The following is a 57,671-nucleotide window of genomic DNA, read 5'->3' on the forward strand; positions in this document are numbered from 1 at the left end:
GCGCGCGATCGTGACGAGCTGGCGCTCACCGGCCGACAGGTTGCCGCCGTCCTCGTCGATGACCGTGTCGTAGCCGTCGGGCAGGGAGTGGACGAAGCGGTCGACGAAGGTCGCGCGAGCGGCCTCGAGGATCTCCTCCTCGGTCGCGTCCGGGCGGCCGTAGGCGATGTTGTCGCGGATGGTCCCGCCGAAGAGCCAGGCGTCCTGCAGCACCATCCCGATCCGTCCGCGCAACGCGGCGCGGGGCATCGCGGTGATGTCGGTGCCGTCGAGGGTGATCCGGCCGCCGTCGAGCTCGTAGAAGCGCATCACGAGGTTGACCAGCGTGGTCTTGCCGGCACCGGTCGGACCGACGATGGCCACCGTCTGACCCGGCCGCGCCACGAGCGAGAGGCCCTGGATCAACGGGTTGTCGGCGTCGTAGGAGAACGCGACGTCCTCGAACGCCACCTCGCCACGACCGAGGCGCACATCGGCGGCCGCCCCGCTGTCCGGGACCTGCTGGTCGGCGTCGAGCAGCTCGAAGACCCGCTCGGCCGAGGCGACGCCCGACTGGAGCAGGTTCATCATCGACGCGACGGTGGTGAGCGGCTGGGTGAACTGGCGGGTGTACTGGACGAAGGCCTGCACCTCGCCGAGGGAGAGCGAGCCTCCTGCCACGCGTACGCCGCCGACGACCGCGATGACGACGTAGTTGAGGTTCCCCACGAACATCATCAGCGGCATGATCAGCCCGCTGACGAACTGGGCGCGGAACGACGCCTCGTAGAGCGCGTCGTTCTCGACGGCGAAGGTGCGCTCGACCTCGGGACGGCGCCCGAAGACAGTCACGAGGGCGTGGCCGGAGAAGGTCTCCTCGATGTGCGCGTTGAGCTTGCCCGTGCGGCGCCACTGGGCGATGAACTGACTCTGCGAGCGCTTCATGATGCGGGTGGTGAGGTACATCGAGATCGGCACCGACACCAGGGCGATCAGCGCCAGGGTCGGTGAGATCCAGAACATCATCGACAGCACGGCCAGGACGGTCAGCAGCGAGGTGAGCAGCTGGCTCATCGTCTGCTGGAGCGTCTGGCTCACGTTGTCGATGTCGTTGGTGACCCGGCTGAGGAGCTCACCGCGCGGCTGTCGGTCGAAGTACTCCAGCGGCAGCGCGTTGACCTTGTACTCGACGTCGGAGCGCATCCGGCGCACGGTGCCCTGGACGACGTCGTTGAGCAGGTAGCCCTGGAGCCAGCCGAGCAGCGAGGCACCGGTGTAGATCGCCAGCACCCCGAGGAGCACGTCGCGCACGCCGTCGAAGTCGATCGGCTGCTGGGCGAGGTAGCCGTCGAAGATCAGGTCGGTCGCCTCGCCGAGCAGCCGGGGACCCAGGGCCATCAGCGTCACGCTGACGACGGCGAGCACGACCACCGCGATCGCGCGGCCCCGCTCCGGGGCCATCCGCGCGACCATCCGCTTGGCCGACGGCCCGAAGGTCATGGCCTTCTGGCCGACCTGGCCACCGGCCATCGGGCCGCGACCGGGACCGCCCGCGGGCGCCTCGATGCGCTCGGTCTCCTTCATCGTGCCCTTGGTGTCGCTCATGCCGCCTCCTCCGCACTGAGCTGGGACGCCACGATCTGCTGGTAGGTCTCGTTGCCCTCCAGCAGCTCGTCGTGCGTGCCCCGGCCGACCACACGACCGTCCTCGAGCACCAGGATCAGGTCGGCGTCGCGGATGCTCGAGACCCGCTGCGCGACCAGGACGACGGTGGCGTCGCGGGTCACCGGCTTGAGCGCCGCGCGCAGGCGGGCGTCGGTGGAGAGGTCGAGCGCCGAGAACGCGTCGTCGAAGAGATAGATCTCCGGTCGCCGTACGAGCGCGCGGGCGATGGCCAGGCGCTGGCGCTGGCCACCACTGACGTTGGTGCCGCCCTGGACGATCGGGGCATCGAGCCCCTCGGGCATCGTCTCGACGAAGTCACGCGCCTGCGCGATCTCCAGCGCCGCCCACAGCTCCTCGTCGGTGGCGTCGGGCCTGCCGTGGCGCAGGTTGGTGGCGACGGTGCCGGAGAAGAGGAAGGCCCGCTGCGGCACGAGGCCGATGCGCGACCAGAGCAGCTCGGGGTCGAGGTCGCGCACGGGGACGCCGTCGACGCGGACCTCCCCGTCGGTGGCGTCGAAGAGCCGCGGCACCAGGTTGACCAACGTGGACTTGCCGGCTCCGGTCGAGCCGATGACGGCGACCGTCTGGCCGGCGTGGACGTCGAAGGACACGTCGCAGAGCACCGGCTGCTCGGCCCCCGGATAGGTGAAGCCGACACCGTCGAGCTCGAGGTGGCCGCGGCCGGTGACGTCGCGCACCGGCGTCGGGGAGGGTACGACGGACGAGTCGGTCGCGAGCACCTCGCTGATGCGATCGGCACAGACCGCGGAGCGCGGGATCATCATCAGCATGAACGTCCCCATCATCACCGACATCAGGATCTGCATCAGGTAGCTCAGGAAGGCGGTCAGCGCACCGACCTCCATCTGACCGTCGTCGACGCGCTGCCCGCCGTACCAGATGACGGCCACGGAGGAGACGTTCACGACCAGCATCACGAGCGGGAACATGGTGGCCATCCAGCGGCCGGCCCGCACGGAGACCTCGGTCAGGTCGTCGTTGGCCTTGGCGAAGCGGGCCGTCTCGTGGGGCTCGCGGACGAAGGCACGGACGACGCGGATGCCCGTGATCTGCTCGCGCAGCACCCGGTTGACCGCGTCGATGCGCTCCTGGACCAGGCGGAAGCTCGGCACCATCTGGGAGACCACGGCGCCGACCGAGAGGAAGAGAGCGGGCACGACGATCGCCAGCAGCCAGGAGAGCCCGAAGTCCTCGCGCATCGCCATCAGGATCCCGCCGACCATCATGATCGGCACCGAGACCGCCATGGTGCAGCTCATCAGCGCGAGCATCTGCACCTGCTGGATGTCGTTGGTGTTGCGGGTGATCAGCGACGGGGCGCCGAACTGCGCGACCTCGCGGCCGGAGTAGGAGCCGACCTGGTGGAAGACCGCCGCGCGCAGGTCGCGGCCGAAGGCCATCGCGGTGCGCGCGGAGAACCACACCGCCACGACCGAGCAGAGGATCTGTAGCAGCGAGACGGCGAGCATGACCGCCCCGACGCGCACGATGTAGTCGGTGTCGCCGGTGGCCACGCCGTTGTCGATGATGTCGGCGTTGAGGCTGGGGAGGTAGAGCATCGCGACCGTGGCCACGAGCTGGAGCACCACGATGACCGCGAGCGAGGAGCGGTAGGGCCGCAGGTAGTCGCGGAAGATCTGGAGCAGCATCAGTCGGTCCTTGCGTCGGGTCGGGCGAGGCCGTGCAGGAGCGTGTCGACCACCTGGTCGGGGGTCAGCAGCCGTCCGTCGGCGATCTTCTGGTGGCTCCCGGCGAAGGTCAGCAGCCGCAGCACGTGGACGAAGTGGTCGACGGGCACGGCGAGCCGGTCGGCGTCGTCACCGACGACGCCGACGAGGAGCGCCTCGAGCCGCGCGCGCCACGCGTCGGCCTCCTCCGAGTCGTGCAGGTGGTGCGGCGGACCGACGAGCTCGACCTTCTGCATCAGGTCGAAGGTCGCGCGGAAGCGCTGCTGGAGGAGGGCGACGAGGTCGACCAGGCGTCCGCGCAGCGGCTGGTCGCGGTCGATGCCCTCGATGCGGACGACCACGTCGCCGGGCTCGAAGGCCCGGGCGAGCGCGGCGTCGACCAGCTCGTCCTTGGAGTCGAAGACCCGGAAGATCGTGCCCTCGGCGACACCCGCGGCCTCGGCGATCTGGCGTGTCGTCACCGCCCGCCCGTGCAGGCGCAGCAGGCGCAGCGTCACGTCGGTCAGCTCGGAGCGTCGCTCGTCGGGCGCGAGCGGTCGGGCACGGGGTGGCATGCCGTCGAGGCTACGTGAGTGAGCACTCACTCACAAACGGATTCCCTCACCGTCAGGGAGCCAGCCGCTGCGTCGCCCAGGTGTCGCCTGCGCCGGCGCGGCGGTAGACCAGCCGGTCGTGCAGGCGCCCGGTCCGGCCCTGCCAGAACTCGACGACCTCGGGCCGCACGAGGTAGCCACCCCAGCCGTCGGGGACCGGGACCTCGCCCGGGAACCGCCGCTCCGCCTCGTCGTACGACGCCTCGAGGGCGCCGCGGTCGAAGACCGGGGTCGACTGGCTCGACGCCCACGCGCCGAGCTGGGATCCCCGCGGTCGCGAGGCGAAGTAGGCGGCGACGTCATCGCGCGAGATCAGGGTGGCCGTGCCCTCCACGCGCACCTGGCGCTCGAGATCGTGCCACGGGAAGAGCAGCGCGCAGTGGGCGTTGCCGGCGAGGTCGACGCCCTTGCGCGAGCCGAGGTTGGTGAAGAAGCGGAAGCCGTCGGGCCCGATCCCCTTCAGCAGCACGGTCCTGGACGACGGCCGACCGTCGGCCGACACCGTCGAGACCACCATCGCGTTGGGCTCGTGGAGCCCACCGGAGACCGCGTCGGCGAACCAGCGCTGGAACATCGTGACCGGATCGGAGGCCAGGTCGGCCTCGTCGAGACCGCCCGCGGCGTAGTCGTGTCGCAACGCCGCGAGATCGTGCTCGTCCTGATTGTCGGCACCCATGTGAGGCAATCTAGGCCGTGGGGCAGAATGCCTGCGGCGCGCCCACACCCTCGGGCGCCGGACGAAGGAGTCGCAACCATGACCGAGGTTCACCACGGACTGGAAGGCGTCGTCGCCTTCGAGAGCGAGATCGCCGAGCCCGACAAGGAGGGCTCCGCCCTCCGCTATCGCGGCGTCGACATCGAGGACCTCGTCGGGCGCGTCCCGTTCGAGAACGTCTGGGGCCTGCTCATCGACGGCTCCTACGACCCGGGCCTCCCGCCCGCCGAGCCCTACAACCTGCCGGTCCACACCGGTGACGTCCGCGTCGACGTCCAGGCCGCTGTCGCGATGCTCGCGCCGGCCTTCGGCTTCGGCCAGACGTACGACATCACCGACGAGCAGGCGCGCGAGGACCTCAGCCGCGTTGCCGTCATGGTGCTCTCCTACGCCGCCCAGTCGGCGCGCGGCCTGCAGCAGCCGGTCGTCCCGCAGAAGCTCGTCGACGAGGGCGCCACGCTCGCCGAGAAGTTCCTGATCCGCTGGAAGGGCGAGGCCGACCCCAAGCACGTGCACGCGATCGACGCCTACTGGTCGTCGGCCGCCGAGCACGGGATGAACGCCTCCACCTTCACCGCGCGCGTCATCACCTCCACGGGTGCCGACGTGGCCGCCGCGTTCTCCGGCGCGATCGGCGCGATGAGCGGCCCGCTGCACGGCGGCGCCCCCTCCCGCGTGCTCGGCATGATCAGCGACGTCGAGGAGTCCGGCGACGCGTCGGCCTACGTCAAGGGCCTGCTCGACCGGGGCGAGCGCCTGATGGGCTTCGGCCACCGCGTCTACCGCGCGGAGGACCCGCGTGCGCGCGTGCTCCGCCGCACGGCCAAGGAGCTCAACGCTCCCCGCTACGCCGTCGCCGAGGCGCTCGAGCAGGCCGCGCTGGCCGAGCTGCGCGAGCGTCGTCCCGACCGCGTGCTCGAGACCAACGTGGAGTTCTGGGCCGCGATCGTCCTCGACTTCGCCGAGGTGCCGCCGCACATGTTCACCTCGATGTTCACCTGTGCGCGCACCGGTGGCTGGTCGGCGCACATCCTCGAGCAGAAGCGCACCGGTCGCCTGATCCGCCCCTCGGCGATCTACACCGGCCCCGCCGCCCGCAAGGCCGACGAGGTCGACGGCTGGAAGGCCGAGTGGGTCGGCTGAGCCTGCCCGAGCTGCACTCCGAGCGCCTGGTGCTCGTCCCGTTCGCGGACGCGCACCGGGCGCTCGTCGTCTCCCTCAACAGCGACCCCGACGTCATGCGGTTCATCCGCGGGCGCGCGGCGACGCCCGAGGAGACGCTGGCCGAGTGGGACGTCCGCACGTCTGCGCGGACCGACGAGGCCCGCGGGCTGGGCTACTGGGTCGGCCGCGTGGACGGCACCTTCGTCGGCTGGTGGTCGGCCAGCTCGTTCGCCGACGACCGCACCCGCTCCGGGCTCGGCTACCGGCTGCGCCGCGGCGCCTGGGGCCACGGCCTCGCGACCGAGGGTGCCCGGCTGCTGCGTGACCACGCCTTCGCGACCCCCGGCGTCGAGACCGTCGTCGCCTCGACGATGGCCGTCAACACCGCCTCGCGCGCGGTGCTCGAGAAGATCGGGCTGCGCCACACCGACACCTGGGTGCGGCAGTGGGACGAGCCGGTCGACGGGTGGGAGCAGGGTGACGTGGGCTACGAGCTCACGCGCGGCGAGTGGCAGGACCTGACGGCGTCCTAGCGTCGCAGCCGTCCGTCGTACCAGCTGGTGTTGCCCCAGCCGCCCCTCCGCGACAGCGAGACGTGCAGGTGGTCGCGGTGGCGCAGGGTCTTGCTGCACCTCTTCTTCGTGCGGCACGACGAGGAGAGGTAGGGCTCGGGGCGGAAGCCGTCCCAGGCGCTGTACATCCGGTCGTTCCAGATCACGTACATCACGCCCATCCGCCTCGCCCAGGCATCGGTGTTGCCGCCGTGGTCGGTGCGCCGGATCCGCTCGAGGAAGCGCGCGGCCCGGGCCCGGTCGCGGGCATTGGCGGCGTCGAGGCGCCAGTCGAAGGCGCGGCCCTCCTGGTGCTCCGACGTGCTGTCGCTGCAGCGACGCGAGATCGAGCCGAAGCCACCGCCGTAGTGGCGCACCAGCCAGCGCCCGAGGTAGACCGTGCCGGGCTTGGCCTTCGGCGAGCAGGTCGACTGCGGCGCGTAGGACGCGTAGCCCTCGATCGGTCGGGCGTGCGCGGCGGCCGGCACGAGGGTCGCGACGAGGGCGGCGAGCGTGGTGAGCAGCGTCGCCGTGAGCAGGTGGTTCCGAGACATCCGCAGAACCTACGTCGGCCCCTGCGACCTGTCAGGGGAACGCCGTGAGGTTCATCCGTTCGGACATCCCAGGCGTTCCTGGGACGTCAGGCGACGGCCACGGCGTCGACCAGCCGCAGACCGGGACGCAGCAGCGGCTGCGTGCCGTTGAAGAGCTCGAAGCGGAAGAAGCCGGCGCCTCCGCGCAGCACGCCCGACATGGTGAACGGCTCGCGTCCGACCTCGCGGTCGCCGTCGTGCCTCACCAGGGAGGCCGACGCGACGAACCACGCCGTCCGTCCGACGACGCGGACCCAGGTGTCGTGGACGTCCCAGCCGACGGCGAAGGGGTGCTCGAGCACCTCCGCCAGGAGGAGGGTGAGCTCGCGGGTGCCGTGCGCCTGCTCGAGCAGGTCCTCCCCGAAGATCGCGCCATCGGGGACGAAGCAGGCGACCGCGCCGTCCAGGTCTCGCGCCCGCAGGCAGCCCTCGAGCCGCTCGAGGGTGTCGATGAGGAGCTGGTGGGGGTCGGTGAGCATGAGGTGGAGCCTTTCCCGGGGGAAGGTGGGTGAGGCGAGTGTGCTCCGTCGGCACCCGTCCGTCGGGCACCTTCACGCGGACCCGACACAGGGGTCTAGACCGCTCCGGGCCTACGTCGGGTCCGCGCGAGGTAGGCCGCGCCCCGCGGGGAGAGGTCGTAGCCGACGTCGAAGCTGCGCGTCAGCCCGAGGTTCTTCAGCTTGCGCACGTCGATCTTGAAGGGGTCGCGCTCGCGGCCCACCTCCTCGGCGAGGTCGGGTGCGCGCACGTGCGGACGCCGGGCGACGAGGGCGAGCGTGGTCATCGTCCAGGGGCCGTGGCTGCTGGCCCGGTCGAGCCGCTCGAGGCGGGCGTCGATGGCGGCGACGTCCTCGTCGGTGAGCCGGTCGTCCTCGCGCAGCGCGATGCGCGGGTCCTCCCCCACCCACGACAGGACGACCCGGTAGGTCGCGAGCGTCTCGTCCCGGGCCAGCCGCGAGCGGAGCCGGTCGGCGTCCGGGTAGCCGGCCAGCACCGCCTCGGCGTCGGTGATCGCGTCGGCGTCGACCACGTCGACGGCCCCGACCAGCACGACGCCGGCGACGGTCCTGAAGGTCGTGCCGGGCTTGACGTCCTGGCGCTTCCAGCGCCGGAAGGCCAGCGTCACCGAGCCGTCCTTGACCCCGTGGGCGACCTTGGGTGGCAGCAGCATCAGCCGAGCGCCTTGGCCAGGCAGCGGTTCATCGGGGAGTCGCGGTAGTGCCCGAAGCCGGGCACGGTGACGTAGCCGGACGACTCGTAGAGCGCGATCGCCTCCGGCTGAGCGGTCCCGGTCTCGAGCACCATCGCCCGAGCACCGGCTGCTAGGGCGGTCTCCTCGAGCCGGGCGAGCACGACGCGCGCGTGCCCCGCGCCGCGGGCGAGGGGGACGACGTACATCCGCTTGATCTCGCACGTCTCGGTGGTGCCGAAGGCCTCGACCGAGGACCGCCGCCACGCACCGGTCGCCACCGGTTCGTCACCGACGTAGCCGACGAGGAAGGTGCCGTGCGGCGGGTCGAACATGAGGGGGTCGACCGGCGACTCGTCGCGCCCGCCGTAGCGCACGACGTACTCCTCCTGGACCTGCTCGATCAGCCGCGTGGCGTCGGGATGGCCGTAGCCGACCTGCTCGAGCCGCAGCGTGCTGCCCTCGGTCACCGGGTGCGTGTTCACAGGAGGCCTCCGATTTATCCCGCGCGCAATCGTGCTGACACACTAGAGCCACCTCTGACAGCGTCGTCAGCGCCCACCACCGACTCCACTCGGAAGGTTGCCTCGTGTCCGACGCACTCCAGATCCCCGCCGACCTCCTGCCCGCCGACGGCCGTTTCGGCGCGGGCCCGTCGAAGATCCAGACCGGCCACCTGGACGCCCTCGCGGCGACCGGCGCGTCCCTCATGGGCACCTCCCACCGCCAGGCACCGGTCCGCGACACCGTCGGCCGCGTGCGCGAGGGGCTCGCCGCCCTCTTCGAGCTGCCCGACGGCTACGAGGTCGTGCTCGGCAACGGCGGCGCCACCGCCTTCTGGGACATCGCGACCTACGGCCTGATCCGCGACAAGAGCCAGCACCTGACGTTCGGTGAGTTCTCCTCCAAGTTCGCCTCCTGCGCCAAGGCCGCGCCGTGGCTCCAGGACCCGACCGTCATCTCCAGCGACCCGGGCTCGCGCCCCGAGCCGGTCGCCGAGGACGGCGTCGACGTCTACGCCTGGGCCCACAACGAGACCTCGACGGCGGTCATGGCGCCGGTCGTGCGCCCGGCAGGCACCAACGCCGACGACGCCCTCGTGCTCGTCGACGCGACCTCGGGCGCCGGCGGCCTGCCGCTCGACGCCAGCCAGGTCGACTGCTACTACTTCGCGCCCCAGAAGTGCTTCGCCTCCGACGGCGGCCTGTGGCTCGCGCTGATGTCGCCGGCCGCGCTCGAGCGCGCCGCCGAGATCGCCGGCTCCGGTCGGCACGTCCCGGCCTTCTTCGACCTCCCGACCGCGATCGACAACTCCAGCAAGAACCAGACCTACAACACCCCCTCGGTGGCGACGCTCTTCCTGATGGCCGAGCAGCTCGACTGGATGAACGCCAACGGCGGCCTGGCCGGCATGGTCGAGCGCACCACGGCCTCCTCCGACGCGCTCTACGGCTGGGCGGAGCGGACCAGCTGGGCGACGCCGTACGTCGTGGACCCCAGCCACCGCTCGCTGGTCATCGGCACCATCGACTTCGACGAGTCGATCGACGCCGCGGCGGTCGCCGCGACCCTGCGCGCCAACGGGATCGTCGACACCGAGCCCTACCGCAAGCTCGGGCGCAACCAGCTGCGCATCGCGATGTATCCCGCCGTCGACCCCTCCGACGTCGAGGCCCTCACCGCCTGCATCGACTACGTCGTCACTGCGTCCTGATCAGCCGGAGGGTCGCGCGCTCGAGCGCGGCCTGACGGGCGTCGGTCGTCTCATAGGCGCGTCGGGTGGTCGCGCGGATCGTGCGGCCCTCCTCGTAGGCCTCGACCACGCGCGGGTCGACGTAGGACGACCGTGCCAGCGTCGGGGTGTTGCCGAGGAAGTCCGAGACCTCCTTCATGGCCCCGGAGACCGCGCGCTTGCGTGACGCCTGGGTCTCCCCCGGCTCCTCGGTCTCGGCGAGCGCGGCCGCCGCGAGCACGGTCGCGTGCCAGGTGCGGAAGTCCTTGGCCGTCGCCTCGAGGCCGGTGCTCTCGCGGACGTAGGCGTTGACCAGGTCGGGCAGCACCGACCGCCACGACCGCTTGTCCTGGTAGGCCAGGAGCCGCAGGTCCTTGCTGCGTCGACGCCTCATGATGTCGACCGCCTCGATGACGGTGGCGTCGTCGATCTCGATGCGGTGGTCGACCCCGGACTTGCCGACGAAGCTGAAGACCAGCACGTCCTGGTGCCGCTTCACGTGGCGTCGCTCCAGCGTCGTCAGACCGAAGCTGCCGTGGGTGTCGGCGTAGACGTCGTTGCCGATGCGGAAGTAGCCCAGGTCCAGCAGCCGCACGGCGACCGCGCACGCGCGCTGCATCGGCATGCCCTCGCGACCGAGGTCGGTGAGCACCAGCTCGCGGGCCTTGACCAGGGCCTTGCCGAACTCCAGCATCCGGTCGAACTTCTCGGCGTCGCGACGCTCGCGCCAGGCCGGGTGGTAGAGGTACTGCCGCCGGCCGGCGTCGTCGGTGCCGACGGCCTGGAGGTGCCCGTTGTCGTGGGGAGTGATCCACACGTCCTGCCACGCCGGCGGGATCACCAGGTCGCGCACCCGCTGCGCGTCCTCGTCGGGCAGACGGGCGCCGTCACCGTCGAGGTAGACGAACCCGCGGCCGGCTCGGCGACGGGTCCAGCCGGGCTGGTCGGGCGACGTACGGCGCAGACGGGGCACCCGGAGACCCTAGGGCCGACCACCCCGCGTGCGGATCACCCCGATGGGTCTATCGACGACGCAACGAGAACATCAGCACCACGATCGCGCCGAGCCCCAGCAGGCCGGTGAGGAACCACGGCCAGAACGGGCGGTCCGTCGACGTGGTCTCCGGCAGCTCCAGGCCCTCGCGGCTCTGGATCCCCGGGAAGGGTGCCTCGGACTCGCTGGCCGGCGGAGCCGTGACAGCCTGCGGGGAGACGACCTTGCGCACCAGCGCCGGCAGCGTCACGTGCAGGACCGCGGTGAACTGCCCCTCAGTGCTGACGAAGACCTCTCCGTCGCGGTCGACGGCCAGGCCCTCGCCCTGGTCCTGCTCGGGCAGCTCGAGCTCGGCGACCGGCTCCAGCGAGGGGAACGCGTAGACGACCGCGCGACCGTAGTCGCGCAGCACCAGGTGCTTGCCGTCGGGGAAGAAGGCGCCGTCGGTGGCGATGGAGAGCACCGGCCCCACGGGCTCGAGCCGGTTGGCCCGGTCGCTCCTCAGCTGCTCCGGTGCGGCATAGAGGGTGCCGCCGAAGATCTCCTTCGACGCGACGTAGACCCGCCGGGTGACCGGGTGCACCAGCAGCGTCTCGGCGTCGCGAGGACCACCGGGGTAGGTCACCTCGAAGGTCTCCGCCTCGAGCGACCGGTCGCTGCGCTGCACGGGGACCCGCAGCACCGAGACCGAGTCGCGCTCCCCTGCGTTGTCGCCGATATCGCCGACCAGGACCTCGTCGCGGTCCCAGGGTGCCAGCGCCTCGACGTCCGTGGCCTCACCCCAGCTGGAGACGCCGACGGTGTCGCCGCCGCCGTCGTTGGCCGCGACCGCGAAGAGTCGCCCCTCGTCACCGGAGTCGTTGACGGTGACGAAGAGCCCGTCGGGCATGACGACCAGGCCGCTGGACTCCACGATCCGCTCGTCGGTGAAGGAGAACTCCACCTCGCGCTCCTGCGCCGGCACCGAGGCCGCCCCCAGCGCGAAGGGCACCACCATCGCGCCCGTCAGGAGCCGCTCGAGCAGGAGCATCATCGCTCAGGTGGGGCCAGTGGTGGGGCCACTGATGGGGCCAACAGCTCGGCCAGCTTGGGCGTGATCCCCCACGTGTTGACGAGCGCGTCGTACTCGTCGCGGACGCCGCCACCCTTGACCGGGCCACCCGACCGCACGGCGCGCAGCAGCGTGTTGCGCGGCGTGTGCTCGCTCTCGACGAACTCCACGACGTCGACGCGATAGCCCTGGAGCCGCAGCAGCGAGGCCCGCAGCGCGTCGGTGAGGGTGTCGGCGAAGCGCTCGCGCAGGATCCCGTGCCGGGTCAGCATGGCGTACGGCGCCGGGGTCGGCGCCTTGCGCAGCTGGGCGGCGATGTCGTGGTGGCAGCAGGGCGCGGCGAGGACCACCGGCGCCTCCCAGGCGACCGCACGGGCCAGCGCCTCGTCGGTGGCGGTGTCGCACGCGTGGAGCGCGAGGACCACCTCGGGGGCGGGGTCGAGCTCGGCGCCTGCGATCGAGCCGACGACGAACTCCGCGTCCATGCCGAGCTCGCGCGCGACGGCGCTGTTGTGCTCGCGCGACTGCTCCTTGACGTCGACGCCGACGACGCGGACGGGCAGCTGGCGCACCTCGGTGAGGAAGCGCTGCGCGGCGAAGGTGAGGTAGGCGTTGCCGCACCCGAGGTCGGCGATGCGCAGGGGGTCCTCGGCGGTCGGCTTGCGCAGCCGGCCCTTGGCCCGGGCGTCGGTGAGCGTGTCGTCGAGCTGGCGGAGGAACTCCTCGACCTGGCGGTACTTGGCCTGGCGGCTCGGCTTGAGGCGACCCTGCTCGTCGGCGAGACCGATCGCCCGGAAGACCGGGTCGTCCTCGCGCAGCAGCCGCGGCTTGTCGCGGTCGTGGCCGCGGTCGGCCTCGACGGCCTCGGCGCGCGAGGTCGTGTGGACCAGCGCCTCGAGCTTCTTGGTGACCCGCACCTGGTGGCTCTCGGTGGTGGTCTCGACGTGCCAGTTGCCGAAGGGCTCGTCGAGCAGGCCGTCGACCGCGTCGCGGGCCTCGTCGCCGACGGCGTGGTTGGACGTGTGCGCCTGGGTGTCGTCGTAGGCCACGACCTGCAGGTGCGGCCCGGCCTTCAGGTCGACGTAGCGCAGCTCGACGCGGCGCCAGCGGGGCACGTCCTGGCCCTTCTGGCGACCCGACGCCACGGCCCGGACGAAGGTCTCGGGGTCGAGCACGTGGGAGCGCATCCGGGTCAGCACGCGCAGCAGCGGCTCGCTCACCGGCTCACCACCGACGCGACGACGACGAGCAGCAGCAGGCCCACCAGGGCCACGGGGATGACCAGTCGACGGGTGCGTGGGTTCACCGGGTGATCCTAGAAGCCAGCAGCTCTGCCAGGTGCATCGCCGGGACGCCCGCGAGGTCGTCGAGCTGCACCCGGCAGGACAGCCCGTCGGCCAGCACCACCGCGTCGGGCGCCGAGCGCACCGCCGGCAGCAGGTTGGTCTCCGCGATGGCGACCGAGACCTCGTAGTGCCCCTGCTCCATGCCGAAGTTGCCGGCCAGGCCGCAGCAGCCGGCGACCTTGGTCACCGTCGCGCCGGCGGACTTCAGCAGGCGTGCGTCGGCCTCCCAGCCGAGCACCGAGGCGTGGTGGCAGTGCGGCTGGGCCACGACCTCGACGCCGGTGAGGTCCGGCAGCGGCCAGGCCAGCTTCTCCCAGAGCTCGGCCAGCGTCAGCACCCCGCCGGCGACCTCGACGGCGCGGGGGTCGTCGCTGAGCTCGACGGCGTCGCTGCGCAGCGTGGCCAGGCACGAGGGCTCCAGGCCCAGGACCGGCACGCCGGAGGCGACGTACGGCGCCAGCGCGGCGACCGTGCGGCCCATGATCGTCCGGGCACGGTCCAGCTGCCCGGTGGTGACCCAGGTGAGCCCGCAGCACGCGTCGTCGGGGATGACCCGCGCGGTCAGTCCGGCCGCTGCCAGCACCTCGATCACAGCGATGCCGGACGCGGGGTGGAAGTGGTCGGTGAACGAGTCGGCCCAGATCCACACGTCGGGGGTCGTGACCGCGTCCTGCGAGCGGACCGACCTGCGCAGCGTCCGGGGGGCGAAGGACGGGATCGAGCGGCGCTGGTCGATCCCGGCCGTGGCCTTGGCGAGCCGGGCGACCGGGCCCAGCTTCATCAGCCGGTTGGCGACGCCGGCGAGCGGCGCGGCCTTGTCGGCCCACATCGGCAGCCGCCCGAGCGTGTAGTGGCTGCGGGGCCGGCGCTTGCCGCGGTAGGTCTGGTGGAGCACCTCGGCCTTGTAGGTGGCCATGTCGACGCCGGTCGGGCAGTCCGACGCGCAGCCCTTGCAGGACAGGCACAGGTCGAGCGCCTCGTGGACCGCCGGGTCGGCGAGCCCCTCGACGAGGGTGCCGTCGAGCGCCTCCTGGAGCACCCGGGCGCGGCCGCGGGTGGAGTCCTTCTCGTCCCGGGTGGCCTGGAAGGACGGGCACATCACGCCGGCCGTCGAGGCGGCCACGCACTTGCCGACCCCCGTGCACCGGTGCACGGCGTCGCCGAGCGAGCCACCGTCGTGGGTCATCCGCAGCAGCGGCACCACCGGCAGCCGCGGCCGGCCGGGACGCAGGTCGGCGTCGAAGGGCGCCGGAGAGACCAGCACCCCGGGGTTGAGCAGGTCGTCGGGGTCGCAGATCGCCTTGACCGCGCGGAAGAGCGCGATCGACTCGGCGTCGTACATGAGGGGCAGCAGCTCGGAGCGGGCGCGCCCGTCACCGTGCTCGCCGGACAGGGAGCCGCCGTGCTCCCGGAGCTTGTGCGCGCTGGCGACCAGGAAGTCGCGGAAGACCTGGCGTCCCTGGTCGCCGTCGTGGAACGGGAAGTCGATGCGCACGTGGACGCAGCCGTCACCGAAGTGCCCGTAGGGGACGCCGTCGAGGCCGTGCTCGCGCAGCAGCTCGTCGAAGTCGCGCAGCCAGGCACCGAGCCGGGCCGGAGGGACCGCCGCGTCCTCCCAGCCGGAGTAGGCCGGGGTCCTGAGGCTGCGGGCCGCGAGGCCTGCCCCGTCCTCGCGGATGCGCCACAGGTCGGCGGCCTCGGCCGCGTCGCGCACCCGGCGGGTGCCGAGCGCGCCGGAGACCTCGGCGAGCCGCCCGAGCAGTGCCTCCGACTCGGGGCCGGAGACCTCGACGAAGAGCCAGCCGGCGCCGGCCGGGAGCTCGGCCACGGGGCGACGGGCGCGGACCAGGTCGACGATCCGGGCGTCGATGCCCTCGCACGCCACGAGGCGGGCACCGGAGTCCGTGGGCCCACCACGGTCCTCGGCCGCGAGCAGTGCGGGGACGGCGTCGGCCGCCTCGATCATCGACGGATAGCCCAGCACCAGCAGGTGCCGCGCCTCGTCGGCGACCAGCGACACCGTCGCCTCGCGGACCAGGCCGAGCGTGCCCTCGGAGCCGGCCATGAGGCGATCGACCCGGCGGCCGTGCTCGGGCAGCAGCTGCTCCATGCCATAGCCGCTGACCTGCCGCGAGAACTGCCCGAAGCTCGTGCGCACGTGGGCGAGGTGCGCGTCGGTCAGCTCGGCCAGGCGGGACGACACGTCGGTCTCGCCGGTGCCGAAGAGGACGTCGAGGTCGACCACGTTGTCGGAGGTGCGGCCATAGCCCAGTGCCCGGGAGCCGCAGGCGTTGTTGCCGATCATCCCGCCGATCGTGCAGCGGGTGTGGGTCGACGGGTCGGGCCCGAAGCGCAGCCCGTGCGGGGCGGCCGCGGCCTGGAGGTTGGCGTGCACGACCCCCGGCTCGACCCGCGCCGTGCGCGCCTCGGGGTCGATGCCGACGATCCGGTGGAGGTGGCGGGCGACGTCGACGACGATGCCCTCCCCCACCGCGTTGCCGGCGATGGAGGTGCCGGCGCCGCGCATCGTCAGCGGCACCGACGCGATGCGCGAGACGTCGAGGATGGCGGCCAGCTCGTCCTGGTGCCGCGGTCGCGCGACGACCTGCGGCACGACCCGGTAGAGCGAGGCGTCGGAGGAGTAGAGGGCGCGCGCCAGCACGGAGTCGTCGACGTCGGTGACGCCGCGGCGCCGGAGCTCGGCGACGAGGTCGGGAGCGCTCACCAGTGCTCTATCGAGCCCTGGAAGACGGTCGCGAGGTCGTCGTCGGTCACGGGCTTGGGTGCCGTGGCGAGCAGGCGCTGCTGCTGGAGCGCCCCGGCGACGAGGTCCCCGACGTCGCCCTCGCCGAAGCCGACCTCCCCGAGACCGTTGGGGATGCCGATGTCGCGCATCAGCCGGGCGAGCACCCCCGGCAGCACGTCTGGCCCCTCGGCACCCGCCGGCAGGTCAGGCTCGAGGAGCCGGGCTGCGTGGAGGTGCCGCTCGGGAGCGGCGTCGAAGGTGAAGCGGAAGGCCTCGGGGGCGGTCAGCGAGACGGCCATGCCGTGCGGGACGATCGCCTCGTCGTCGGGGTAGCCCTCGGGACGGAAGGTGCGCACCCGCCCGGCGATCGGGTAGGCGTTGGCGTGCGGGATGTGGACACCGGCGTTGCCGAAGCCGAGCCCGGCGAACGTCGCGGCGAGGGCCATCTGCTCGCGGGCGGTCGTGTCGGAGCCGTCGCGGACCGCGGCGCGGAAGGAGCCGGCCAGCATCGACAACGCCTTCTCGGACCAGACGTCGGCGACCGGGTTGGCTCCGCAGTAGGGCACCCGCTGCTCGGGGCGCTTGGCGTCGAAGTCGGCGTACCACCGGGCGGTGTAGCTCTCGAGGGCGTGGCAGAGGATGTCCATGCCCGAGGCCGCGGTCACCATCGTCGGCTGCGTGAGCGTGAGGGACGGGTCGACCACCGCCAGACGCGGTCGCAGCAGCGCGTGGCTGATGCCGGTCTTGACCTTGAGCGCGAGCACGTCGAGCACGCAGATGGTGGTGCTCTCGCTGCCCGTGCCGGTCGTGGTGGGCACGGCCACCAGCGGCAGCAGGGGGTTGATCGGCGCCCGGGCCTTGCCCACGGGGGCGTTGATGTAGTCCATCAGCACACCCGGGTTGGTCGTCAGCAGGTTGACGGCCTTCGCCGTGTCGATCGCCGACCCGCCACCCACCGCGACGATGGCGTCGAAAGGGCCGGCGTCACGGGCGAAGGCGATGGCCGCGTCGAGCGACTCGTCGGTCGGCTCGACCCGCGCTCCGTCGTACGTCGTGACCGTCAGGTCGAAGGCGGCCATCTGGTCGGCGATGCGCGCCGGGTGCCCCGTGGCGGCGACGCCCGGGTCGGTGACCAGCAGCACCTTTCGCGCACCCCAGCCGGCCAGGTCGTGGCCGATCTCCGCCGACGCCCCCGATCCGAACTTGAGGGCGGGTGAGGCGTAGGTGAAGACGGTCTCGGTCACGACCTCAAGATATCCAAGAGACCCCACCCACCGGTGCCCGCGGCCCTACGATGAACGCCGGAGAGGGGGGCCTTCCATGTCGTTGGTGACGCGCTGGGCGCTGGCCGTGGCGCTGCTGGTCGGTCTCGGCAGCGGCGCTGCGGCCCTGACCCTCGCCGACGCCGGGGCCGGCCAGGGTGGCGGCGGCGTCCCCGCCCCCCGCCCCGTCGTGGACCACCAGCGACTCGTCGACAGCCGCACCGGCCGGGAGTTCGTGCCTCGGGGCGTCACCTGGAGCAGCTTCGAGTACGCCTGTGCCCAGGGCTGGGGCCTCTCGATGCTCGACCTGGCGCCCGGCGCCGACCCGGCCGCCGACGAGGCGGCCTCGATCGCGGCCTGGGGCGCCACGACCGTGCGCCTGCCCCTCAACCAGGACTGCTGGCTCGGGACCCGGGGCGCGCCGGTCAGCGACGCCCAGGACGAGCGCACGACGCAGGACTACCGCGCCGCCGTCGGCGGATTCGTCGACACCCTCAACAGCGCCGGCCTCGTGGTCGTCCTCGACCTGCACAGCCGCAAGCGCTTGGGCGCCGACGAGTACGTCAGCCTGACGATGCCCGACTCCGAGTCGTTGGTGTTCTGGTCGTCGGTGGCCACCGCCTTCCGTGGTCACCCCTCGGTGCTCTTCGAGGCCTTCGACTCCCCCGGGTCCCGCACGGACGCGGCCGATCGCCGCGTCCTCGAGCCCACCTGGCTCTGCTGGCGCGACGGCGGGTGCGAGGCACCCGTCGAGGACGGTGACGCTCCGCCCCACGGGGGCCTGACCTTTCCCGCGCAGGGCATGGACCGGATCGTGCGGGCCATCCGCGACGCCGGCGCCCCCCAGCCGATCCTGCTCCCGGGGCTCGCCGACGGCACCGACCTCACCCACTGGCGCGAGCTCGCGCCCGAGGACGACCAGCTCGTCGCGGCGTTCCACCTGGACGGCACCGGCGCCTGCGCCGACGCCCGCTGCTGGGACTCCGTGGTCGCGCCGCTGGCCGACGTGGTGCCCGTGGTCACCACCGACCTCCGCCCCACCGACCCCCGGGGCGGCGACCTGGCGTCCTACCTCGCCTGGTCCCGGAGGCACCAGGTCGGCACGCTCTTCTGGGTCTGGGCCGCCCACGACGACGAGCCGGTGTCACTCACCCGTGGAAGTGGGAGCACCCCCTCGCCCTACGGCGAGCTGGTGCGCTCCTTCTTCACGGGTTCTACACGAAAGCCCTGGTCAGAGCCCTCTCGGTAACACCCAACTGTTACCCCGACGTGGGTCCGGCGTAGGTGCCGGTCCGAGACGATGGACGCATGACAGTCCAGACGTCCGCGTCACGTCCAGCCGGGAAGTCGGTCGGCGCCGCTTCGGTCGGCGTGCTGCTGACGCTCGTCATCTTCGCCGTCGTCTTCCTGGCGTTCCTCATCGCACCTCTCCTCGCGCTGCTGCTGGCCTTCGTCGCCTACACGGTGATGCGTCCCCGCGCGCACAGCACCACGTCGTCCGGTCCGGGCAGCCCCGCAGGCTCCGGTCAGGCCGCCTCCGGCTTCGGGGCAGGCGCCCAGTGACGACCCCTCAGACCCAGGCCCAGCCCCAAGCGCAGGCGCACGCCACCACCCGCACGGCGGTCCGCACCGCGACCCGCATCGGCGACGGCGTCGACGCCGACGTGCGCCACCTGATCCCCGAGGGGATCTGCCGCACCTTCCGGGTCCTTCCCTACGGCGAGGAGGACGGCACCGTGCTGGTCGCGGCCGCCGACGCCGACGACGCCATCACCGAGCAGGTGGTCGCGGAGCGCATCGACCGACCGGTGCTGCTGGTCCGCCACACCGTCAACGAGATCGTCGCGGCGATCGACGAGGCCTACCCTCCCGTCGAGTCCGAGGTCGAGACCGCCGAGGCACGTCGGGCGCGGATGCAGATGGCACAGATGCTCACCCGAAGCGGCTTGGTCACCGCCGAGCAGCTCCAGCGCGCCATGCTGGAGTACGCGCGCACGGGCGACCCGCTGGGCGACATCCTCGTGTCCCACGAGTCGATCAGCGAGGACGTGCTCGTCGCCGCCCTGTCGGAGCTGCACCAGATGCAGCGCGTCGGCCTGGGCGACTTCGAGCCGGACCTGGAGGTGGCCCGCCGGCTGCCCGAGCCCCTCGCGCTCCGACTCCAGGCGATCCCCGTCGCGGAGACGGACGACGTCGTCCTGCTCGCGGTGGCACGCCCCCTGGTCGACGACGACGTCACCGAGGTCGAGCGGGCCCTGGGATCGCCGTTCCGCCAGCTGCTGGCCAACCGCACCGAGCTGGACCAGCTGATCCAGCGGGTCCACAGCGCCCACTACGCCGAGATCTCGACGCGCGGCCTCATGGAGAGCCGGCCCGAGTCGTCGGCCCACGTCGTCATCACGAGCACCCAGAAGGCCCTGCTCGTCATGACGATCGTCGCGCTCGTGCTGTGCGGGGTCGTCTGGCCGGTCAACACCCTGATCGGCATCGTCGGCTTCTGCAGCTTCGTCTACCTGATCGTGTCGGTCTACAAGTTCCGCCTCACCCTGCGCGCCCTGGGCACGCACCTGGAGACCGACGTCACCGACGCCGAGATCGCCTCCGTCGACGAGCGCCACCTGCCGATCTACACGATCCTCGTGCCGCTCTACAAGGAGGCCGGGATCGTCCCGCGCCTGGTGCGTGACATCAACGCACTGGACTACCCCCGCACGCGTCTGGACGTGAAGCTGCTCTGCGAGGAGGACGACGACGAGACGATCGACAAGATCATCTCGCTGCAGCTCCCGCCGCACTTCCACCTCGTCGTCGTGCCCGACAGCCTGCCCAAGACCAAGCCCAAGGCCTGCAACTACGGGCTGCAGCTCGCCACGGGGACGCACTGCGTGATCTTCGACGCCGAGGACCGTCCGGACCCGGACCAGCTCAAGAAGGCCCTGCTCGCCTTCGACCACGTGCCGGCCAACGTCGTGTGCATCCAGGCCAAGCTCAACCACTTCAACCAGGACCAGAACCTGCTGACCGCCTGGTTCGCCAACGAGTACTCCATGCACTTCGAGCTGGTGCTGCCCGCGATGGGTGCCTCGGAGTCGCCGATCCCGCTGGGGGGCACCTCCAACCACTTCATCACCTCGACGCTGCGCGAGCTCGGCGCCTGGGACCCCTTCAACGTCACCGAGGACGCCGACCTCGGCATCCGTCTGCACCGCGAGGGCTACCGCACGGCGATGATCGACTCCACCACGCTGGAGGAGGCCAACTCCAACGTCGGCAACTGGATCCGGCAGCGCTCGCGCTGGAACAAGGGCTACTACCAGACCTGGTTGGTCCACATGCGCAACCCGTTCAGCCTGCTCTCGCAGACGGGCCTGCGCGGCTTCATGAGCTTCAACCTCACCATGGGCTCCGCCTTCGTCCTGCTGATGAACCCCATCTTCTGGGGCCTGACCACGCTCTACGTGCTCACCCAGTGGGGCTTCATCGAGCAGCTCTTCCCCGGCATCGTCTTCTACGCCGCGAGCGCGATGCTCTTCATCGGCAACTTCATCTTCGTCTACCTCAACGTCGCCGGCAGCCTCCAGCGCGGGGAGTTCGGCATCACCCGCACCGCGCTGCTCTCCCCGCTCTACTGGGGCCTGATGAGCTGGGCTGCCTGGAAGGGCTTCATCCAGCTCTTCACCAACCCGTTCTACTGGGAGAAGACCGAGCACGGCCTGGACGAGGGGTCCTCATGACCGCCCAGCTCGACCAGCCGGAGCCCGACGTCGCCACGGTGCACGTCGTCACGACCCGCGAGCGCTTGGCCGGGGTCGTCCAGTCCGTCGGTCGGCGCCCGGAGGACATCGAGCGCCGCTGGTGGGAGAGCGCCCTGGTGTTCGGCCTGTTCCTGGTCGCCTACACCTGGTTCGGCTACTGGCTCGTGGTGGACATGCACGTCGTGGGCTTCGAGACCCTCGACCGGTTCAACCGCGCGCTGATGATCTGGCACAACGACCCGCCCAAGCTCTCCTCGGTCGGCTTCGACTACCCGCCGCTGACGATCCTGCTGATCTCGCCGCTGACGATCGTCCCCGCCCTGGCCAGCTCGCTGATCGCAGTGCCCCTGGCCTCCTCCGTGTTCGCCGCCTTCACGATGGTCATCTTCAACACGATGATGCGCCGAGCGCAGGTCCTCGCCCCGCTGCGCGTCATCGTCCTGGTCGCCTTCGGGCTCAACCCGCTCATCGCCCTGTACGCCGCCAGCGGTGCCCGCCACTTCATGTGGTTGGCCTTCGTGGTGGCCGCGCTCGGTGCGCTCTTCGCGTGGTACGTCACCGCCGACATCCGCTTCGTGATGATCGCGGGCCTGGCCTTCGCGATCGCCGCGCTCTCGGGCTACAGCAGCCTGCTGTGGTTCGTCGTGAGCGCCGTGATGGTGGGGGCGATCCTGGCCCGGCTCGGCGCCGACGGCACCGAGATCGAGGGCACCACGGTGGGGTTCGCCGCCCCGACGGTCTACGTCATCGCCCTGTGGTCGGCCTTCAACCTGATCCTGGTCCTCAAGCCCTTCAACTGGATCACGGCGAGCAGCGACTCGGCCTCCTCCGGCGGGCTCGAGAGCTTCTCGGCCGTCGAGCTGCTGGAGTACACCGGCAGGCTGGTCCTCTACGGCGCACCCATCGCCATCGTCGTCCTGCCCGCGCTCGTCTTCGCGGGGATCGCCCGTCGCAACAGCCTCGCGCTGTGGCTGGCCGTGATCCTCTTCCTCTCGATCATCGTCCCGGCCCTCTCGGTGGCCCTCAAGCTCACCGACTCGCCCATGGTCCTGCGCAACGCGCTGCCGATCCTGCTGTTCTCGATGATCGGCGCGATCTGGCTGGCCCGCTCCGCGGGCGACGGCGCCACGCTGGTGAGCGCCCTGCTGGTGGCGGGACTGATCATCAGCATCCCGTGGACCTTCCAGGCGATGAAGACCTACAAGTACCAGGGCCTGGAGTCCACGTTCGCCGCCGCCGTCTCGACCCGCCAGTCGCAGGAGGGCGCCACCACACCGGACGGCTCCACCGTCGGCTACGTGTCCGAGCAGGCGATGGCGACCTGGATCAAGGACAACGTGACCCTCAACAGCTCGATCCTGACCGACAACGCGCAGACGTCCGCGGTCATCCTGCTCACCGGCGACCCGGCGCTCTTCTTCGACCGTGTGGACAAGTCCGACGGCCCGTGGCTGACCGCGGCGAAGGACCCCGCGGCACACGTCGACTACATGCTGCTCTCGACCGGCTCCTCGGAGGACCTGCTCAGCAACCTCTACCAGGACGCCGTCGACGGCAGCAACGCCTTCCTCACCGAGGCCTACCGCACCGACCGCTACGTCCTGGTCAGCGTGCCCTCCGGCTTCCGCCGCGGCGCCGACTCCCTCGGCGACCAGGACCCCGCCGCCGTGTCCATCCCCGGACAGGGCATCACCACCACTCCCGTGGAGGGGGCAGACCGATGACCACCACGCACCCGGGCCAGACCATCAGCCCGCCGCCGTCCCTCGACGACATCCTGGCCACCAGTGCCAAGGACGAGCGCATCGGCCGCGTCGACTTCACCGCTCCCCTCGTGACCGACGTCGTCGAGGAGGACGAAGCAGCGCCCGCACTCCTGGCGCCCGTCGCGCCCGAGCCGGTCGTCGAGCCGGTCGCCGAGCCGGTCGCCGAGCCGGTCGCCGAGCAGGAGCCTGAGCTCCTCGTGGAGCCGGAGCCGGTCGCCGAGGAGGAGCCCCAGCCCCTGCCGGAACCGGTCGCCGAGGCCCAGATCCTGCCGGAGCCCCTGCCGGAGCCGGAGCAGCTCGCTGCCCCCGTCGACGTACCCCTTCCGCCACCGCTGCCGGCCGACTCCCTGGCCGAGGAGCTGCCCCACCTGGCCGCCTCGGTCGAGGAGGTCGCCGCGACCGTCATCGACCGCATGCAGCGCGCCGGTGAGGCGCACGTGCGTCACCTCGAGGCCGTCGAGCTCGAGACGGCGCGCCGCTGCGAGCTGGTGACGGCCCAGGCAGAGCTCGACGCCGAGCTGATCCGCCTGCACGCCCGACGCGAGGCGCACGCCATCATCACGGCGGCCCGCATGCGCACCGGTGATGCTGCCGGATCGGCCGCGGAGGGCCAGCAGCTCACCGAGATCAACACCTCCCTGTCCCGGTTCGCCGAGTCCGTCGAGACCTCCGACGCCGAGGCTTCCGTGGCCCACGACCTCCCCTCGCCGTCATGACGAGCCAGGTCGGCGGTCGCCGCGGGCGGCGCCACGCCCTCGTCGCGCTGGTCGTGGCGGGCGTTCTCACCCTCGCCGGGTGCGGCGGCGACGACGAGCCCTCCGGTCGGTCGGCGGCCGAGGTGGACGCCAGCGCCGGCACCCAGGTCACGATCGACCCGGTCACCGGCGACGGTGGCACGATCGTCACCGAGCAGCGGTTCTTCAGCGAGAAGTCCCCGTGGAACAACCGCATCGACGACAACGATCTCGATCCCGCCTCCGACGAGATGATCCGGCTCGCCAAGATCCGCGTCGGCGTGTGCGAGGAGGCCGACGCCGGCAACGACCTGCGCCTGTGTGACCGGGAGATCACCGAGGGCGTCTACATCAACACCGAGGCCTGGACCACGGCCGTCGTGGCCGGCGGCGAGCCCACCGACGTGGTGTGCCGCCAGATCAAGTGCGGTGACGGTGACGACACGGTGGTGCTCAACATCCCCGCCGACGTGGACCCTGACCCGCGCTACGACGGGTGGTTCACGATCTTCGACACCACCAGCTCGGTGGCCTACGACCTCTGGCGCGCCCGCCGGGAGGCCGACGGCAGCATCTCCTACCACTTCATGCGCGAGTGGGACCTCAACGGGACCGGCTACGGCGCTCCCCAGGTGGTCAGCGCCCGCGGGTCCGGCCTGCCGCTCTTCGCCGGGCTGATCAGCCCCGACGAGCTCGAGGCCGGACTGATCGACCACGCGTTGGCGATCAGCCTCCCCGGTCCGGCCGCCAACTGGTTCGTCCAGCCGGCGTCCTCGACCGACGGCAACGGCAACGAGCGCTCGATCCCCGAGGGTGCTCGGATCCGCCTCAAGGCCGACGTCGTCCCGCCCCGCCCCGTGGACCCGTTGACCAAGAAGCCGATCAAGATGACCGCCCAGCAGCGTCGCTACGCCGACGCCATCGTCGCGGCCCTGCGCACCTACGGGGCCATCGTCGTCGACCGCGCCGCCGTCCCGACCCTCTATGCCCAGCGGGACGTCACCGCGACCTACCTCAACGGCAACGAGCTCCAGGGCCTGCACCTCGACGACTTCGAGGTCGTCCGGCTGGGCAAGCGCTACGAGTACCCCCCGGAGGACAGCGTCGACGAGAACGGTCTCGTCACCAGCCCGACCGGCAGCACCACCAGCCAGGGAGCCCAGTGATGAGCAGCACCCGTCGGACGCACGCCCTCGTCGCACTCCTGATGACGGCCCTGCTGGCCCTGAGCGCCTGCTCGGACCAGACCCCTGAGGCGACGGACACCGTCGCCCAGCAGGAAGCGGCGCGCTACCGGCAGAACACCGACGAGCAGGAGCTCATCAACAAGCGCAACGCCGAGCTGCCCAGCCGTCCCGGCGGTGTCGTGGACATCGAGGGATCCAGCGGCTCGCTGACCGCCGAGGCGGCCCGTCGCTACGAGTTCAACGGCAGCACCACCGACGTCACCTTCGCCGAGACCGGCGAGGACCGGGCCTTCCAGCGGTTGTGCGCCGGCGAGATCGACCTGGTCGACTCCTCGCGCCCGATCAGCCGCGCCGAGTGGGACGCGTGCCGTGCCGTCGGGCTGGACGTCGTGCAGTTCCAGGTCGCGGCCGACGCGGTCGTGCTCGCGATCAAGTCCGAGACGGACGTGGGTGGCGACTGCCTGACCACCCAGCAGGTCCAGGACATCTTCCGCGCCGGCTCGCCGGTGACCAGCTGGTCCCAGCTCGCGCTGGACGACGTGCGCCTCGAGACCGGTGGCCCGACCCCCGACAACAACGCCTTCGGCTTCTTCGGGCGCTACGTCCTGGACGCTCCCGAGCCCAGCCTGACCAACCTCCGCTCGGACTACCGGGCCTTTGACTCCGACAACGGCGCCCGCATCTGGGTCGTGGGCGACACCCGCGAGCACGCGCTCGCCGACCGCTACCCCGAGCGCGCCCGCAAGCGCACCGAGCTCAACAGCCAGCTCGAGGTCGCCGCGCAGGTGCTGCGCGACGCGGCTGCCGAGGTCAGGGCCGCCAAGGCCGAGGTGGAGAAGGGGATCCGCGACAAGCGGTCGCCCGAGGACAAGGCGCGCGACCAGCAGCGACTCTCCGACGCCTTCGTCGCCCGCGACGCCGCTCGCGACGCCAAGAACCGGGTGGCAGAGCGACGGGCCGCCGCACTCGAGCTCTTCGTCCTGGCCCGCGACGCCAAGCGCGTCATCGACGGCACCCGCGGCAACGTGGCGTTCTTCCGGTTCAGCTACTACGAGCTCTACGAGGACCAGCTGCGGCCCTTCGAGATCACGTTGCCCGATGGGGAGCGCAACTGCATCTTCCCCAGCCAGCGCACGATCGTCAGCGGTGAGTACCCGCTCGCCCGGCAGCTGCTGATCACGACCACCACCCGGTCGCTGCAGCGCCGCGAGGTCAACGAGTTCCTCACGTTCTACGTCAACCAGTCCGACAGGCTCGCGACCGACGCCCGGCTGGTGAGCCTGCCGGCCAACATCATCACCCTGCAGAACAGCTGGTTGCGGGGCGAGACCCCCGTGATCCTGGTCAGCCCCGACGAAGAGGTCACGACCCAGGCGCCGCAGCAGCAGCCCGAGGAGAAGCCGGCTCGATGAGCATCGCGTCCCGCTCCGCCACCCTGGTGGTGGCCGTCCTGACGGCCGCCCTGGCAACGGTCGGGACCACGGCCGTGCGGGCCGACGCCGACCACGGTGGGGCCCGGGTCGAGGAGACGGCACGTCTCGGGACCGTCGCGGGCGGGCCGGCCCCGCGGCTGCAGGCACGCGCGACGAGCACCGCCGTACGCCGGGTCCAGAAGGTCACCTTGAAGTGGAACGGCGCGTGGAAGAAGCAGGTCCGGACCAAGTCGGCCACCATCCCGGGCATCGGCGAGGTCACCCTGGTCTGCAAGCCCGACACCACGATGATCCGGCTCTTCGCCGCCGACCGCTCGGCCGAGACCCAGATGTGGCTGGCCAAGCACGAGGTCAAGAACCAGCGCAACGTGGTGGCGGTCAAGACCGTGCGGATCTACCGCTACGCGCACGCCTTCGACGACGGCACCGGCGGCACGGGTGCCTTCGCCCACGAGGGCCTCAACCAGGTCTACCCGATCGAGAACTACTCCTCGGGCTACGTCGACGGCATCATCAGCCAGCGCCCGGGACGACACCAGGCTGCGGCAGGGGCACCGATGCCGCCGGTCACGTCGTTCAGCCTCAACTGGTACTGGAACGGCTTCCACCATCCGGCGCAGTACCGCTTCTGCCAGTTCGACGCGGTGTTCAAGACGACCTTCCCGACCCGCCTGGGCGTCAACTGGCACGGGGAGGCCGACGCGGTCGACAACGTGCTCCAGAGCTCCCTGCTGCCCTCGATCGGGCAGCTCAACGTGCGCTGCGGCACCGACGACGACCGCGCCGGCGGCATCCAGTCGATCAGCCTCGTGCCGGACGTGGACAACGCCGACGTCTACGCCGAGATCGTGACCGGCGAGGGCGACGTCGACGACCACGTCGATCCCTTCTCTAAGGGGTTCGACCCCGAGACCGGCAAGGTCGGGCCGATCCCGATGCCTCGCAACGGCATCGTGCGGCTCTTCTTCAGAGTCGGCGGGATCGAGCGGCGCTTCATCGTGTCCTCCTACTACGTGACCAACAACGGCAACGCGCGGCTCAACCTGTGCGAGCTCGCCGTCGCGCCGTTCTAGCGCCATGCGCACACCCCTGCGACGGCTGCTGCCGGCATTGCTCGCCCTGGTCCTGCTGGGGTCCACCGGGTTGCTCCTGCCGGCGTCGGTCCCTGCCGGGGCGGCCGAGCGCGAGGCTCCGGCCGTCTCGGAGGTCCGCAGCTCCTCGACCGCCCGCAGCCTGGTGCAGCACGTGACCGTCTCGTGGGACCCCTCGACCCGGCGCAAGGTCTACTCCAGGAACGCCGTGGTCCCGGGCATCGGAGAGCTCGCGCTCATCTGCAAGGGCAACGCGACGATGATCAGGCTGCACACCGAGGACCGGGGTCTCGAGACCCAGATGTGGCTGCAGAAGTTCGAGGTGAAGAACGAGCACAAGGTCGTCGCGGTGAAGACCCCGCGCATCTACCGCTGGGCGCACGCCCTCGACGACGGCACGGGTGGCACGGGCTACTACGCGTCCGAGGGGCTCAACCAGCGCACGCCCATCGAGAACTACTCCTCGGGCACCATCAACGGGATCATCAGCCAGCGGCCGGGACGCAACCAGCCGGGCACCGCGTTCGCACCCAAGCCGGTGACCACGTTCGAGCTCTCCTGGTTCTGGAACGGCTTCCGCCACCCGGCCGACTACCGCTCGTGCCGGATCGACGCCGTGGTCACCACCCAGCTCGACACGCGGGCGGGCATCACCTGGCGCGGCTCCGCCGACGCGGTGGGCCACGACCGTCAGACCACGCGGATCCCGGGCTTCGGGGAGCTGAGTCTCGAGTGCCGCGACGAGGTGGACCCCACGGGGGCCGCGCAGACGCTCAGCATCACTCCGGACGCCGCCGACGCCGACCTCTACGTCGAGCGGGTCACCGGTGAGGGATGGGTGGAGGACCACGTCGCCACGCGCACCTACACCTACGGCCAGACCGTCCCGGCGATGCTCGGCCCCGTGCCGATGCCGCGCAACGGGACGCTGCGCCTGCGCCTGCGGGTGGGGCAGGCCGAGCGGTGGTTGCTCGTGTCGAGCTATGACGTCGTCAACAACCCGGACCCACGGCTCAACCTGTGCGAGGTGGCAGCGGCGCACTACGCGCGCTGACCGCCCTCCCGCGCCGCGAGGGCGGCGTGCACCAGCGAGACGACCGGCACGGCGCCTGACGTCACGTCGGCGAGCGACACCCACGCCGCAGCGTCCGTGGTGCCGCCGTCCTCGACGGTGAGGGCGAGCGGGTCCGCACCGTCGGGCAGGGTGGCCCGGAAGACGATCCCGATGGCGTGGAACTCCTCGTCGCGACCCGAGGGGGCGGTGCCCCGGACCCGCTCGTCGTCGACGACGAGCACCTCACCGACCACGCAGGTCAGACCCGTCTCCTCGCGCACCTCGCGCAACACCGCGTCGCGGGGCGCCTCCCCCTGGTCGATCCCGCCTCCGGGCAGCGCCCACGACCCGGTGTGGAACCCGCGCGGGGACACCCGGGTCAGCAGCACCGCGTCGTCACGCACCAGCAGGGCGTAGGCGGCCGTGCGCTGGAGCCGGGCCGGCTCGTGGGCCGCCAGCGCCTCCTTGACCAGCCCCACCGTCGGGACCGTGCCGGCCAGGACGTCGGCGACCGGGTGCCAGGCCGCGTCGACGGTCGAGCCGTCGACCTCGACGACGCGCGGGGCGGGCGCGTCGACCGGCACCCACCCGTCGTAGACGATGCGCAGGCTGTGCGCGTCGGCGCGCCGTCCCTTGCGCCAGGCATCGGGCTGGTGGAAGGAGAAGGTGTGCGCCGTCGGCCCGATGGTCACCGCGAGGCCGGTCTCCTCCTGGACCTCCCGCACGACCGCGTCGCGAGGGTCCTCACCGTGGTCCAGTCCGCCACCGGGCAGCGTCCACAGCTCCTCGCGGGCCAGGCGCGGCGCCAACCGGCTGAGCAGGATCTCGCCGTCCCGCAGGATCACCGCATAGGCGGCCACCCGCTGCATCTGCTCCCGCATGGGCGCCAATCTACGGCTCCCGGTCCCCGAGGCCCGGCCCCCAGGTCGGCTGCACGGCCGACCGGGGCATCCCGTCGAGCAGGAAGGACGCCTGCCGCTCCACGGCGTGACCGCCCAGGTGCGCGGGATGCCACGGCGCCCGCTCCCCCGGTCGCGGCCGGTGCTCGGGCAGGCGCTGGAGGGCCTCGAGTCCCGCGTGCAACCGACGGCCGAGGTCGCGCGTCGTCTCCACGAGGTCCGCCCCCGGGGCCACGTGCACCGGTGCTCCGAAGCGCACGTCGACCAGGCGACCGCGGGTCAGGTCCGGCCGCGGAAACGGCTCCTCGAGGGACCGCTTCTGGGGCCACAGCCGGTGGCTTCCCCACAGCCAGACCGGCACGAGGGGCGCGCCGCTCTCCCGCGCCAGCGCCACCGCACCGGGCATCAGTGCGCGCGTCGTGTAGGCGGCCGAGATCCCGCCCTCGGGGAAGACGCACACCGCCTCCCCCTCGCCCAGCAGCCGCCTGGCCTGGAGGTAGGCCGCCGCCGGGGCCTTCCGGTCGACCGGGATGTGCCCCATGCGCTCCATCGCGCGGCCGGCGACCGGGGCGTCCCAGATCTCGTGCCGACACATGAAGCGCACCCGCCGGCCGCTGTCGAGCAGGGAGCGGCCGATGAAGACGAAGTCGGGGAACGACACGTGGGTGGCTGCGAGCACCACCGGACCCGTGGCCGGAACGTGCTCGTCACCCTCCCAGCGCGTCGTGACCCGCAGCGAGCGCAGGACGACCTTCCCGAGCGCGATCGTGGCGCCGTACCACGGCTCGCGCGGGGTGCTCACGTGAACGGAGGCCGGTGGTCGAGCGCCAGGGAGCGACGCCCGGCCCAGCGCCAGACCCGGGCCGAGCGGTCCCGGTCCTCGTCGGTGACCAGGTTGCCCATCCAGCGCAGCGCCAGGGTCATCAGCCAGTCCGAGCGCATGCCGGCCGGTCCGAGCGTGGGCAGCAGTCGGGGCACGGTGACGAAGCCGGCAAGGCGGCGCGCGACCGAGAAGGACTCGCCGTAGTGCTCGCGCAGCATCGCCGGCCACGCCTCGGAGAGGTCGTCGGTCTCGGTCATCATCTGCGCGACGAAACGGCCCGTCTCGAGGCCGTAGTCGATGCCCTCGCCGTTGAGCGGGTTGACGCACCCGGCGGCGTCGCCGATGAGTGCCCAGTTGCGGCCGGCGACCCCGGAGACGGCCCCACCCATCGGCAGCAGCGCCGACGTCGGCATCCGCAGCTCGCCCGACAGGCCGAACTCCTCGCGTCGCTCGTCGGCGTAGAAGCTCATCAGGGGCTTGATCGCGATGTTGGCGGGACGCTTGGCGGTGGCCAGCGTGCCGACGCCGACGTTGACCTGCCCGTCGCCGAGCGGGAAGAGCCAGCCGTAGCCGGAGAGGATCTCGCCGTCCTCACCGCGCAGCTCGAGGTGGGAGCTGATCCACGGGTCGTCGGCGCGGGTGGAGTCCATGTAGGCGCGACCGGCGACGCCGTAGACGGTGTCGCGGTGCCACTCACGGCCCAGCACCTTGCCCAGCGGCGAGCGGACGCCGTCAGCGACCACGAGCCGACGACAGGTGATCTCGAAGCGCTCACCGTCGCGCCCGCCCCGCTCGAAGACGACGGCGGCGACACGGTCGCCCTCGCGGCGTACGTCGACGGCGCGGACCCCGTCGACCGCCGTCGCGCCCGCCTTGATGGCCGTCGTGCGCAGGTGGTCGTCGAGCTCCATGCGGGGCACCGCACTGCCCCAGGACGGCAGGTTGCCGCCCGGCCAGGGCAGCAGCAGGGTTTGACCGAAGCCGTGCGCACGCAGGCCCTGGTTGACCGTGTGGGCGCGCAACCAGTCCTCCAGGCCGAGCTTCATCAGCTCACCCGTAGCCCGTGGTGTGAGCCCGTCTCCGCAGGTCTTGTCGCGCGGGAACACCGCAGCGTCGGTCAGCACGACCTCGGCCCCACCCCGGGCCGCCCAAGCGGCTGCGGCAGATCCGGCGGGACCGGCGCCGACGACGAGGACGTCGGTCTGGGAAGGTGCGCTGCTCACCCCTCGATTCTCCCACCCAGGCGGTGAAGAGCCTCCAGCGGGACGCCGAGTCGGCGCGATGTTGCAGCCCGTACGCCGAGTCGGCGCGATGTTGCAGCCCGGCCGGGGGCTGCTCCACGTCCCCGACTGGATCTCGACGCGACAAGGCCCGCCCACGCGAGCGTGGGCGGGCCTTGTCGGACTAGCGCTTAGTTCTGGTAGGAACCAAAGTCGAAGTCGTCCAGCGCAACAGCCTGACCGGAGCCGGCGTTGCCGAACTCGTAGTCGTAGGAGTCGTAGCCCGTGACGGAGTAGGCCGCAGCGCGGGCCTCCTCGGTGGGCTCCACCCGGATGTTGCGGTAGCGCTCCAGACCGGTGCCGGCCGGGATCAGCTTGCCGATGATCACGTTCTCCTTCAGGCCACGCAGCGAGTCGGAGCGTCCGTGGATCGCCGCGTCGGTGAGGACACGGGTGGTCTCCTGGAAGGAGGCCGCGGACAGCCACGACTCGGTCGCGAGCGAGGCCTTCGTGATGCCCATGAGGACCGGACGACCCGAGGCCGGCTTGCCGCCCTCGGAGACGACCCGACGGTTCTCCTCCTCGAAGCGCGTGCGGTCGACCAGGTCGGAGGGGAGCAGGTTCGTCTCGCCCGACTCGATGACCGTGACGCGACGCAGCATCTGGCGCACGATGATCTCGATGTGCTTGTCGTGGATCGACACGCCCTGGCTGCGGTAGACAGCCTGGACCTCGTCCACGAGGTGCTCCTGCGCCTTGCGGACGCCGAGGATGCGCAGCACGTCCTGCGGGTCCGGCGTACCGGACGTCAGGTGGTGCCCGACCTCGATGTGCTGGCCGTCCTCGACGTTGAGGCGCGAGCGCTTCGAGACGGGGTACTCCTGCACCTCCGAGCCGTCGTCCGGGGTGACGAGCACCTTGCGGGACTTGTCGGTGTCCTCGATCTCCACGCGACCGGCGGACTCCGAGATCGGGGTCCGGCCCTTGGGCGAGCGGGCCTCGAAGAGCTCGACCACGCGGGGCAGACCCTGCGTGATGTCGTCGGCCGAGGCCACACCACCAGTGTGGAAGGTGCGCATGGTCAGCTGCGTGCCGGGCTCACCGATGGACTGGGCGGCGATGATGCCGACCGCCTCACCGATGTCGACCAGCTTGCCGGTGGCCAGCGAGCGGCCGTAGCACTTGGCGCAGGTGCCGGTCTTGGCGTCACAGGTCAGCACGGAGCGGACCTTGACGACCTCGACGCCGGCAGCCACGAGCTCACCGATCTTGACGTCACCGAGGTCGCCGCCCGCCTCGACCAGCACGTCGCCGGTCTCGGGGTGGGTGACCTCGCTGGACGCCGAGCGGGCGTAGGCGGCGGTCTCGGCGTTGTCGTCCTTGCGCACGACACCGTCCTCGCCCTTGACACCGATGACCTTGGGCAGGCCACGCTCGGTGCCGCAGTCGTCCTCACGGATGATGACGTCCTGCGACACGTCCACCAGACGACGGGTCAGGTAGCCCGAGTCGGCGGTGCGGAGCGCGGTGTCGGCCAGACCCTTGCGGGCACCGTGGGTCGAGATGAAGTACTCGAGCACCGACAGGCCCTCACGGAAGTTGGCCTTGATCGGGCGCGGGATGATCTCGCCCTTCGGGTTGGCCACCAGGCCTCGCATGGCGCCGACCTGACGGATCTGGTTCATGTTTCCGGAGGCTCCGGAGTCGACCATCATGTAGATCGGGTTGGAGCGCTCGAAGGTCGCCTCCATCGCGTCCCCGACCTCCTTGGAGGCCTCCGTCCAGATCTCGATGAGCTCCTGGCGACGCTCGTCGTCGGTGACCAGACCGCGCTCGAACTGCTTCTGGACCTTGGCGGCCTGCTCCTCGAAGCGCGAGAGGATCTGGATCTTGTTGGTCGGCGTCGTGACGTCGTCGATCGAGACCGTCACGCCCGAGCGGGTCGCCCAGGTGAAGCCGGTGTCCTTGAGCGCGTCGAGCGAGGCAGCGACCTCGACCTTGGTGTAGCGCTCGGCCAGGTCGTTGACGATCGCGCCCAGGGCCTTCTTGCCCACCTCGTAGTTCACGAAGGGGTAGTCGGCCGGCAGGGTGTCGTTGAACAGCGCGCGGCCCAGCGTGGTCTCGAGGGTCAGGGACTGACCCTCCTCCCAGTCGGGACCGAGCTCGAGCTCGAGCGGCGGCACGATGTCGTTGAAGCGGATCTTGACCTTGCTCTGGACCGAGATCTCGCCCTTGTCGTAGGCCATGATCGCCTCGGACGGCGACGAGAAGGCGCGACCGGCGCCCGGCTCGTCCTCACGGTCGGTCGTCAGGAAGAACAGGCCGATGATCATGTCCTGGGTAGGCATGGTCACCGGACGGCCGTCCGACGGCTTGAGGATGTTGTTGGTCGAGAGCATCAGGATCCGCGCCTCGGCCTGGGCCTCGGCCGACAGCGGCAGGTGCACCGCCATCTGGTCGCCGTCGAAGTCGGCGTTGAACGCCGTGCAGACGAGCGGGTGGATCTGGATGGCCTTGCCCTCGATCAGCTGGGGCTCGAAGGCCTGGATGCCGAGGCGGTGCAGCGTGGGCGCACGGTTGAGCAGCACGGGGTGCTCGGTGATGACCTCTTCGAGGACGTCCCACACGACCGGGCGGGCGCGCTCGACCATGCGCTTGGCCGACTTGATGTTCTGCGCGTGCGACAGGTCGACGAGGCGCTTCATCACGAACGGCTTGAACAGCTCGAGCGCCATCTGCTTGGGCAGACCGCACTGGTGCAGCTTGAGCTGCGGGCCCGAGACGATGACCGAACGGCCGGAGTAGTCGACGCGCTTGCCGAGCAGGTTCTGACGGAAGCGACCCTGCTTGCCCTTGAGCATGTCGGAGAGCGACTTGAGCGGGCGGTTGCCCGGGCCGGTCACGGGGCGACCACGACGGCCGTTGTCGAACAGCGAGTCGACGGCCTCCTGGAGCATCCGCTTCTCGTTGTTGACGATGATCTCGGGCGCACCGAGGTCCAACAGCCGCTTGAGGCGGTTGTTGCGGTTGATCACGCGGCGGTAGAGGTCGTTGAGGTCCGAGGTGGCGAAGCGGCCACCGTCGAGCTGGACCATCGGGCGCAGGTCCGGCGGGATGACCGGGACGGCGTCCAGGACCATGCCCTGGGGCTTGTTGCCGGTCTTGCGGAAGGCGTCGACGACCTTGAGGCGCTTGAGGGCGCGGACCTTCTTCTGGCCCTTGCCGTTGGCGATCGTGTCGCGCAGCGACTCGACCTCGGCCTCGATGTCGAAGGACTCCAGGCGCTTCTGGATCGCCATGGCGCCCATGTGGCCCTCGAAGTACTTGCCGAACCAGTTCTTCATCTCGCGGTAGAGCAGCTCGTCGCCCATCAGGTCCTGGACCTTGAGGGACTTGAAGGTGTTCCACACCTCGTCGAGGCGGTCGATCTCGCGCTGGGCGCGGTCACGGACCTGCTTCATCTCGCGCTCGGCACCGTCGCGGACCTTGCGGCGCGCGTCGGCCTTGGCGCCCTCGGCCTCGAGGGTCGCCATGTCCTCCTCGAGCTTCTTCATGCGGTCCTCGAGGGAGGAGTCGCGGCGCTTCTCGAGGCGCTCGCGCTCCAGGCCGACCTTGCCCTCGAGCGAGGACAGGTCGCGGTGGCGGGAGTCCTCGTCGACGGCGGTGATCATGTAGGCGGCGAAGTAGATGACCTTCTCGAGGTCCTTCGGCGCCAGGTCGAGCAGGTAGCCCAGTCGCGAGGGGACACCCTTGAAGTACCAGATGTGGGTCACGGGAGCGGCGAGCTCGATGTGGCCCATGCGCTCGCGGCGCACCTTGGAACGGGTCACCTCGACGCCGCAGCGCTCGCAGATGATGCCCTTGAAGCGCACGCGCTTGTACTTGCCGCAGTAGCACTCCCAGTCCCGGGTGGGACCGAAGATCTTCTCGCAGAAGAGGCCGTCACGCTCCGGCTTGAGCGTGCGGTAGTTGATGGTCTCCGGCTTCTTGACCTCACCGTGGCTCCACGTACGGATGTCGTCCGCGGTGGCCAGGCCGATCTTGAGCTGGTCGAAGAAGTTCACGTCGAGCACGATGGCTGTTGTCCTTCGTTTGAAAGCTAGAAAAAAAGTGCGGACCGAGGGCAGGCCGCCCGCCTGGGGCGGGCGGCCTCACACCTCAGACTTCTTCGACGGAGCTGGGCTCGCGACGGGACAGGTCGATGCCGAGCTCCTCGGCGGCGCGGAAGACGTCCTCCTCCGCGTCACGGAGCTCGATCTGCGAACCGTCCTGACTCAGGACCTCAACGTTCAGGCAGAGCGACTGCATCTCCTTGACGAGCACCTTGAACGACTCGGGAATGCCGGAGTCGGGGATGTTCTCGCCCTTGACGATCGCCTCGTAGACCTTGACGCGACCAGGCACGTCGTCGGACTTGATCGTGAGCAGCTCCTGCAGGGCGTAGGCGGCGCCGTAGGCCTCCATCGCCCAGACCTCCATCTCGCCGAACCGCTGGCCACCGAACTGGGCCTTACCGCCCAGGGGCTGCTGCGTGATCATCGAGTAGGGGCCGGTCGAGCGTGCGTGGATCTTGTCGTCGACGAGGTGGTGGAGCTTCAGGATGTACATGTAGCCCACGGCCACCGGGTCGGCGAAGGGCTCGCCGGAGCGGCCGTCGAACAGGTTGGCCTTGCCGGTGTCGCCGATCATCCGCACGCCGTCGCGGTTGGGCGTGGTCGCGCCCAGCAGACCGGTGATCTCGTCCTCGCGGGCACCGTCGAACACCGGCGTCGCCACCTTGGTGTTGGGCTCGGCCTTGTCCGCGTGGATCTTGATCAGCCGCTGCTTCCAGTCGGCGTCGGACTTGTCGTCCATGAAGTCGAGGTCCCAGCCCTGCTTGGCGAGCCAGCCGAGGTGGAGCTCGAGGATCTGACCGATGTTCATCCGTCGCGGGACACCGAGCGGGTTGAGGACCACGTCGACCGGGGTGCCGTCCTCCATGAACGGCATGTCCTCGATCGGCAGGATCTTCGCGATGACGCCCTTGTTGCCGTGGCGACCGGCGAGCTTGTCGCCCACCGAGATCTTGCGCTTCTGCGCCACGTAGACGCGGACCAGCTGGTTGACGCCGGGGGGCAGCTCGTCGCCGTCCTCGCGGTCGAAGACGCGCACGCCGATGACCGTGCCGGACTCACCGTGCGGCACCTTCATCGAGGTGTCGCGCACCTCGCGCGCCTTCTCGCCGAAGATCGCGCGGAGCAGGCGCTCCTCGGGCGTCAGCTCGGTCTCGCCCTTGGGCGTGACCTTGCCGACGAGGATGTCACCGGTGGTGACCTCGGCGCCGATGCGGATGATCCCGCGCTCGTCGAGGTCGGCCAGCATCTCCTCGGAGACGTTGGGGATGTCCCGGGTGATCTCCTCGGGGCCGAGCTTGGTGTCGCGCGCGTCGACCTCGTGCTCCTCGATGTGGATCGAGGTGAGGACGTCCTCCTGGACCAGACGCTGGCTGAGGATGATCGCGTCCTCGTAGTTGTGACCCTGCCAGGGCATGAAGGCGACGAGCAGGTTGGTGCCCAGCGCCATCTCGGCCTTGTCGGTGCACGGACCGTCGGCGATCGGCGTGCCGATCTCGAGGCGGTCACCGTCGGCGACCAGGGGGCGCTGGTTGATGCAGGTGCCCTGGTTGGAGCGCTTGAACTTCGCCAGCTTGTACGTCGAGTAGGTGCCGTCGTCGTTCATCGTCTCGATGACGTCGGCGGAGACCTCCTTGACCACACCGGCCTTGTCGGCCACGACCACGTCGCCGGCGTCGACCGCCGCGCGGTACTCGATGCCGGTGCCGACCAGGGGCGAGTCGCTCACGATGAGCGGCACGGCCTGGCGCTGCATGTTGGCACCCATGAGCGCGCGGTTGGCGTCGTCGTGCTCGAGGAAGGGGATCAGGGCCGTCGCGACCGACACCATCTGGCGCGGCGAGACGTCCATGTAGTCGACCTCGCCGGCCAGGATCTCGGAGACCTCGCCGCGGCGCTGGCGGACCAGCACCCGCTCCTCGACGAAGGTGTCGTTGTCATCGAGGGCCGCGTTGGCCTGCGCGATGACGTAACGGTCCTCGTCGTCAGCGGTGAGGTAGTCAATCTTGTCGGTGACGGTGCCGTTCTCGACCTTGCGGTAGGGCGTCTCGACGAAGCCGAACGGGTTGATCCGACCGTAGGAGGCCAGCGACCCGATCAGGCCGATGTTGGGGCCTTCCGGGGTCTCGATCGGGCACATGCGGCCGTAGTGCGACGGGTGGACGTCACGGACCTCCATGCCGGCGCGGTCGCGGGACAGACCACCGGGGCCGAGGGCCGACAGGCGACGCTTGTGCGTCAGGCCGGAGATCGGGTTGGTCTGGTCCATGAACTGCGAGAGCTGAGAGGTGCCGAAGAACTCCTTCAGCGCAGCGACGACGGGACGGATGTTGATCAGCGACTGAGGCGTGATGGCCTCGACGTCCTGGGTCGTCATCCGCTCGCGCACCACGCGCTCCATGCGGGCCAGGCCCGTGCGGAGCTGGTTCTGGATGAGCTCGCCCACCGTGCGCATGCGGCGGTTGCCGAAGTGGTCGATGTCGTCGGCGCCGATGTCGAGGGTGCCCTGGGGCGTCTCGGTCTGCTCGCGGCCGTCGTGCAGGGCCACGATGTAACGGATGGCCGCGACCACGTCGGCGATCGTCAGCGTCTGGTGGTCGAACGCCTCGAGCAGGCCGAGCTTCTTGTTGATCTTGTAGCGACCGACCTTGGCCAGGTCGTAGCGCTTGGGGTTGAAGTAGTAGTTCTTCAACAGTGTCAGAGCGGCCTCGCGCGTGGGCGGCTCGCCCGGGCGCAGCTTGCGGTAGATGTCGAGCAGCGCGTCGTCGGGACCCTGGGTGTGGTCCTTCTCCTCGGTCAGCTGGATCGACTCGAACTGGCGCAGGTCGGCCATGACCGCGTCGTAGTCGTAGTCCTCGCCGATGTCCTCGGCGACGGCCTGGAGGGCCTTGAGGAGGACGGTGATGTTCTGCTTGCGCTTGCGGTCGAGGCGCACGCCGACCAGGTCGCGCTTGTCGATCTCGAACTCGAGCCAGGCTCCACGCGAGGGGATCAGCTTGGCCGTGTAGATGTCCTTGTCGGACGTCTTGTCGGCGGTGCGCTCGAAGTAGACGCCCGGCGAGCGGACGAGCTGCGAGACGACGACGCGCTCGGTGCCGTTGATGACGAAGGTGCCCTTGGGCGTCATGAGCGGGAAGTCGCCCATGAAGACCGTCTGGCCCTTGATCTCACCGGTGTCGTTGTTGGTGAACTCCGCCGAGACGTAGAGCGGAGCGGAGTAGGTGAAGTCCTTCTCCTTGCACTCGTCGACGGTGTACTTGGGGTCGTAGAAGACCGGGTTCTCGAAGGCGAGGGACATCGTCTCGGAGAAGTCCTCGATCGGGGAGATCTCCTCGAAGATCTCGGTCAGACCGGACTTGCTGGAGACGTCCTCGCCCTCGGAGCGGCGACGCTCGACGACGGCGTCCCACTTCTCGTTGCCGATCAGCCAGTCGAAGGCGTCGGTCTGGAGAGAGAGGAGCTGGGGAACCTCGAGAGGCTCCTTGATCTTTGCGAAAGAGATGCGGCGGGAGTTACCGGAGGTGCTGCGCGCGGCCAAGAGTTGTCCTTCGACGTGTCGCTCTGAGTGGCGCCGTCACCCCCCACAGGCACAGCCACCGGGCAGGCTGACGAGTATTTGAGGGCAGGCGCAATGCGCCACCATACAACAAATCTGGGCGCACAACAAGACCTGCATGCGCCGTACCGACGAGCGTTGCCGGAATCATGCGCTCCGCAGCCGCCCAGGTCAAGCACCGCGTCCGCGCGGCTGTGGAGGAACCCCGCGGCACCGTGGCCCCACGCGGTCGTACGACGGACCGGCGTCAGGCCGCGGCGGGCGTGGTGATCACGTCGTCGACAAGCCATTCACCGTCGACGAGGACCATCCGCAACGTCGCCTGATCGCGGTAGACCTCAAGCGGTGTGGGCTTCTTCCTGCTCGTGGGACGGTTGACGAACAGCAGCACGTCGACGCGTCTGTCGCTGCTCCGAACCACGCCTGACGCGACGATCTCGACCGTCACGACAGTCTCGGTGGTGGGCGCGAACTCCTGGATGACCTCGAAGAGCTGGTCGTACTTCGTGCGGTAGTCGTCGGTCATGTAGGACCTGGCAGCCGCGGCGTCCGCGTCGAGCGTGCGGTAGTCGTAGGACAGCAAGGGGATGACCGCGACCTCGGCGGCCGACTGCGCGGCGCTCTCGTCGACCGGGCCGGGTCGGGTCCAGGCGAAGATGGTGGCGCAGACGACCGCGAGGGTCACCAGGGCCAGGAGGGCGAGCAGAGCGAGCCTCGTCCCCCGCCGGCGCGTCGGGAAGGTGGCGGGGGCCTCGCTCGGCCCCTCCGTCGAGGTCGCCTCTTCGGCGTCCGGCGCCTCGTCGTCCTCGTCCCCACCGTCGTGCTGAGCCTCGGCCTCCTCCTGCTCCGCCAGGGTCGCGTCGTAGGCGGCGCGCCGCTCGGGGTCGAGGAGGAGCTCGGCGGCCTCGTTGAGGACGCGGAAGCGGCGGTCGCTCGGGTCGAGGTCGGCGATGGAGGACTTCCAGGCGGCGCGGATCTCCTCGGAGGTCGCGTTGCGGTCGACGTCGAGCAGGTCGTACCAGTGGGGACTCACTGCACGGGCTCCTCTGCCTCGCCGGTCAGCGGCACGAAGTCGTCGACGAGCCACTCACCGTCGATCTTCTTCAGCGACACCTCGAAGCGGAAGGGCAGCGAGTCGGTGTCGATGCGCTCCTCGGGAGCCTGCGGGTTGGGGTAGGAGTTGGTGAAGGAGCCGGCGACCAGCACCGTGGCGGAGTCGCCGTCGATCGCCGAGGTGCCGGTCGAGAAGACCTCGCCAGTGCGACCGACGCCGGCCTGCGCCACGGTCTGCTCGGCCAGCGCGGCGTTCTCCTCGAAGTCGGTGGCGAACTTCGGCGTGATGACCTCGGTCACCAGCTCGCGGTAGTCCGGCATGGCGTTGTTCTCGTCGAGGAGCTGCGGACCGTAGGTGTTGAGGCGCAGGACGAACTGCTTGGCCTGCGACATCGCGACCTCGCGCTCACGTGCCTGCGAGGTGTCCCCCTCGAAGACCGAGGTCACCCGGTCGCCGAAGGACGCCCCCTCGGCCGAGCGCGAGCCGGCAAGGAAGACCAAGGACCCGACGCAGCCGACGATGACCAGCACGAGCGCCGGGACGAGCAGGCGGAGCAGGCGTGTGGAAGTCGAGCGTGACGTCACCCCTGGGGTGCCATCAGGGGCTGGAGATACAGCCACTTCCACGACTCCTCTCCCAACGTTGAAGGCGCCACGCTACCGGTCGAGGTCTTCGCCCGGGCGGCCCGGTTGCCCCAGGTCAGCTTGCCGGTCTCCTCGTCGTAGGACGCGATGACGGGAGCGACCCGGCCCGGCAGGTTCTGCGGGCCACGCGCGTTGCTCATCGCGGGCGGCTCGGTGCAGCCGGCCTGCTCGTTCATCGGTCGGTCGCCGGTGTCCTGCGGCGGGCGGGTATCGGTGCCCTCGTAGCCGCGGTGGCAGACCGGGTTGTCGGTGATGACCATCCCGAAGTGCGCGTCGAAGAGGCCGGTGTCCGGCGACTTGGAGACGACCGTGAAACCGCCTTCCACGATGTAGGGGTAGATGCTCAGGATCTGCGAGATGCCCGGCAGACGCTTGACGACGACCTCGCCGGTGGTGACCAGGTTGTTGATCAGCGACCCCAGCTCGACGCGGTTCTGCTCGAGGAACGTGCGCAGCTGGTTGGCCGTCGCCGAGCCGTTGTCGATCACCGTGCGCAGGTCCCCGTCGGCGCCGGCGAGGGTCTCGCTGAACTTCGCGAGCTCCGTGGCGAAGTTGCGCAGCGCGCTCTCCGAGGCGATCTGCCCCGTCAGGACGACGTTGCCGTCCTCGATCAGGCGGGAGGTGACGTCGAAGTTCTGGTTGGCGACCTCGATGAAGGAGTTGCCGGAGTCGATGATCGTCTGCAGGTCCTCCCCCGCGCCGCCGAAGGCGTCGCCGAACTCGCTGACCGTGGTGCGCAGCGCCTCCTGGTCGACCGAGGAGACGGTGTTGGAGAGGTTCGTCAGGAGCTGGTTGGTCGAGACCGGGGTGCGGGTGTCGGCCTGGTCGATCTCGGAGGCCTCCCGGAGGAACGGCGCGGAGTCGACGTTGGGCTGGAGCTCGACGAACTGCTCACCCACCGCCGACCGGTTGCCCACGATGGCGATCGTGTCGGCCGGGATGGCGTCGAAGGACTTCTCGATGTCCAGGTGGACGTCGACGCCGTCGTCGGTCAGCACCAGCTCGCCCACGCGGCCGATCTTGACGCCGCGCCAGTTGACCTCGGCGCCGGAGAAGATGCCGCCGGACTCGGGGAAGTGCGCGACGACGGTGTAGGTGTCGTCGATGAAGAGCCGGTCGAGCTTGGCGTAGCGGGCACCCACGTAGGTCACCCCGAGCAGGGTGATCAGGACGAAGATCAGCAGCTGGACCTTGGTGCGGCGGGTGATCATCGGATCACCATCCCCGGCACCAGCAGCGACACCAGGGCGGGGTCGTAGACCTCCATGAGCTGTCCCATCGTGGCTCCTCCAGCCTTGGCCCTGTCGTCCTGGGCACCGAAGCCCGTGCGCCCTGCTCCGAGAAGGCCACCGAGGCCACCTCCGAGGTCGGGCAGTCCGGGCAGCTCCGGCAGCTCGATCGGTCCACCGTTGCCTCCACCTGTGCCTCCGGCTCCACACAGGACCGGGAGCGGGATGCCGCTCGCGTCGCAGACCGCGTCGATGAGCGCGGCAGGCAGACCCTCGCAGGTGGCTGCAGACGGGTTGTTGAGGCAGGCGGTGATGGCGTTGGACGCGCCCTCGCAGAGGTTGGGCAGGTCCAGGAGCTCGTCGAGCGGGATGTCATCGGGGATCTCACTGAGCGGGAAGCACGGGATGCCCGGGACGTCGGGCAGTCCGTTCTCGCCGGTCAGGTCGATGTCGAGGGTGGCCGAGAGGTTGGTGTAGTCACCCATGTGCAGGTTGCGCGCCACCTGGGGGTCCCGGCCCACGACCTCGTCCACGAACGGGTAGGTCAGGAAGACGTTGAAGGCGTTGACGAAGCTGTCGCCGGAGTTGGCCAGCTCGGTCAGCACCGGCTGGAGCTGGCGGATCGAGGCGATCGTGACGTCCTTGGAGCGCCTGATCACGTCGACGCCGACGTCGCCGAGGCGGTTGAGCGCCTGCAGCATCTTGACCAGGTCCGTGCGCTGGGCGTCGAGGGAGGTGAGGGCGCTGGGCAGCTCCTCGAGGGCGGAGTTGATGGTGCCCTGCTGACGACGCACCGAGAGGGCCAGGCGGTTGAGGCTCTCGATGGCGTCGACGATGTCGTCCTTGTTGTCGTCGAGCTGGCCGACGAAGAGGTCGACCTGGTCGAGCACCGACTTGACGCTGTCCTCGCGACCCTCGAGGGCGAGGTTGAGCTCGCTCGTGATCGTCTTGAGCTGAGCGATGCCGCCGCCGTTGAGGAGCAGGCTCAACGCGCCCAGCACCTCCTCGATCTCGGGGTTTCGACCGCTCCGCTCCAGCGGGATGACGTCGCCGTCGGCGAGATCGCCGGAGCCTCCACCCTCGGGAGCCTTGAGCGAGACGAACTTCTCGCCCAGCAGGCTGGTCTGACGGATCTCGGCCACGGTGTCGTCGGGGAGCTGGGTGTCGCCACGCAGCTCGATGGTCACGCGGGCCACCTGCCCGTCGAGCTCGACCTGCTTGACCTGGCCGACGCTGACGTCGTTGACCTTGACCGTCGACTGAGGCACCAGGTCGAGCACGTCGCGGAACATCACGTCGACGGTGATCGCGTTGTCACCGACGTCGGTGCCGCCCGGGAGCGGCAGGCTGTAGACGTCGAAGTCGCAGGCGCTCAGGGAGAGCGTGCCGAAGAGCAGCGCGACCAGGAGCCGCATCTTGACCTTCACTCGGTCACCTCCACGAGACCACCGAGGGTCAGGTCGTACTTGGCGCCGGAGGACGAGCCGGTTCCGGCACCGAAGGGGCCGGTGCGCGGCAGCGGGAGCGTCTCGATCAGGTCGCACAGCTCACCGCTCGGGTCGGCATTGTTGACGAAGCCGCAGAGCAGGGTCGCCGGGTCGGACTCGATCTGGTTGATGAGCTCTCCGATGTTGGCGTTGGTGTCGAGCGTGCCGGCGTCGGGGTTGTAGGTCAGCGCCAGGTTGTTGAGCGCCAGCGGGCCGGCGGTGAGGACCTCGTCGAGAGCGCCGCGCTGCTTCACGAGCACCTTGGCGACCCGGTTGATCTTGGTGATGTTGCGACCCAGGACCTCGCGGTTGTCGCGCACGAAGGTGCCGACCTCGCCGAGCGCCACCGAGAGGTTGCGCAGCGAGGCCGCGAGCTCCTCCCGCTCGCCCGACAGCAACGTCGAGACCGAGCTGAGCGAGGTGTTGAAGCGTCGCACCGTCGCGTCGTTGTCCGCGAGGGTCTCGATGAACCGACCGAGCTGCTCGGCGGAGCCGAAGAGCTCCTCCTTGTTGTTGTCCAAGGTGGCCGACAAGGTGGCGAAGTCCTTGATGGTCTGGTTGAACTGAGCGCCCTCGCCGCCGAAGTTCTTGGCGGTCACCTCGAGCAGGTCGGTCAAGGCACCGTTCTCGTTGGCACCGTCGGGACCGAGCGCCAGGTTGAGGCGGTCGAGGCTGGAGTAGATGTCGTCGAGCTCCAGCGGCACGGCGGTGCGCCCACCGTCGAGCTCGGTGTTGTCGCCGAGCACGTCGCCCTTGGTGTAGACCGGCGTCAGCTGGATGTAGCGGTCGCCGACGATCGACGGGGCGATGATGACCGCCTGAGCGTCGGAGGGGATCTTGACGTCCGCGTCGTAGCTCAGGGTCACCACGACGTCGGTGCCGGACGGCGTGACGGTTTCGACGGTCCCCACGGGAACGCCGAGCACTCGGACCTCGCTGCCTTCGTAGATCGAGATGGCCCGCGGGAAGTGGGCGGTGAGCGTCTTGCGCTCCTCGCCCCCCATGAGGGTCAGCGCGGCGACCACCACCAGGGCGACGACGAGCAGGGGGCCGATGAACTTCTTCACGGTGTTCACAGTCGCGGTGTCCCCACGGGAGGCAGGTTCTGGATGTAGGTGTCGAACCACGGGCCGTTGCCGAGCGTGCTGGCGAAGACCCGGTAGAAGGGGGCCATCAGCCGCAGGCTGTTGTCGAGGTTGTCCTCGTTCTTGTTGAGCACGTCGACGACCTCCTCCAGCTTGAGCAGAGCCGGCTCGAGGTCCTTGCGGGTCTGCTGGACCAGCAGGGTGAGCTCCTTGGACAAGGTCGACGTCGAGACCAGCAGGTTGTGCACCGACTCGCGGCGCGCCACGAGAGCGCGGAACAGGACGTCGGAGTCCTCCATGAGCCCGATGATGTCCTGGTCGCGCGCGTCGAGCACCGTGGACACCCGGTCGAGGTTGGTCAGCAGCGAGTTGATCTCGTCGTCACGCGAGGCGATCGTCCGCGAGAGCGCCGAGACCCCGTCGAGCGCCAGGCGGAACTCCTCGGGCGTGTTGCGGGTCAGGTCGGCCAGTGTCGTCAGCGAGGCGGCGAGCTGGTCGGTGTCGATGTCGGCGGACGTCTCGGCCAGGCCGGAGAAGGCCGCGACGACGTCGAACGGCGAGCTGGTGCGCTCGACGGGGATCTCGGAGCCGTCCTCGAGCTGACCCTCGCCCGCGGGCTCCAGGGAGAGGAACATCGCGCCGAGCAGCGTCTTGATCTTGATCGCGGCCTTGGTGAGCTCGCCGAACTCCGAGTCGGTCCTGACCCGGAAGGTCACGCGCACGTGGCCGTCCTCGAGCTCGACGGCCTCGACCTTGCCGACGCGGACACCGGCGATCCGGACCTCGTCGTTGGCCTTGAGCCCGCCCGACTCGGTGAAGGCGGCGTAGTAGGTGTCGCCTCCACCGATCAGTGGCAGGTCCTGGGCGCGGAAGGCGGCGACGAGCAGGAGCAGGAGCACGGTGATGCTCGCGGCTCCGATGATCACCGGGTTGCGCTCGCGGAAGGGCTTCATCCGAGATCACACCTTGCAGAGGCAGTGTCGTAGTTGACCGGGACGGTGAGGTTGCCGGGCAGGCGCACCTTGCCCTGGAAGTTGCACAGGTAGAAGTTGAACCAGGAGCCGTAGATCGCGGTGCGTCCGACCTTCTCGAGCTTGATGGGGAGCACCTGCAGGGCGCGGTCCAGCTCGCCCTTGCCACGCGCGACGTTGGTCGCGAAGCGGCGCAGCTGCTTGATGTCCTCGACGAACGGCGGGCGGATCCCCTCGACGAGTCCGGCAGTTTCCACCGACAACGAGGAGATCTGGTCGAGCGAGCTCAAGATCGCCTCGCGGTCCTCGTTGAGCCCCGACACGAAGGTGCGGAAGGTCTTGATCAGGTCGGTGAGCTGGTCGTCGCGGTCGGCGAGGTCGTCGAGCACCGTGTTGAGGTTGGTGATGAGGTCGCCGATGACCTGGTCTCGCGCCGCGAGGGTCGAGGTGATGGACGCGGTGTTGCCCAGCAGGCTCTCGAGCGTGCCGCCCTCGCCCTGGAAGACCTGCACGATCTCGTAGGAGAGCTTGTTGATGTCGTCGGGCGAGAGCGCCTCGAACAGCGGCTTGAAGCCGTTGAAGAGAATCGTGAGGTCGAGGGCCGGGGCGGTCTGGTCGACCGGGATCGTGTCGCCCTCCTGCAGCACCGCGGCGTCACCGACCTGCTGGTCGAGCGCGATGTAGCGCTGTCCGACGAGGTTGCGGTAGCGGATGGTCGCCGTGGTGGCCTGGTTGAGCATGGTGGTCTCCTCGACGCTGAAGGAGACCATCGCCCGGTTGCGGTCGAAGATCTCCACGTCGTTGACCGTGCCGACCTTGACGCCTGCGATCCGGATGTCGTCGCCCTTGACCACGCCGGTGGCGTCGACGAACTCAGCCTTGTAGTCGCGGGAGCCCTGGAAGGACAGGTTGCCGATCGTGATCACCAGCACCCCGGTGGCCAGGGTGGTGATCACGATGAAGACCACGAGCTTGACGAGGTCGTTGAACGTGCGCTTGTCGAGGACGGCCATCAGCGGAGACTCACTTCCGCGCCACGGGCCAGGGGGCCCACGAGCAGGACACTGAGGTCGGACACCTCGGCGGCGGGCAGACCGAAGCCGGGGCCCATCAGCTCCTTGAGCAGGGCGGACTCCTCGGAGCTGCCGGGCTCGCCGGCGCCGTCGAAGTAGTAGTAACCCGGTGACACGCGAGAGGTCCCCTTGCCGGTCGGCTCGTCGACGCCGTCGTCGAAGTCAGGCTGCCGCTTGAGCGGGTTCTCCTGGCTCCACGGCGGGTTGGGCAGGTTGAGGCAGGTCGGCCCGCGGTCGACCTGGGTGCGCGGCTGGTCCTGCGGGCCGTAGGCGCGCGGCTGGCGCGGCAGCGTCTCGAGGACGATGTGGAGGGTGAAGCCGCGGAAGGCCTCCGCCTGCAGCTTGCCGGCGCGCACGATGCCCTCGGTCAGGCAGGGGAACTCCGGCGCGTAACGGGCGAGGACCCGCAACTGCGGGGCACTCACCTCGCCGAGGCGCACGAGGTTGTCCCCGTTGTCATCGAGGAAGGTGCGCGCGGTGTCGGAGAAGGACGCCACGTCGGTGAAGAGGGCGTTGAGCTTGGCCGAGCGGTCCTCGAGCGTGCCGGTCGTGGTGATCGTGTTCTCCAGGATCTGTGCGACCTCGGGCAGCACGTCGCTGTAGATGTCGGAGACCTCGGCGGTCAGCCGCAGGTCCTCGACGAGTCCGGGGATCTGCGGGTTGAGGCGCTTGAGGTAGGTGTCGACGGTCTCGAGGTTCTCGCCGATCGCGTTGCCGCGACCCTCGAGCGCCGTGGCCAGCGCGTTGAGCGTCATGTTGATGTCGGCCGGTTGGACCGCACGCAGCAGCGGGTAGAGGTCGGAGAGGACCTGCTCGACCTCGGTGCTGACGGCGGTCCGGCTGATCACGGCGTTCTCGGCGAGCTGTCCCTCGGGGCCACTCTCGGGGATCTCGAGGCTGACGTACTTCTCGCCGAAGAGGGTCTTGGGCACGATCGCGCCGGTGACGTTGGCCGGGATCGTGTCCATCTCCTCGGGGAAGATGCCGAGGGTCAGCTCGGCGCCCTCCTCGATCGTGTCGAACTCGAGGACCTCCCCGACGATGACGCCACGGATCTTGACGTCGGCGCGCGAGGGCAGCTGGAGGCCGATGGAGGAGGTCTGCAGCGTCACCTCGTCGTAGTCGACGTACTTCTTGGTGAAGATGGCGAACGTCGCGTAGACGCCCAGGACCAGCAGCGCGAGGAACGCGACGCCCAGCAGCTTGTAGTTCTTCAGGATCCTCATCCGCTCATCCCGCCAGTCTGACGGTCGTGGTGGTGCCCCAGATGGCCATCGAAAGGAAGAGGTCGATGACATTGATGGCGACGATGCTCGTGCGGACGGCGCGGCCAACGGCCACGCCCACGCCGGCAGGCCCGCCGGAGGCGTTGTAGCCGTGGTAGCAGTGGATCAGGATGACGACGACCGCGAACACGAGCACCTTGCCGAACGACCAGAGGACGTCACCGGGTGGCAGGAACGCGTTGAAGTAGTAGTCGTAGGTCCCAGCGCTCTGGCCGTAGAACTGGGTCACGATCAGCCGGCTCGCGAAGTAGGACGACAGCAGCCCCACGACATAGAGCGGCACGATCGCGATGAGCCCGCCGACGACGCGGGTGGCGACGAGGAAGGGCATCGAGGGGATCGCCATCGTCTCGAGGGCATCGACCTCCTCGGAGATGCGCATGGCGCCGAGCTGGGCGGTGAAGCCGCAGCCGACGGTCGCCGCGAGGGCGATGCCGGCGACCAGCGGCGCGATCTCCCGGGTGTTGAAGTAGGCGGAGACGAAGCCGGAGAACGCCGCCGTGCCGAGCTGGTTGAGCGCGGCGTAGCCGGACAGGCCGACCTGCGCCCCGGTGAAGAAGGTCATGCCGGCGATGACGCCGACCGTGCCGCCGATGACGGCCAGCGACCCGGAGCCGAGGGTGACCTCGGCCAGGATCCGCATGATCTCCTTGGGATAGCGCTTGATCGAGCGCGGGATGGCGCGCAGGACGCCGAGGTAGAACGCGAGCTGACCACCCAGGGTGTTGAGCGACCCCAGCGGCTTCTCGTAGACGGACTTGATCGTGGCCATGGTCGTCAACCCGTCTTCGGTGGGATGACTTGGAGGTAGATCGTGCTCATCACGAAGTTGACGACGAAGAGCAGCAGGAACGTGATGACGACCGACTCGTTGACCGCGTCACCCACGCCCTTGGGCCCGCCGCCGGCGTTCATGCCCTTGTAGGAGGCGACGATCGCGGCGATGAAGCCGAACACCAGCGCCTTGAGCAGGCCGACCCAGAGGTCGGGCAGCTGGGCGAGGGCCGTGAAGCTGGCCAGGTAGGCGCCCGGGGTGCCGTCCTGGAGCACGACGTTGAAGACGTAGCCACCTGCGACGCCGACGACGGTCACCATGCCGTTGAGGAAGAAGGCGACCATCATGCAGGCGAGCACGCGGGGCACGACGAGGCGCTGGATCGGGTCGATGCCGAGCACCATCATCGCGTCGAGCTCCTCGCGGATCTTGCGCGCGCCGAGGTCTGCGGCGATGGCGGAGCCACCCGCGCCCGCGATCAGCAGGGCGGTCGCGATCGGCCCGGCCTGCTGGACCACCGCGAGCACCGATGCGGAGCCGGTGAACGACTGCGCACCGAACTGCTTGATGAGGCCACCGACCTGCAGCGCGATGACCGCGCCGAAGGGGATGGCGACGAGCGCGGTGGGGATGATGGTGACGGAGGCGATGAACCAGGCCTGCTGCAGGAACTCCCGCAGCTGGAAGGGTCGTCGGAAGAGCGCTCGCCCGACGTCGAGACCGAAGGCGAAGAGCTTGCCTGCGGTGCCGACCGGGGCGAGGACCCGGGTCGCAGTGGATGCCACGAGGTCGTCGTCCCCCCTGTCACTTTCCGATGGTCATGGACATGTTTTCCTCGAACGACCCCGGAGGAGGCGTGACGCCGTTCTCGCGGCACCATGCCCCGGGCTCGCGCTGGCTGCGACGCGGGATGCCGTTGGACGGCTCCTGCTGGAACGGGATCGGCGGCAGCGGCGGCAGCTCCTGGCCGGACTCGGCTGCCAGCTCGTCGGCGTCCTTCTCCTCGGACATGCCGATCGGACCGATGACCTGCGCGTTGAGGAACTGACGCACCACCGGCTCCTCCGAGCTCAGCAGCATCTCGCGCGGACCGAACATCGCGAGGTGCTTGTGGTAGAGCAGGCCGATGTTGTCGGGCACCGTGCGGGCGGTGTTGACGTCGTGGGTCACGATCAGGAACGTCGCGTCGATCTGCGCGTTGAGGTCGATGATCAGCTGGTTGAGGAACGACGTGCGCACGGGGTCGAGGCCCGAGTCGGGCTCGTCGAAGAGGACGATCTCGGGGTCCAGCACCAGCGCCCGGGCCAGGCCCGCACGCTTGCGCATGCCGCCGGAGATCTCACCGGGCAGCTTGTCCTCGGCGCCGAGCAGACCCACCAGGTCCATCTTCTCCATGACGATGTCACGGACCTCGGACTCGGACTTCTTGGTGTGCTCGCGCAGCGGGAAGGCCACGTTGTCGTAGAGGTTCATCGAGCCGAACATCGCGCCGTCCTGGAACAGCACGCCGAAGAGCTTGCGGATCTCGTAGAGCTCCTTCTCCGAGCAGCTCGCGATGTCGGTGCCCTCGATGATGATCGAGCCCTTGTCAGGCTTGAGCAGCCCGATCAGGGTCTTCAGGAAGACCGACTTGCCCGTGCCCGAGGGGCCCAGCATCACGCAGATCTCGCCAGCAGGGATCGTCAGCGACACATCGCCCCAGATCAGCTGCTTGCCAAAGGACTTCGTGAGGTCGTTGACCTTGATCTCTACGCCCATGTCGTCTCTCTCCTCGACCCCGAACCGGTGCACGGGTCATGACGGCGCCCTGCTCAGCGCTACCCCACTCGCCAGTAACAACGGTGTTACCGCGGCGAGGTTACGCGGCATTGTGCGCCGCGTCACCGTCTGGCCGGGTGGCGAGATGTACCTGTGACCCGAGGTATGACCTGCGCAAACGTAACCGACATCACCTGAGAAAGCACAGCAGGCGGTCACCCCGCGAGGGGTGACCGCCTGATGCGGTGGTGCTGGGCCGTGCGACGGTGGCGATCCGCAGGGATCAGCCGCGCACGAGCCCGCGGGTCACTTGAGGGTGACGGTGGCGCCGGCGGCCTCGAGGGCCTCCTTCGCCTTCTCCGCAGCGGCCTTGTCGACCTTCTCGACGACAGCCTTGGGCGCGGCCTCGACCAGCTCCTTGGCCTCCTTGAGACCGAGGGACGTGAGGGCGCGCACCTCCTTGATGACGTTGATCTTCTTCTCGCCGGCAGCCTCGAGGATGACGTCGAACTCGTCCTGCGCAGCGGCCTCCTCGCCACCGGCGGCGCCGCCGGCAGCAGGGGCAGCGGCAACAGCGACGGGAGCAGCGGCGGTCACGCCGAAGGTCTCCTCGAACTGCTTCACGAACTCGGAGAGCTCGATGAGGGTCATTTCCTTGAACGCGTCGAGCAGCTCGTCAGTGCTGAGCTTCGCCATGGTGGCGTTTCCTTCCATTCGGTGGCCCACCGCAGCGCGGTGGACCGGGTTTCAGGTGGTGGGTGCCGAGGTCCTGGATCAGGACTCGGTGGCTTCGCCCTCGTCGGAGGCGTCAGCCTCGTCAGTGGGGGCCTCGTCGGCAGCGGGTGCCTCCGGGGCCTCCTCGGCGGCGGCCGGAGCACCGGCACCACCTGCGAGGATCGAGGGGTCCTGCTCTGCCTTCGCCTGGAGTGCGCCGGCGAGCCGGGCAGCCTGGGCGAGGGGGGCGTTGAGCAGGTAGACGGCCTGGCTGAGAGAAGCGAGCATGGCGCCCGCCATCTTGCCCAGGAGCACCTCGCGCGACTCGAGGTCGGCGAGCTTGCCGATCTCCTTCGCGTCGAGGATGTTGCCGTCCAGGACTCCACCCTTGATGACAAGGGTGGGGTTGGCCTTGGCAAAGTCACGCAGACCCTTGGCCGCCTCGACGACGTCGCCCTTGATGAAGGCGATCGCGGTCGGGCCGGTCAGCAGGTCGTCGAAGCCGGAGATGCCCACCTCATTGGCGGCGATCTTGGCCAGCGTGTTCTTGACCACGGCGTAGTTGGCGTTCTCACCGAGGGAGCGGCGCAGGTTCTGCAGCTCCTTGACGGTGAGACCGCGGTACTCGGTCAGCACGGCGCCAGCGGAGTCGTTGAACGAGTCAACGATCTCCGCGACGGCGGCTTCCCTGTCTGCCCGCGCCATGGGTCTCCTTCCGGACTGGGAGACCACCGCGCTGGGTCCGCCTGAAATGACGGACGCCCTGAGCGCAGGAGCTCAGGGCGTGGACTTCGCAGCCAGGCTGCGGGTCGTGCTCTTCTCACCTGCGCTGGCCGTCCACATCACTGCGGAACCTTCGGTCTGACTGCTGATGCAGCCGGACAACCGGCGGTCTCTGGATTCAGATCGGAACTGTACGGCGGTGCGGGGCCGAGGACCAAATCGGCCGTCAGGTCAGCACGCGGACCGGCTCTCCCGAGCGCCACGCGACCACGTCGGCCAGCGCCTCGGTGTAGTGGGTGCGCAGGTTGCCCTCGGTCACGTAGCCCAGGTGCGGGGTGGCGAGGACCCCGGGCATGGTCCGCAGCGGGTGGCCGGCCGGCAACGGCTCCTCGTCGAAGACGTCGAGCCCCGCCCCGGCGATCCGACCCTGCTGCAGGGCGGTCGCGAGGGCGTCGGTGTCGACCAGCCCGGCGCGCGAGGTGTTGACCAGGAACGCGGAGGGGCGCATCGCCGCGAGCTCCCTCTCCCCCAGCAGCCCACGGGTGCTCTCCGAGAGCACCAGGTGGAGGGACACGACGTCGGCGACGGCCAACAGGTCGGTGAGGGCGCCTGCGCGGCGCACCCCCGCGGCCGAGGCGCGCTCGTCGGTGAGGTGCGGGCTCCAGGCGAGCACGTCCATGCCGAAGGCCGTGCCCACCGCCGCTACGCGCGTGCCCAGCTTGCCCAGCCCCACGACCCCGAGCGTCGCGCCGGCGAGGTCGGCCCCCACGGTCGACTGCCACGGTCCGCCGCGGCGCATCGCGTCGACCTCGGGCACGAGGTGCCGCGCCAGCCCCAGCACCAGCGCCCAGGTGAGCTCGACGGGGGGCGTCGGCAGGCTGCTCGTGCCACAGACGACCACGTCGGCTGCGCGAGCGGCGTCGAGGTCGATCGACGCGTTGCGCATGCCGGTCGTGACCAGCAGCCGCAGGTCGGGGAGCCGCTGGAGCAGGGAGGCGGGGAACGGCGTGCGCTCACGCATCGCCACGACGACCTCGGCCCCGCTCAGCGCGGCCGCGACGGCATCCTCGTCACCGAGGTGCTCGCGCAGCGCCTGCGTCTCGAGGCCCTCGAGCACCGACCAGTCGGCGTACGACGTGGCGACGCCGGGGTAGTCGTCCAGGATCACGCAGCGCATGGCTCCACCCTCTCAAATCACACCGACCCGCCCGGAGGTCCGGGCGGGTCGGTGGGTGGAGCTGGTGGTCAGGCGGCCTGGATCACGCCTGGCCCTCGTCCTCCGCCGCGACGTTGCGCGTGCGGTTGGGGTCGACCTGGACGCCGGGGCCCATGGTCGTGGAGACGGTGACCTTCTTGAGGTAGCGGCCCTTGGAGCTGGCCGGCTTGAGACGCAGCACCTCCTCGAGGGCAGCGGCGTAGTTCTCCGCGAGCTGCGCCTCGGCGAAGGACGCCTTGCCGATGATGAAGTGCAGGTTGGCGTGACGGTCCACGCGGAACTCGATCTTGCCGCCCTTGATGTCCGACACGGCCTTGGCGACGTCGGGCGTCACGGTGCCGGTCTTGGGGTTGGGCATGAGGCCACGGGGGCCGAGCACGCGGCCGAGACGACCGACCTTGCCCATCATGTCGGGAGTCGCGACGACGGCGTCGAAGTCGAGCCAGCCACCGTTGACCTTCTCGATGAGCTCGTCGCCACCGACGACGTCGGCGCCGGCCTCGCGGGCGGCGTCGGCCTTGTCACCGTTGGCGAACACGAGGACGCGGGCGGTCTTGCCGGTGCCGTGGGGCAGGTTGACGGTGCCGCGGACCATCTGGTCGGCCTTGCGGGGGTCGACGCCGAGACGCATGACGACGTCGACGGTCTCGTCGAACTTCTTCTTGCTCGAGGACTTCGCGATCTTGATCGCGGCCAGGGGGGCGTAGAGCTCGTCCTTGTCGAACGTCTCGGCCGCCGCACGGTAGGTCTTGCTGCGCTGCATGTCTGGTTCTCTTCTCTGTGTCCAGGTGTGGTCTACGTGGGCCAGCGCGGCCCTGCCACAGGTGCTGTGGTGCTGGGATGCGGTCGCGAGTGCGACCGCAGTGACGTCAGTCGGTCGTGACGCCCATGGAACGAGCAGTGCCCTCGACGATCTTCATCGCGGCATCGATGTCGTTGGCGTTGAGGTCGGGCAGCTTGGTCGCGGCGATCTCGCGGATCTGGTCCTTGGTCAGCTTGCCGACCTTCTCCTTGTGCGGGACACCGGAGCCCTTCTGCAGACCGGCAGCCTTCTTGATGAGCTCGGCGGCCGGCGGGGTCTTGGTGATGAAGGTGAAGGAGCGGTCCTCGTAGATGGTGATCTCGACGGGGATGACGTTGCCGCGCATGGACTCGGTCTGGGCGTTGTAGGCCTTGCAGAAGTCCATGATGTTGACGCCGTGGGGGCCGAGGGCCGTTCCGACGGGCGGGGCCGGGGTCGCGGCGCCGGCCTGGAGCTGCACCTTGACCAGTGCGGCGATCTTCTTCTTGGGAGGCATTTCAATGGATCCTTTGTGCTTGCGTCTTCGTGGTCATCTCGAGGTCGTGCCCGGCGCGCCGAGCAGACATCTGCCACCTGGGTGTTGCAGGTCGTGCGGTGGTGCGGGTGAGCTCAGACCTTCTGGATCTGGCTGAAGCTCAGCTCGACCGGGGTCTCCCGGCCGAAGATCTCGACGAGGGCCTTGACCCTCTGCGCCTCGGCGTTGATCTCGGTGATCGTCGCGTGCAGCGTGGCGAACGGACCGTCGACGACCATCACCGAGTCGGAGATGTCGAAGTCGGCGACCTCGATCGTCTTCTTGGCGGTGGTCGCGCCGCCCTTGACGGGCGTGCCGGCGGCGACGGCCTCGGCCTCGGCCTTGGCGATCACGGACGGGGCCAGCATGTTCTCGACCTCGGCCATGCTCAGCGGCACGGGCTGGTGGCTGTGGCCCACGAAGCCGGTGACCGACGGCGTGTGACGCACGGTCGACCAGGACTCGTCGGTGAGGTCCATGCGGACCAGGACGTAGCCCGGGAGGGCCGGCTTGGTGCGGGTGCGGCGCTGGCCGTTCTTGATCTCGACGACGTCCTCGATGGGGACGACGATCTCGTGGATGTACTCCTCCATGTTCAAGGAGATGATCCGGTTCTCGAGGTTGGACTTCACCCTGTTCTCCATGCCGGAGTAGGTGTGCACGACGTACCAGTCGCCGGGCTTGGCCCACAGCTCGTCGCGGAAGACCTCGAGCGGGTCGCGGTCCTCCTCCTCGGCGGCGTCCGCCTCGGCGTCCTCGGCCGCCTCGACGGCGTCCTCGTCGTCGGACTCCACGGCGGCGTCCTCGATGTCGACGCCGGCCTCGACGGTCTCGGCGACGGCGTCGTCGAGGACCTCCTCGACCGCAGCGACCTCGTCCGCGACGGGCTCGTCGGACAGCTCGGCGTCGACGGCGTCGTCGTCCGTCGCGACGTCCTGCGGGGCGGTGCCCTCAGGCGCGTCCTCGGGGACGGCGTCCAGGAGGTCCTCCTCCGGGGTGCCCTCGGTCTCGACCGACTCGTACTGCTCCGACACGTGTTGCTCCATCACCTTGCGTTGGTTGGCCCGGGGGCCCGTAGTGCGTGGTCCCGGCGCGGATGCGCGCCGGACCTGCTCAGAGGTCGGACCCGCCCGTGAACACGGCGAAGGCGAGCTTGCCGAGTCCGAGGTCGAGGGCCGAGACGAGCGCCATCATGAAGATCACGAACACCATGACCACGAAGAAGTACGTGACCAGCTGCTCCTGGGTCGGGTAGACGACCTTGCGCAGCTCGGCCACGACCTGGCGGTAGAACGTCGGGATGCTGGTGCGCTTCTCGGCCTTGCTGTCGCGGGGACCCCCGACTGCCTTGCTGTCCGACACACCCTCACCTCTTCCTTCGTCCGACCAGGCCGTGCGGCCCGGAGGTCCTGCTGATCCTGCTGATCCTGCGTCCACGCTGTTCGCAGGGCACGAGGGACTTGAACCCCCAACCTTCGGTTTTGGAGACCGATGCTCTGCCAGTTGAGCTAGTGCCCTCCGCGGTCAACCCCGCCTGTCCGCTCCCGGGGTCCGGGCGCGCCAAAGCCTTGGGGAAACCACCAAACTGGAGTCTACGGGCAAGTCGGAGCCCGCGTCCAAACGCCTCTACGATGACACCCATGTCTGACGTCTCCTCAGCCCCCACCACCCCCACCGCCACGGGCAACCCGCGTGATCGCCGGGTCTCCCGCCGCATCGGCGCGATCGCCGAGTCGGCGACGCTGAAGGTCGACGCGAAGGCCAAGGCGCTCAAGGCCGAGGGACGGCCCGTGATCGGCTTCGGCGCCGGCGAGCCGGACTTCCCCACCCCCGACTACATCGTCGAGGCGGCCGTCGACGCCTGCCGCGAGCCCAAGAACCACCGCTACACCCCGGCCGGCGGTCTGCCCGAGCTCAAGAAGGCCATCGTCGAGAAGACCAGGCGCGACAGCGGCCTCGAGATCACCGCCAACCAGGTCCTGGTCACCAACGGCGGCAAGCAGGCGATCTACGCCGCCTTCGCCGCGATGATCGACCCCGGCGACGAGGTCATCGTCCCGGCGCCCTACTGGACCACCTACCCCGAGGCCATCCAGCTCGCCGGCGGTGTCGCCGTCGAGGTCCTCGCCGACGAGACCCAGGACTACAAGGTCACCGTCGAGCAGCTCGAGGCCGCGCGCACCGACCGCACCAAGGTGCTGCTCTTCGTGTCGCCGTCCAACCCCACCGGCGCGATCTACTCCGCCGACGAGATCCGCGCGATCGGGCAGTGGGTCGAGGACCACGACCTGTGGGTGCTGACCGACGAGATCTACGAGCACCTCGTCTACGACGACGCCGACACCGGGTCGATGCCCGTGCTGTGCCCCGACCTGGTGGACAACTGCGTCATCGTCAACGGCGTCGCCAAGACCTACGCGATGACCGGCTGGCGCGTCGGCTGGATGGTCGGTCCGGTCGACCTGGTCAAGGCCGCCACCAACCTGCAGTCGCACGCGACGTCCAACGTCGCCAACGTCTCCCAGCGCGCCGCGATCGCCGCCCTGGAGGGCGACCTCTCGGCCGTGGACGAGATGAAGGTGGCCTTCGACCGTCGCCGCAAGACGATCGTGTCGATGCTCAACGAGATCGACGGCGTGCTGTGCCCGATGCCCGGCGGTGCGTTCTACGCCTACCCGTCGGTCAAGGGACTGCTCGGCAAGGAGCACGGCGGACGCCTGATCGAGACGTCGGCCGACCTGGCCGACTACATCCTCGACGCCAGCGAGGTCGCGGTCGTGCCCGGCGAGGCCTTCGGCTCCCCCGGCTACCTGCGGCTCTCCTACGCCCTCGGCGACGACGACATCGTCGAGGGCATCACGCGCCTGCAGAAGCTCTTCTCCTGAGCGAGCCACGGGACCTCCGGACCCTCCCGAAGGCCCACCTGCACCTGCATTTCACCGGCTCGATGCGTCACCAGACGCTCCTCGAGCTCGCGGAGCGCGACGGCGTCGTCCTGCCCGACTCGCTCGTCTCGGAGTGGCCGCCCCAGCTGCGTGCCACCGACGAGAAGGGCTGGTTCCGCTTCCAGCGACTCTACGACGTCGCGCGCTCCGTGCTGCGCACGGAGTCCGACGTACGACGACTGGTGCTGGAGGCGGCCGAGGACGACGTCCGCGACGGCGGGCGGTGGTTGGAGATCCAGGTCGACCCGAGCGGCTACGCAGCCCGCTTCGGTGGCATCACGGCCTTCACCGACCTGGTGCTCGACGCGGTGCGCGACGCCTCGCGGGCGACCGGCCTCGGCATGGCGGTCGTGATCGCGGCCAACCGCACCCGGCACCCGCTGGACGCGCGCACGCTGGCCCGCCTCGCGGCGCAGTACGCCGGACGCGGCGTGGTCGGCTTCGGGCTCTCCAACGACGAGCGGCGTGGCTCGACG

50 protein-coding genes and 1 tRNA gene (2 of these 51 only partly in view) are annotated in these 57,671 nt (G+C 69.9%); 14 read left to right on the forward strand and 37 right to left on the reverse strand.

Features of this window, described 5'->3' with window-relative positions; genetic code table 11:
• From AAG827_RS01125 to pdxH, 4 genes are all read right to left on the reverse strand, one after another.
• A protein-coding gene (locus AAG827_RS01125; protein ID WP_341924038.1) for an ABC transporter ATP-binding protein crosses the window boundary here: on the reverse strand, positions 1–1,509 show its 5' portion. The gene continues 279 nt to the left of window position 1, outside the view; 1,509 of the gene's 1,788 nt are visible here — the first part of the coding sequence; its start codon is at positions 1,507–1,509; its stop codon lies beyond the left edge, outside the window.
• Positions 1,510–1,580: 71 nt separating this feature from the next.
• On the reverse strand, positions 1,581–3,314 hold the full coding sequence (locus tag AAG827_RS01130) for an ABC transporter ATP-binding protein (RefSeq protein ID WP_341923931.1): 1,734 nt from the start codon (positions 3,312–3,314) through the stop codon (positions 1,581–1,583).
• Entirely contained in the window at positions 3,314–3,907 is a 594-nt protein-coding gene (locus tag AAG827_RS01135) for a helix-turn-helix domain-containing protein (protein WP_341923932.1), read from the reverse strand. The genes AAG827_RS01130 and AAG827_RS01135 overlap by 1 nt, the downstream gene beginning before the upstream one ends.
• Before the next feature lie 52 nt (positions 3,908–3,959).
• Positions 3,960–4,622, reverse strand: coding sequence for a pyridoxamine 5'-phosphate oxidase (gene pdxH / locus AAG827_RS01140; RefSeq protein ID WP_341923933.1), 663 nt, complete (start codon positions 4,620–4,622; stop codon positions 3,960–3,962).
• A gap of 78 nt (positions 4,623–4,700) precedes the next feature.
• Here pdxH and AAG827_RS01145 point away from each other — a divergent pair, with 78 nt between their 5' ends.
• Positions 4,701–5,804, forward strand: a complete 1,104-nt coding sequence (locus tag AAG827_RS01145) for a citrate synthase 2 (protein ID WP_341923935.1) — start codon at positions 4,701–4,703, stop codon at positions 5,802–5,804.
• Positions 5,792–6,358 (forward strand): GNAT family N-acetyltransferase, encoded by a 567-nt coding sequence (locus AAG827_RS01150; protein WP_341923936.1) that lies wholly within the window; start codon positions 5,792–5,794, stop codon positions 6,356–6,358. The genes AAG827_RS01145 and AAG827_RS01150 overlap by 13 nt, the downstream gene beginning before the upstream one ends.
• Here AAG827_RS01150 and AAG827_RS01155 read toward each other — a convergent pair.
• From AAG827_RS01155 to AAG827_RS01170, 4 genes are all read right to left on the reverse strand, one after another.
• Complete coding sequence (locus AAG827_RS01155) at positions 6,355–6,930, reverse strand: hypothetical protein (protein WP_341923938.1); 576 nt, start codon at positions 6,928–6,930, stop codon at positions 6,355–6,357. The two genes, AAG827_RS01150 and AAG827_RS01155, sit on opposite strands and share 4 nt — an antisense overlap.
• A gap of 86 nt (positions 6,931–7,016) precedes the next feature.
• Complete coding sequence (locus tag AAG827_RS01160; protein WP_341923939.1) at positions 7,017–7,448, reverse strand: hypothetical protein; 432 nt, start codon at positions 7,446–7,448, stop codon at positions 7,017–7,019.
• A gap of 95 nt (positions 7,449–7,543) precedes the next feature.
• On the reverse strand, positions 7,544–8,140 hold the full coding sequence (locus tag AAG827_RS01165; protein ID WP_341923940.1) for a hypothetical protein: 597 nt from the start codon (positions 8,138–8,140) through the stop codon (positions 7,544–7,546).
• On the reverse strand, positions 8,140–8,643 hold the full coding sequence (locus AAG827_RS01170) for a GNAT family N-acetyltransferase (RefSeq protein WP_341923941.1): 504 nt from the start codon (positions 8,641–8,643) through the stop codon (positions 8,140–8,142). Before AAG827_RS01170 ends, AAG827_RS01165 begins: the two co-directional genes overlap by 1 nt.
• 104 nt (positions 8,644–8,747) lie before the next feature.
• On the opposite strand from AAG827_RS01170, the gene serC reads away from it, so the two are divergent.
• Positions 8,748–9,872 (forward strand): phosphoserine transaminase, encoded by a 1,125-nt coding sequence (gene serC / locus AAG827_RS01175; protein ID WP_341923942.1) that lies wholly within the window; start codon positions 8,748–8,750, stop codon positions 9,870–9,872.
• Here serC and AAG827_RS01180 read toward each other — a convergent pair.
• From AAG827_RS01180 to AAG827_RS01200, 5 genes are all read right to left on the reverse strand, one after another.
• On the reverse strand, positions 9,859–10,863 hold the full coding sequence (locus AAG827_RS01180; protein WP_341923943.1) for a DNA topoisomerase IB: 1,005 nt from the start codon (positions 10,861–10,863) through the stop codon (positions 9,859–9,861). The genes serC and AAG827_RS01180 overlap by 14 nt on opposite strands.
• Before the next feature lie 49 nt (positions 10,864–10,912).
• Positions 10,913–11,914: a hypothetical protein gene (locus AAG827_RS01185; RefSeq protein ID WP_341923944.1), complete on the reverse strand. Its 1,002-nt coding sequence runs from the start codon at positions 11,912–11,914 to the stop codon at positions 10,913–10,915.
• Complete coding sequence (locus AAG827_RS01190; protein WP_341923945.1) at positions 11,914–13,155, reverse strand: SAM-dependent methyltransferase; 1,242 nt, start codon at positions 13,153–13,155, stop codon at positions 11,914–11,916. Before AAG827_RS01190 ends, AAG827_RS01185 begins: the two co-directional genes overlap by 1 nt.
• A gap of 82 nt (positions 13,156–13,237) precedes the next feature.
• Positions 13,238–16,006 (reverse strand): FAD-binding and (Fe-S)-binding domain-containing protein, encoded by a 2,769-nt coding sequence (locus tag AAG827_RS01195; protein ID WP_341923946.1) that lies wholly within the window; start codon positions 16,004–16,006, stop codon positions 13,238–13,240.
• Positions 16,003–17,271 carry a hydroxyacid-oxoacid transhydrogenase gene (locus AAG827_RS01200; RefSeq protein ID WP_341923947.1) on the reverse strand — a complete coding sequence of 423 codons (1,269 nt, stop codon included), beginning with the start codon at positions 17,269–17,271 and terminating at the stop codon, positions 16,003–16,005. The genes AAG827_RS01195 and AAG827_RS01200 overlap by 4 nt, the downstream gene beginning before the upstream one ends.
• A gap of 76 nt (positions 17,272–17,347) precedes the next feature.
• Here AAG827_RS01200 and AAG827_RS01205 point away from each other — a divergent pair, with 76 nt between their 5' ends.
• The 9 genes from AAG827_RS01205 to AAG827_RS01245 are packed head-to-tail and all read left to right on the forward strand — an operon-like array spanning position 17,348 to position 28,309.
• The gene (locus tag AAG827_RS01205; RefSeq protein ID WP_341923948.1) at positions 17,348–18,538 is read left to right on the forward strand and encodes a cellulase family glycosylhydrolase; all 1,191 of its coding nucleotides are present in this window, start codon (positions 17,348–17,350) and stop codon (positions 18,536–18,538) included.
• Positions 18,539–18,597: 59 nt separating this feature from the next.
• A complete protein-coding gene (locus tag AAG827_RS01210) occupies positions 18,598–18,852 on the forward strand; it encodes a hypothetical protein (RefSeq protein WP_341923949.1) in 255 nt (84 codons plus the stop codon).
• Complete coding sequence (locus AAG827_RS01215) at positions 18,849–21,023, forward strand: glycosyltransferase (protein WP_341923950.1); 2,175 nt, start codon at positions 18,849–18,851, stop codon at positions 21,021–21,023. Before AAG827_RS01210 ends, AAG827_RS01215 begins: the two co-directional genes overlap by 4 nt.
• Positions 21,020–22,768: a hypothetical protein gene (locus tag AAG827_RS01220; RefSeq protein WP_341923951.1), complete on the forward strand. Its 1,749-nt coding sequence runs from the start codon at positions 21,020–21,022 to the stop codon at positions 22,766–22,768. The genes AAG827_RS01215 and AAG827_RS01220 overlap by 4 nt, the downstream gene beginning before the upstream one ends.
• Positions 22,765–23,526: a hypothetical protein gene (locus tag AAG827_RS01225; protein ID WP_341923952.1), complete on the forward strand. Its 762-nt coding sequence runs from the start codon at positions 22,765–22,767 to the stop codon at positions 23,524–23,526. Before AAG827_RS01220 ends, AAG827_RS01225 begins: the two co-directional genes overlap by 4 nt.
• Positions 23,523–24,710, forward strand: a complete 1,188-nt coding sequence (locus AAG827_RS01230) for a hypothetical protein (protein ID WP_341923953.1) — start codon at positions 23,523–23,525, stop codon at positions 24,708–24,710. Before AAG827_RS01225 ends, AAG827_RS01230 begins: the two co-directional genes overlap by 4 nt.
• Positions 24,710–26,143 carry a substrate-binding domain-containing protein gene (locus tag AAG827_RS01235; RefSeq protein WP_341923954.1) on the forward strand — a complete coding sequence of 478 codons (1,434 nt, stop codon included), beginning with the start codon at positions 24,710–24,712 and terminating at the stop codon, positions 26,141–26,143. Before AAG827_RS01230 ends, AAG827_RS01235 begins: the two co-directional genes overlap by 1 nt.
• On the forward strand, positions 26,140–27,237 hold the full coding sequence (locus tag AAG827_RS01240; RefSeq protein WP_341923955.1) for a hypothetical protein: 1,098 nt from the start codon (positions 26,140–26,142) through the stop codon (positions 27,235–27,237). The genes AAG827_RS01235 and AAG827_RS01240 overlap by 4 nt, the downstream gene beginning before the upstream one ends.
• Positions 27,238–27,241: 4 nt before the next feature.
• Positions 27,242–28,309, forward strand: a complete 1,068-nt coding sequence (locus AAG827_RS01245) for a hypothetical protein (RefSeq protein ID WP_341923956.1) — start codon at positions 27,242–27,244, stop codon at positions 28,307–28,309.
• Here the strand turns inward: AAG827_RS01245 and AAG827_RS01250 are convergent.
• The 24 genes from AAG827_RS01250 to AAG827_RS01365 form a co-directional block, all read right to left on the reverse strand.
• A complete protein-coding gene (locus tag AAG827_RS01250) occupies positions 28,297–29,190 on the reverse strand; it encodes an NUDIX domain-containing protein (protein ID WP_341923957.1) in 894 nt (297 codons plus the stop codon). The genes AAG827_RS01245 and AAG827_RS01250 overlap by 13 nt on opposite strands.
• Positions 29,191–29,200: 10 nt before the next feature.
• Positions 29,201–30,010, reverse strand: coding sequence for a lysophospholipid acyltransferase family protein (locus AAG827_RS01255; protein WP_341923958.1), 810 nt, complete (start codon positions 30,008–30,010; stop codon positions 29,201–29,203).
• Complete coding sequence (locus tag AAG827_RS01260; protein WP_341923959.1) at positions 30,007–31,254, reverse strand: geranylgeranyl reductase family protein; 1,248 nt, start codon at positions 31,252–31,254, stop codon at positions 30,007–30,009. The genes AAG827_RS01255 and AAG827_RS01260 overlap by 4 nt, the downstream gene beginning before the upstream one ends.
• A gap of 188 nt (positions 31,255–31,442) precedes the next feature.
• Positions 31,443–35,324 (reverse strand): DNA-directed RNA polymerase subunit beta', encoded by a 3,882-nt coding sequence (locus AAG827_RS01265; protein ID WP_341923960.1) that lies wholly within the window; start codon positions 35,322–35,324, stop codon positions 31,443–31,445.
• A gap of 85 nt (positions 35,325–35,409) precedes the next feature.
• Positions 35,410–38,901 (reverse strand): DNA-directed RNA polymerase subunit beta, encoded by a 3,492-nt coding sequence (gene rpoB / locus AAG827_RS01270; protein ID WP_341923961.1) that lies wholly within the window; start codon positions 38,899–38,901, stop codon positions 35,410–35,412.
• A 265-nt stretch (positions 38,902–39,166) separates the two neighbouring features.
• Positions 39,167–39,952 (reverse strand): DnaJ domain-containing protein, encoded by a 786-nt coding sequence (locus AAG827_RS01275; protein ID WP_341923962.1) that lies wholly within the window; start codon positions 39,950–39,952, stop codon positions 39,167–39,169.
• Positions 39,949–40,557 (reverse strand): hypothetical protein, encoded by a 609-nt coding sequence (locus AAG827_RS01280; protein ID WP_341923963.1) that lies wholly within the window; start codon positions 40,555–40,557, stop codon positions 39,949–39,951. The genes AAG827_RS01275 and AAG827_RS01280 overlap by 4 nt, the downstream gene beginning before the upstream one ends.
• A complete protein-coding gene (locus AAG827_RS01285) occupies positions 40,554–41,828 on the reverse strand; it encodes an MlaD family protein (RefSeq protein ID WP_341923964.1) in 1,275 nt (424 codons plus the stop codon). The genes AAG827_RS01280 and AAG827_RS01285 overlap by 4 nt, the downstream gene beginning before the upstream one ends.
• Complete coding sequence (locus tag AAG827_RS01290) at positions 41,825–43,273, reverse strand: MCE family protein (protein WP_341923966.1); 1,449 nt, start codon at positions 43,271–43,273, stop codon at positions 41,825–41,827. The genes AAG827_RS01285 and AAG827_RS01290 overlap by 4 nt, the downstream gene beginning before the upstream one ends.
• A complete protein-coding gene (locus AAG827_RS01295) occupies positions 43,270–44,400 on the reverse strand; it encodes an MCE family protein (protein ID WP_341923967.1) in 1,131 nt (376 codons plus the stop codon). Before AAG827_RS01295 ends, AAG827_RS01290 begins: the two co-directional genes overlap by 4 nt.
• Positions 44,401–44,405: 5 nt before the next feature.
• On the reverse strand, positions 44,406–45,371 hold the full coding sequence (locus AAG827_RS01300; RefSeq protein ID WP_341923968.1) for an MCE family protein: 966 nt from the start codon (positions 45,369–45,371) through the stop codon (positions 44,406–44,408).
• Positions 45,368–46,402 carry an MCE family protein gene (locus AAG827_RS01305; RefSeq protein WP_341923970.1) on the reverse strand — a complete coding sequence of 345 codons (1,035 nt, stop codon included), beginning with the start codon at positions 46,400–46,402 and terminating at the stop codon, positions 45,368–45,370. The genes AAG827_RS01300 and AAG827_RS01305 overlap by 4 nt, the downstream gene beginning before the upstream one ends.
• Positions 46,402–47,688 (reverse strand): MCE family protein, encoded by a 1,287-nt coding sequence (locus tag AAG827_RS01310; protein WP_341923971.1) that lies wholly within the window; start codon positions 47,686–47,688, stop codon positions 46,402–46,404. Before AAG827_RS01310 ends, AAG827_RS01305 begins: the two co-directional genes overlap by 1 nt.
• 4 nt (positions 47,689–47,692) lie before the next feature.
• Positions 47,693–48,520 carry an ABC transporter permease gene (locus tag AAG827_RS01315; protein ID WP_341923972.1) on the reverse strand — a complete coding sequence of 276 codons (828 nt, stop codon included), beginning with the start codon at positions 48,518–48,520 and terminating at the stop codon, positions 47,693–47,695.
• Positions 48,521–48,525: 5 nt separating this feature from the next.
• On the reverse strand, positions 48,526–49,308 hold the full coding sequence (locus tag AAG827_RS01320; RefSeq protein WP_341923973.1) for an ABC transporter permease: 783 nt from the start codon (positions 49,306–49,308) through the stop codon (positions 48,526–48,528).
• Positions 49,309–49,327: 19 nt separating this feature from the next.
• Positions 49,328–50,281, reverse strand: a complete 954-nt coding sequence (locus tag AAG827_RS01325) for an ABC transporter ATP-binding protein (RefSeq protein WP_341923974.1) — start codon at positions 50,279–50,281, stop codon at positions 49,328–49,330.
• Positions 50,282–50,587: 306 nt separating this feature from the next.
• Entirely contained in the window at positions 50,588–50,977 is a 390-nt protein-coding gene (rplL, locus tag AAG827_RS01330; protein ID WP_309649496.1) for a 50S ribosomal protein L7/L12, read from the reverse strand.
• Between the two features lie 78 nt (positions 50,978–51,055).
• Complete coding sequence (gene rplJ, locus AAG827_RS01335) at positions 51,056–51,700, reverse strand: 50S ribosomal protein L10 (protein WP_341923975.1); 645 nt, start codon at positions 51,698–51,700, stop codon at positions 51,056–51,058.
• A 244-nt stretch (positions 51,701–51,944) separates the two neighbouring features.
• Positions 51,945–52,895, reverse strand: a complete 951-nt coding sequence (locus AAG827_RS01340; RefSeq protein ID WP_341923976.1) for a D-2-hydroxyacid dehydrogenase family protein — start codon at positions 52,893–52,895, stop codon at positions 51,945–51,947.
• A gap of 82 nt (positions 52,896–52,977) precedes the next feature.
• Complete coding sequence (rplA, locus tag AAG827_RS01345; protein ID WP_309649494.1) at positions 52,978–53,697, reverse strand: 50S ribosomal protein L1; 720 nt, start codon at positions 53,695–53,697, stop codon at positions 52,978–52,980.
• A 106-nt stretch (positions 53,698–53,803) separates the two neighbouring features.
• On the reverse strand, positions 53,804–54,232 hold the full coding sequence (rplK, locus tag AAG827_RS01350; RefSeq protein ID WP_309649493.1) for a 50S ribosomal protein L11: 429 nt from the start codon (positions 54,230–54,232) through the stop codon (positions 53,804–53,806).
• A gap of 113 nt (positions 54,233–54,345) precedes the next feature.
• Entirely contained in the window at positions 54,346–55,284 is a 939-nt protein-coding gene (gene nusG, locus AAG827_RS01355; RefSeq protein WP_341923977.1) for a transcription termination/antitermination protein NusG, read from the reverse strand.
• A gap of 79 nt (positions 55,285–55,363) precedes the next feature.
• Entirely contained in the window at positions 55,364–55,612 is a 249-nt protein-coding gene (gene secE / locus AAG827_RS01360) for a preprotein translocase subunit SecE (protein WP_091113308.1), read from the reverse strand.
• 83 nt (positions 55,613–55,695) lie between these two features.
• Positions 55,696–55,768, reverse strand: a tRNA-Trp gene (locus AAG827_RS01365).
• A 122-nt stretch (positions 55,769–55,890) separates the two neighbouring features.
• On the opposite strand from AAG827_RS01365, the gene AAG827_RS01370 reads away from it, so the two are divergent.
• Positions 55,891–57,135, forward strand: coding sequence for a pyridoxal phosphate-dependent aminotransferase (locus AAG827_RS01370; protein WP_341923978.1), 1,245 nt, complete (start codon positions 55,891–55,893; stop codon positions 57,133–57,135).
• Positions 57,132–57,671, forward strand: the 5' portion of a protein-coding gene (locus AAG827_RS01375) for an adenosine deaminase (RefSeq protein WP_341924039.1). Its footprint extends 498 nt past the window's final position; the window shows 540 of its 1,038 coding nt (coding positions 1–540); the start codon lies at positions 57,132–57,134; its stop codon lies beyond the right edge, outside the window. Before AAG827_RS01370 ends, AAG827_RS01375 begins: the two co-directional genes overlap by 4 nt.

The sequence above is a fragment of the Nocardioides psychrotolerans genome, assembly GCF_943371775.1.
Classification (GTDB): domain Bacteria; phylum Actinomycetota; class Actinomycetes; order Propionibacteriales; family Nocardioidaceae; genus Nocardioides; species Nocardioides psychrotolerans_A.

What these genes read in the sequence shown, in the direction of transcription:
- AAG827_RS01130 (WP_341923931.1), bottom strand. Translation starts at nt 3,314, where the DNA reads ATGCTGCTCCAGATCTTCCGCGACTACCTGCGGCCCTACCGCTCCTCG.
- AAG827_RS01135 (WP_341923932.1), bottom strand. Translation starts at nt 3,907, where the DNA reads ATGCCACCCCGTGCCCGACCGCTCGCGCCCGACGAGCGACGCTCCGAG.
- pdxH (WP_341923933.1), bottom strand. Translation starts at nt 4,622, where the DNA reads ATGGGTGCCGACAATCAGGACGAGCACGATCTCGCGGCGTTGCGACAC.
- AAG827_RS01145 (WP_341923935.1), top strand. Translation starts at nt 4,701, where the DNA reads ATGACCGAGGTTCACCACGGACTGGAAGGCGTCGTCGCCTTCGAGAGC.
- AAG827_RS01155 (WP_341923938.1), bottom strand. Translation starts at nt 6,930, where the DNA reads ATGTCTCGGAACCACCTGCTCACGGCGACGCTGCTCACCACGCTCGCC.
- AAG827_RS01160 (WP_341923939.1), bottom strand. Translation starts at nt 7,448, where the DNA reads ATGCTCACCGACCCCCACCAGCTCCTCATCGACACCCTCGAGCGGCTC.
- AAG827_RS01165 (WP_341923940.1), bottom strand. Translation starts at nt 8,140, where the DNA reads ATGCTGCTGCCACCCAAGGTCGCCCACGGGGTCAAGGACGGCTCGGTG.
- AAG827_RS01185 (WP_341923944.1), bottom strand. Translation starts at nt 11,914, where the DNA reads ATGCTCCTGCTCGAGCGGCTCCTGACGGGCGCGATGGTGGTGCCCTTC.
- AAG827_RS01205 (WP_341923948.1), top strand. Translation starts at nt 17,348, where the DNA reads ATGTCGTTGGTGACGCGCTGGGCGCTGGCCGTGGCGCTGCTGGTCGGT.
- AAG827_RS01210 (WP_341923949.1), top strand. Translation starts at nt 18,598, where the DNA reads ATGACAGTCCAGACGTCCGCGTCACGTCCAGCCGGGAAGTCGGTCGGC.
- AAG827_RS01220 (WP_341923951.1), top strand. Translation starts at nt 21,020, where the DNA reads ATGACCGCCCAGCTCGACCAGCCGGAGCCCGACGTCGCCACGGTGCAC.
- AAG827_RS01225 (WP_341923952.1), top strand. Translation starts at nt 22,765, where the DNA reads ATGACCACCACGCACCCGGGCCAGACCATCAGCCCGCCGCCGTCCCTC.
- AAG827_RS01230 (WP_341923953.1), top strand. Translation starts at nt 23,523, where the DNA reads ATGACGAGCCAGGTCGGCGGTCGCCGCGGGCGGCGCCACGCCCTCGTC.
- AAG827_RS01235 (WP_341923954.1), top strand. Translation starts at nt 24,710, where the DNA reads ATGAGCAGCACCCGTCGGACGCACGCCCTCGTCGCACTCCTGATGACG.
- AAG827_RS01240 (WP_341923955.1), top strand. Translation starts at nt 26,140, where the DNA reads ATGAGCATCGCGTCCCGCTCCGCCACCCTGGTGGTGGCCGTCCTGACG.
- AAG827_RS01245 (WP_341923956.1), top strand. Translation starts at nt 27,242, where the DNA reads ATGCGCACACCCCTGCGACGGCTGCTGCCGGCATTGCTCGCCCTGGTC.
- AAG827_RS01250 (WP_341923957.1), bottom strand. Translation starts at nt 29,190, where the DNA reads ATGCGGGAGCAGATGCAGCGGGTGGCCGCCTATGCGGTGATCCTGCGG.
- AAG827_RS01285 (WP_341923964.1), bottom strand. Translation starts at nt 41,828, where the DNA reads ATGATCACCCGCCGCACCAAGGTCCAGCTGCTGATCTTCGTCCTGATC.
- AAG827_RS01300 (WP_341923968.1), bottom strand. Translation starts at nt 45,371, where the DNA reads ATGAAGCCCTTCCGCGAGCGCAACCCGGTGATCATCGGAGCCGCGAGC.
- AAG827_RS01305 (WP_341923970.1), bottom strand. Translation starts at nt 46,402, where the DNA reads ATGGCCGTCCTCGACAAGCGCACGTTCAACGACCTCGTCAAGCTCGTG.
- AAG827_RS01310 (WP_341923971.1), bottom strand. Translation starts at nt 47,688, where the DNA reads ATGAGGATCCTGAAGAACTACAAGCTGCTGGGCGTCGCGTTCCTCGCG.
- AAG827_RS01315 (WP_341923972.1), bottom strand. Translation starts at nt 48,520, where the DNA reads ATGGCCACGATCAAGTCCGTCTACGAGAAGCCGCTGGGGTCGCTCAAC.
- AAG827_RS01325 (WP_341923974.1), bottom strand. Translation starts at nt 50,281, where the DNA reads ATGGGCGTAGAGATCAAGGTCAACGACCTCACGAAGTCCTTTGGCAAG.
- rplL (WP_309649496.1), bottom strand. Translation starts at nt 50,977, where the DNA reads ATGGCGAAGCTCAGCACTGACGAGCTGCTCGACGCGTTCAAGGAAATG.
- rplJ (WP_341923975.1), bottom strand. Translation starts at nt 51,700, where the DNA reads ATGGCGCGGGCAGACAGGGAAGCCGCCGTCGCGGAGATCGTTGACTCG.
- AAG827_RS01340 (WP_341923976.1), bottom strand. Translation starts at nt 52,895, where the DNA reads ATGCGCTGCGTGATCCTGGACGACTACCCCGGCGTCGCCACGTCGTAC.
- rplA (WP_309649494.1), bottom strand. Translation starts at nt 53,697, where the DNA reads ATGCAGCGCAGCAAGACCTACCGTGCGGCGGCCGAGACGTTCGACAAG.
- rplK (WP_309649493.1), bottom strand. Translation starts at nt 54,232, where the DNA reads ATGCCTCCCAAGAAGAAGATCGCCGCACTGGTCAAGGTGCAGCTCCAG.
- AAG827_RS01370 (WP_341923978.1), top strand. Translation starts at nt 55,891, where the DNA reads ATGTCTGACGTCTCCTCAGCCCCCACCACCCCCACCGCCACGGGCAAC.